Raw genomic sequence first — 56,878 nt, forward strand, 5'->3', positions numbered from 1 at the left:
GGCAGGAGAGCGTGACCGGCACGTCGGCACCCGCCGCCCGCACCAGCGCGCCATAGCCGTCGATCACCGGCCAGTTGTGGTCGGTGTCGCGATAGCGGGAATAATCGAGGGTGGAGACCCGCTCGGGATCCTGCGCCGTCATCAGCGCCACCCACTGGCGCACGAGGCCCGCCCAGCGCGGATCGGAAGGATGCTCGGCCAGCACCTCGGCGGCCGCCACATCCTGGCCCGCTTCGCCCGCAGCGGCGATGGCCTCGAAGGCCTCGTGCACGGCCCTGAGCGAGGCGGCCTGTTCGCCCGCGTCCGCCATGCGGCGGCCGAGGTGGAGGCGGCGGTTGCGGCGGCCGTCGGATTTCAGGAAGCGGAAGCCCAGCGTCTCGGCGATGCCGACGAAGGGATTGTCCTCCGCGTCATGCAGCCAGTGGCAGCCATGATCCCAGGGCTGGCCGAGGCTCTCGCTCTCGGTGAAGGCACGCCCGCCGGTGCGGGCGGAGGCTTCAAGGACGCAGAAGGAGACGCCCGCCGCGCGCAGCGTGCGGGCAGCGGCAAGACCGGCAGCTCCCGCGCCGACGATGACGACATCGGGTGCGGCGGTCATGCGTTCATGAACCTCGGAAACGGAAGGGGGCGCAGCGCCGGGGCGCGCCGCTCACTTCTTGCGGAAGACGTCGAGCCGCACAACTTCGGCGCCGCCGGAGGAGGCCTCGCCTTCGGGCTTCTCGTCGGAGCCGCCGGCCGAAGCAACCGCAGGCTCGGAAGCCGCACCGCGCAGCTTGGGCGCGGAGGCCTTGCTGCCCTTGGCGCCGACGAGAGGCACGGGGGCGGAAGCTTCAGTATCCTGCACGCCGTCGAGCTCGGGCTCTTCCTCGGGCGTGCCGAGATCGAACTGCAGGCCGAACTTCACGGAGGGATCGAAGAAGCCCTTCATGGCGGAGAAGGGAATAAGCAGCTTCTCCGGCACGCCGCCGAAGGAGAGGCCCACCTCCACCGCATGCTCGGTGACGTTGAGATCCCAGAACTGGTGCTGGAGCACGATGGTCATGTCCTCCGGATACTGCTCGCGCATGCGCTGCGAGAGGCGCACGCCGGGCGCGCGCGTATCGAAGGAGATGTAGAAATGATGGTCGCCGGGCAGGCCGTCGCGGGCCACGTCGGACAGCACGCGGCGGACGACGCCGCGCAGCGCTTCCTGGGCGAGGAGATCGTAACGGATGTGATCGACCGGCGGCATGGGTCCTGCTGATGGCTCAGGCCGGATCCAGCGCTCGCCCGTCAACGCCCGCGAAACGGGAGACATCGGCAAGGTCTGCGCAACCGGACATCCCTGTCCGCTCCCTTCCCCGAAGGCCGGCCGTCCCGGAGGGAAGTGGAGGCTTCTGTTGCCAGGTGCCTCCGAACCCCGCCTAATCAGAGCTACCCGATCAGGACTTTATTTCGGTACCTTTACCGCTCACGCGGCAACGGCAACCGGAGCATAGTTGTCATTCGCAACTATAGGTCGGCCCGATGACGGCGGAACCATGCCGAGCGAAAGAAAGCCCTTTACGCCCTCGTCGATCCTGTTTCGCCCCCGCCGGAGACCAACCCACCCGACGCGGATCACGTGGGTGTGGGCTCTGGTGGAGGCGCCGGGTACTGCCCCCGGGTCCGAAAGGTTTATTCCGACAACCGTTTATCGCCATAGCCGGCTTGCGCCGGCCCGCTGAATATAGGCGCCGCCGCCCGACGATGAAAGGGGCGCGGCAAGGATAATGGGGATGGCGGACGCCATGCCTCACTCTCCGGACAGCGGATGCAGGTCGCGGACCATGCTTTTCAGGCGTTCGTCCAGGATGTGGGTGTAGATCTGCGTGGTGGACACGTCCGCGTGTCCGAGCAGGGTCTGGACGATGCGCAGGTCCGCGCCATGGGCCAGAAGATGGCTGGCGAAGGCATGACGCAGCACATGCGGCGACAGCGCTTGCGGCGGCACGCCCGCCGCCACGGCCAGATCCTTCAGCTCGCGGGCAGCATGCTGGCGGGTGAGATGGCCGCTCTCCGCCGCCGTGGGAAACAGCCATTTCGAGACCGCAAGCCCGCTTTCGGCGCGCGCCGCGAGATAGGCCGTCATGGCGGCCTTGGCGGGTCCGCTGAGCGGCACCATGCGCTCCTTCGAGCCCTTGCCGGTGACCATGATGACGTCGCGCGCCCGCGCCGCCGCGGCGGGCAGGCTGACCAGTTCCGAGATGCGCAGGCCGGTGGCGTAGAGCAGCTCGACCAGGCAGACCACCCGCAGCCGGCGCAGCCGCTCGGGTGGCGACACATCCTCGCCGGCACGGTCATGGGCGGTGTCGATGAGCCGCGTCACCTGATCGACGTTCAGCACCTTGGGCAGGGGGCGGCCGCGCTTCGGGCCCTCCAGCACCGCGGCCGGGTCATCGCCGCGCCGGCCCTCCGCATAGAGAAAGCGATAGAGCTGCCGGATGGCGGACAGACGCCGGGCGACCGTGGTGGACTTGAGGCCCCGGTCAGTCAGTTCGGCGAGATAGGCGCGGATGTCGTCGGTGGTGGCGGCGTCGATGCCGTGGTCGCGGACCGAGAGGAAATCCTCGAAATCCGCGAGGTCGCGCCCATAGGCATCGAGTGTGTGGCGGCTCGCGCCCCGCTCCACCGTCTGCATGTCGAGGAAGAGCGCGACGGGGCCGGAAAGGCTCATGGCGCGCCGCACGCTATTTGGCGAAACGGTCGTTGGGGACGACGAAGGTGGTCTCCCGCTGCACCGGCTCCACCATGGTCGCCAGCGCCCAGATGCCCGCATAGCCAAGGCCGGCGAGGATGGCGACGACAAGGAGAAAGCGCAGGAGGCTCGGCACGGGACTGTCTTCCGAATCACTCGGGCGGGGACGTGCGTCTCTGGTCGCATGCACGCGCACGCCTTTCAACCGGCATTGCCGGTTCGCCGTGTCGGTGCTACGGCGGCACAACAAGCATATGACGGGCGGGAGAAACGGCGTGGGCGGTCAGGCGGACCGGGAAAAGACGGAAGGCCCTCTCGTGGCCGATCCGGTCCTGCTGGAGCGGCTGGGCACGCGCTGCATCGTGCTCGTCGGCATGCCGGGCGCCGGCAAATCCACGGTGGGGCGTCGCCTCGCCAAGCGCCTCGGCCTGCCCTTTCTCGATGCCGACGAGGAAATCGAGCGCGCCGCCGGCATGTCGATCCCGGAAATCTTCTCCAGCCGCGGCGAGAGCGAATTCCGCGAGGGCGAGCGGCGGGTGATCGCCCGCCTGCTGCAGACCGGCCCCTGCGTGCTCGCCACCGGCGGCGGCGCCTTCATGAATGCGGAGACGCGGGCGGCCGTGGCCCGGCAGGCCGTCTCGGTCTGGCTGCGGGCGGAAATCCCGGTGCTGCTGCGCCGAGTGCGCAAGCGCGCCGACCGACCGCTGCTGGCGGAGGGCGATCCCGTCGCCAAGCTCGAAGCCCTGCTCGCCGCCCGCGGCGACACCTATGCACTGGCCGACGTGACCGTGGAATCCCGCGACACCGCCCATGAGACGGTGGTGGACGAAGTGGTCGCCACGCTCACGGCCCATCTCGATGCCAAAGCCGCCAGCCAGCCTGCGCACGGCTGACGCCCCTTTCAGGACATCCCATGACCGCCTCCGCCCCGACCAAGACCGCCCCCCGCACCGTGCGCGTGGAGCTGGGCCAGCGCGCTTATGACATCCTCATCGGCCCCGGCCTTCTGGCGCAGTCGGGCGCGCGGATCGCCGCCCTGCGGCCGGGGGCGCGGGTCGCCATCGTCACGGACCGGAATGTGGCCGAGCGCCATCTCGGCACGGTGGAGTCCTCCCTCGCTGCCGCCGGCATCGACCATTCGGCCATCGTGGTGGAACCCGGCGAAGCCACCAAGAGCTATGCCGGTCTCCAGCAGGTGACGGAGGGCCTGATCGCCGCCCGCATCGAGCGGCGCGATCTGGTGCTGGCGCTGGGCGGCGGCGTGGTGGGCGACCTCGCCGGCTTTGCCGCCTCCGTGGTGCGGCGCGGCCTCGATTTCGTGCAGGCTCCGACCACCTTGCTCTCGCAGGTGGATTCCTCGGTCGGCGGCAAGACCGGCATCAACTCGCCCCAGGGCAAGAACCTCATCGGCGCCTTCCACCAGCCAGTTCTCGTGCTCGCGGACACCGCCGCGCTCGATACTTTGCCGGCGCGGGAACTGCGCGCCGGATATGCCGAGGTGGCTAAATATGGCCTGCTCGGCGATGCCAGGCTGTTCGACTGGCTGGAAAGCGCATGGCGCGAGATCGTCACCGGCGATGCGCAGCGGGTGGAGGCGGTGGCCGCGAGCTGCCTGGCGAAGGCGGCCATCGTCGCCCGCGACGAGACCGAGACCGGCGACCGCGCTTTGCTCAATCTCGGCCACACCTTCGGTCACGCGCTGGAAGCGGGGGCGGGCTATTCGCAGCGCCTGCTGCACGGCGAGGCGGTGTCCATCGGCATGTGCCTCGCCTTCGCCTATTCCGCCCGTCTCGGCCTGTGCGCGGGGCAGGACGCGGTGCGGGCACAGCGCCATCTGGAAGCGGTGGGCCTGCCCACCCGCATCGCCGACGTGCCGGGCGAACTGCCGGACACCGACGGCCTGATGCGCCTGATTGCGCAGGACAAGAAGGTCTCGCGCGGCCGCCTCACCTTCATCCTCGCCCGCGGCATCGGCGAAGCCTTCATCGCCAAGGACGTGGACGCAGACAGCGTGCGCGCCTTCCTGGAGGAGATGCGGAGCGCGTGAGGCCAGCGCTCCCATAAATCCCCACCCGCACACGCCCCATTGCCGGACGGGCGCGACCTCGCTATTTAGCGGCCACGTTCATCGCCCGCGGCGGGAGAAGCCCCGCGGGAAGGGGTTGGGAATGTCTCTGTCGGTCGAGATCCGCGTGTCCCTCGCGCAGCGCACCATGGGCGCCATGCCCAAATGCGCCCTGCCGGTGCGCGCGACCGCGAAAGCGAAACGCGGCACGCGAAAATGATGCGGCGGGCGCTCCGACTCCCGCGCCGTTTCGCTCAGCTCCCGGTCATCCCGTCTTATGAGAAAGGCACCAGCAATGGCACGGCTGGTCATGAAGTTCGGCGGCACGTCCGTCGCCAATATCGAACGCATCCGCAACGTCGCCCGCCACGTGAAGCGCGAGGTGGAGGCCGGCTACGAGGTGGCGGTCGTCGTCTCCGCCATGTCCGGCAAGACCAACGAACTGGTCGCCTGGTGCAAGGAGAGCTCCGCGCTCTACGATCCGCGCGAATATGACGCGGTGGTCGCCTCGGGCGAGCAGGTCACCTCGGGACTGCTGGCCATCACCCTCCAGTCCATGGGCCTGAAGGCCCGCTCCTGGCAGGGCTGGCAGATCCCCATCTCCACCGACGAGGCCCACGGCTCCGCCCGCATCCAGGAGATCGACGGCACGGCGCTCAACGCCGGCTTCGCGGCCGGGGAAGTCGCGGTGATCGCCGGCTTCCAGGGCATGCATCTGCCCACGGGCCGCATCACGACGCTGGGGCGCGGCGGCTCGGACACCAGCGCCGTGGCGGTGGCGGCGGCCATCGGCGCCGAGCGCTGCGACATCTATACCGACGTGGACGGCGTCTACACCACCGATCCGCGGGTGGTGCCGAAGGCCAAGCGGCTCGACCGCATCGCCTTCGAGGAAATGCTGGAGATGGCCTCGCTGGGCGCCAAGGTGCTCCAGGTCCGCTCCGTGGAACTCGCCATGGTGCATCAGGTGCGCACCTTCGTGCGCTCCAGCTTCGAGGATCCGGACGCGCCCCACATGGGCACGGTTGAATCCGCCGGCACCCTCATCTGCGACGAGGAGGAAATCGTGGCAAACCAGATGGAAGCTCGCGTTGTCACGGGCATCGCCTTCTCCAAGGACGAGGCCCAGGTGTCGATCCGCCGGGTCGAGGACAAGCCCGGCGTCGCCGCCGCCGTCTTCGTGCCGCTGGCCGACGCCCACATCAATGTGGACATGATCGTCCAGAACGTGTCGGCCGACGGCCGCACGACGGACATCACCTTCACCGTCCCCACCGCCGATTACGAGCGGGCCAAGGACGTGCTGAACAAGGCGCGCGACACCATCACCTTCGAGACCATCGAGGGCGCCACCGACGTCACCAAGGTGTCGGTGATCGGCATCGGCATGCGCTCCCACGCGGGCGTTGCCGCCGATGCCTTCAAGGCGCTGGCCGCCAAGGGCATCAACATTCGCGCCATCACCACGTCCGAGATCAAGATCTCCATCCTGATCGACGCCGCCTACACCGAACTTGCGGTGCGCACGCTGCATTCGCTATACGGCCTCGACAAGTGAGGCGCACTGCCGGTTCGCGCAAAACGCGAAACGGCTTGCGGACTGCGGTCGGGTTTTAGACAAAGACGAACCGGACGGATTGCGGCAATGTGGCCGCAGGCGTCCGGCCGATGCGTCGCTCAGCTCCCGTTCAGGAGCCGGGTGGGACATCGGGACATATATTCACGTTGCCGGGGGGCGCCGCCCGCAGACCCAATCCGGGGACGCGGTTCCCGGCCACCCGTTTTTGAGGATCGGTCGATGCGTGGCGCGCTCGGCGGTCCCCGCGTGCTCCTGAGGCGTCTCCGCGAAGTCATGGCGGAACCGATCAGCGCGCAGGACCGCCTGGACAAGATCGTTGTGCTGATCGCCGCCAACATGGTGGCGGAAGTCTGCTCGGTCTACGTGCTGCGCGTGGACGCCACCCTTGAGCTCTATGCCACCGAGGGCCTGAACCGCGACGCGGTGCATCTCACCGTCATGCGCACGGACGAGGGCCTCGTCGGTCACGTCGCACGCGAGGCCGAAAGCCTCGCCCTCTCCGACGCCCAGAATCATCCGGAATTCTCCTACCGGCCGGAAACGGGCGAGGAGATCTACAACTCCTTCCTCGGCGTGCCGATCCTGCGCGGCGGCAACACCCTCGGCGTGCTGGTGGTGCAGAACCGCGCCCGCCGCACCTATACGGACGAGGAGATCGAGGCGCTCCAGACCACCGCCATGGTGATGGCGGAGATGATCGCCTCCGGCGAACTCACCGCGCTCGCCAAGCCCGGTGCCGAGCCGGCCGCCCAGCGCCCGCTGCATCTGAAGGGCACGGCGCTCGCCGATGGCCTCGGCCTCGGCCACGTGGTGCTGCACGAGCCGCGCGTGGTGGTGACGAACGTCATCGCCGACGACGTGCACAAGGAGACGGCCCGGCTCGACGGCGCCATCGGCAAGCTGCGCGCCTCCATCGACCTGCTGCTGGAGGACGACGGCCTCTCCAAGGCCGGCGAGCATCGCGAGATCCTCGAAGCCTACCGCATGTTCGCCCATGACCGGGGCTGGATGCACAAGATGCGCGAGGCGGTGCAGACCGGCCTCACCGCCGAGGGCGCTGTGGAGCGGGTGCAGTCGGACACCCGCGCCCGGATCATGCGCGCCTCCGACCCCTATCTGCGCGAGCGTCTGCACGATCTCGATGATCTCGCCAACCGGCTGCTGCGCGAGCTGACCGGCCGCGGACGCCCTTCCGAGCGGGCGGACCTGCCGGAGAACGCCATTCTCATCGCCCGCAACATGAGCCCGGCGGCGCTGCTGGAATATGATCGCAGCCGCATCCGGGGCCTCGTGCTTGAAGAGGGAGGCACCACCAGCCACGTCACCATCGTCGCCCGCGCCCTCGGCATCGCCGCCGTGGGGCAGGTGGAGAACGCCACCAGCCTTGCGGAGACGGGCGATCCCGTCATCGTCGACGGACAGGCGGGTGAGGTGCACCTGCGCCCGCCGGGCGACGTGGAAGAAGCCTATGCGGAAAAGGTCCGCTTCCGCGCCAAGCGCCAGGCGCGCTACGCGGCGCTGCGCGACCTGCCCAATGTGACCAAGGACGGCGCGGCGGTGGATCTGCTGCTGAACGCCGGCCTGCTGGTGGATCTGCCCCACATCACCGAGACCGGAGCGGCGGGCATCGGCCTCTTCCGCACCGAACTCCAGTTCATGGTGGCCTCCACCTTCCCGCGCATCTCCGAGCAGCTGCGGCTCTATCGCGCCGTGCTCGATGCGGCTGGCGACCGGCCGGTGACCTTCCGCACGCTCGACATCGGCGGCGACAAAGTGCTGCCTTACATGCGCACCGTGGAAGAGGAGAACCCGGCGCTCGGCTGGCGGGCCATCCGCCTCGGCCTCGACCGGCCCGGCCTGCTGCGCAGCCAGATCCGTGCGCTGCTGCGGGCGGCAGCGGGCCGCGAGCTGCGCGTCATGTTCCCCATGGTGGCGGACGTGGCGGAGTTCGATCAGGCCCGCACCATTCTGGAGCGCGAGCTCACCCATCTGCGCAAGCACGGCCATAGCCTTCCCGAGAAGGTCTATGCCGGCGCCATGGTGGAGGTGCCCTCGCTGCTGTTCCAGCTCGACGAGATTCTCTCGCGCGCCGACTTCCTGTCGGTAGGCTCGAACGACCTCGTGCAGTTTCTCTTCGCCGCCGACCGCTCCAACGTTCGGGTGGCGGACCGCTTCGATCCGCTCTCCCCGGCGGCGCTGCGGGCCTTCCGCATGGTGGCGCAGGCCGGCGCCCGGCACGGCAAGCCGGTGACGCTGTGCGGCGAACTCGCCTCCCGCCCGCTGGAAGCCATTGCGCTCGCCGCCGTGGGCTTCCGCGCGCTGTCGCTCTCGCCGGCAGCCGTCGGCCCGGTGAAGTCGGTACTGCTGGACCTTGATCTCGGCGCCGCCCGCGCCCTCATCGAGCCGCTGCTGGCGGACACCACCGGAACCGCCGACATTCGCGCGCGGCTGAAGGACTTCGCCGAAACCAGCGGCCTGTCCTTCTAGCCGCCATGACACGCCTTGCCCCCCCTGGCGGCCGTGCCGCCGCTTCGGGCCCCGGAGGCCCGGCATGAGCATCGAGCTGCCCACCGCCAAGCTGGACCAGCTGGTGGCCCGCCACGCGGAAGTGGAAGCCCTGCTCGCGGCCGGTGCCGAGGGCGAGGAATATGTGCGGCTGGGGCGCGAATTCTCCGACCTCTCCCCTGTGGTGGAGCAGGTGCGCGCCCTGCGCGCCGCCGAGCGCGATCTGGCCGACGCCCGCGAGCTGCTGGCCGATCCCGAGATGCGCGACCTCGCCCAGAGCGAAGTGACGCGGCTCGAGGCGGAGCTGGAGACGCTTGCGAAGGAGGTGCGCCTCGCCCTCCTGCCCAAGGACGCCATGGACGAGCGCGGCGTCATTCTTGAAGTGCGCGCCGGCACCGGCGGCGACGAGGCGGCGCTGTTCGCCGGCGACCTGTTCCGCATGTATGCGCGCTATGCCGCCGAGAAGGGCTGGAGCGTCGAGCTCCTCTCCGAGAGCGAGGGCACGGTGGGCGGCTACAAGGAAGTGGTGGCCGCCGTGCACGGGCGCGGCGCCTATGCCCGCCTGAAGTTCGAATCCGGCGTCCATCGGGTGCAGCGGGTGCCCGACACGGAGACCTCCGGCCGCATCCACACCTCTGCCGCCACCGTGGCCGTGCTGCCCGAAGCGGAGGACGTGGACGTGGACATCAACGAGAGCGACCTGCGCATCGACGTCTATCGCGCCCAGGGCGCCGGCGGCCAGCACGTGAACAAGACCGAGAGCGCGGTGCGCATCACCCACATTCCCACCGGCATGGTGGTGGCGGTGCAGGACGAGCGTTCCCAGCACCGCAACAAGGCCCGTGCCATGGCGCTGCTGCGTTCGCGCATGCTGGACGAGGAGCGCCAGAAGGCGGACGCCAACCGCGCCGCCGACCGCAAGGGCCAAGTGGGCTCCGGCGACCGCTCCGAGCGCATCCGCACCTACAATTTCCCGCAGGGGCGCGTGACCGACCACCGCATCAACCTCACGCTCTACAAGCTGGACGAGGTGATGACCGGGCAGGCGCTCGACGAGATCATCGATCCGCTGCTCACGGAACATCAGGCGAGCCTGATGGCCGCCGCCGACGAGGCCTGAGACATGACCGCGCCGCCCCTCACCCTCGGCGGCCTCCGGCGCCAGCTCGCCACGCGCTTCAGCGCAGCCGGCATCGACAGTCCGGACCTCGACGCCGCCCTCCTCATCGCCCATGCGCTCGGTCTCACAACCGCGGACGTGCGCCTGCGCGGCGCCGATCCCGTTGCGCCGGAGGCCCTGCCCCGCATCGAAGCCTATGCGGCGCAGCGTCTGGCCGGCATGCCGGTGGCCCGGCTCGTCGGCGAAAAGGAGTTCTGGAGCCTCAGCTTCGCGCTCTCGCCAGAGACGCTGGTGCCGCGCCCTGACACCGAAACCGTGGTGGAGGCCGCGCTCGCGACCATCGCCGACCGGGCCGCGCCATTGCGCATCCTTGATCTCGGCACCGGCTCAGGCGCCATCCTCGCCGCTCTGCTGGTGGAACTGCCCGGCGCGACCGGTATCGGTGTGGACCAGTCGGAGGGGGCGGCCCGCACCGCCCGCGACAATCTCGCCCGCGCGGGATTGCAGGGCCGCGGCACCGTCATCGTCGGCGACTGGGCGAGCGCGCTCGGCGGGGGCTTCGACCTCGTGGTCTCCAACCCGCCCTATATCCCGAGCATCGACATCGTGGGCCTCGCTATCGAGGTGCGCGAGAACGACCCTCTGGCGGCCCTCGACGGCGGCACGGACGGCCTCTCCTCCTACCGTATCATTGCCGCCGAGGCGCCAAGGCTGCTGAAGGCCGGCGGGCATCTGGTGCTGGAGCTGGGGATCGGGCAGGAGGCGGAAGTCGCTGCCCTCGCAGGTGCAGCAGGGCTCGCCATAACCGGCCCCGCCCGGCGCGACCTTGGCGGCATTCCCCGCGCCCTTGTCGCCCGGCGATCCTGATCCGGCGAACCATGCGCTGGCCGCAGAGCTTGCCGCAAGGTCCCGTTGTCTCAAAAAAATCACTTGGAAGCAGGGGGCGAACTGGCTAGTGTCCGGACAGGTGTCGAACCGATGTGGCGGCCGAAGCGGCGGCTGCGAGCTTCCGAAATCTGGGCAGGATCTCTCGGACGCTGCGGAAGGCGGAACCCGACTGCGCGCGACCGGCGCGCTGCGGCGCACCTTCTCGGGACGGCTCAAGACGCCATTTCCTCGCGGTCACGCCTGTCCGTGTGACGTTGAGGTTTCACGTGGCTTGCCGCGCGTTGTCGCGCGGAGCGGGGCACATGGTCAGACAGATCCTGAAGTCATTTTGTCCGGAACACCCGTGACGGCCGAGCGCAACAAGCCTCAGGCCAGAGTGGCGCGGTGTGCTCGGATGATGATCCTCCGGCCGAAGCCGGTGCGCGCAGCGCATCTTCGCTTCGGAAGCCGGATGCAGGCAGCGGCGGCACAGCCGAGTGAGTAGAGAACGATCCGCATGAGAAATGGTCAGCAGAAGCGCATGCGCGGCCGCAACCGCCGAAGCTCCAACCCGATGACCCGGGTGTATGAGTCGAACGGACCGGACGTGAAGGTGCGCGGCACCGCCCACCATATTGCCGAGAAGTATCTGCAGCTCGCCCGCGATGCGCAGTCCTCCGGCGACCACGTGGCGGCCGAAAACTACTATCAGCACGCCGAGCACTATCAGCGCCTCATCGCCTCCCTCCAGGGCCAGTTCGGCCAGCCCGGCTTCGGCCGCGAGGACGAGATGGACGACGAGGACATGGACGAGGCCGGCTTCGACGGGCCGCAGCCCGGCTACCAGCCGCGCGAACAGAACTACCAGGGCCGCGACCGCGAGCAGAACTATCAGCCGCGCGAGAACCGCCAGCCCCGCGACAACCGGCAGAACGGCAACCAGCCGCGCCGCAATCGCGACGAGGACGGCGACGGCAACTACCAGCCGCGCGAATTCCGCTCCCGCCGGGACGATAACGAGGGCGGCTACCAGCCCCGCGAGAACCGGCAGCCGCGCGAGCCGCGTCAGCCCCGCGAGGAGGGTGAGGGTCATTACGGCCGCCAGCCGCGCATGCCCCGTGAGGAAGGCGAAGGCGGCTACGCCCCCCGCCCCCCGCGCCAGCCGCGCGAGGAGGGCGAGGGTTATGCGCCCCGCCCGGCCCGCGAGCCGCGCGAACCCCGTGAGCCCCGCGAGGAGGGCGAGGCGCCCTACGCCGCCCGCGCCCCGCGCGAGGAACGCGAGAGCGCCCCGGCGCCCCGCTCCCGCCGCAGCCGCGACGACAGCGAAGCCTATACCGCGCGCGAACCCCGCGAGCCGCGCCCCGCGCCGGTGAGCGAGGAGGCCGCGCCCGCCCCGGCGCCTGCGCCCACCCGCTCGCGCGCCCGCAAGGAGCGTGAGCCGGCGCAGCCCGAGCTCGGCCTGCCGTCCTTCATCACCGGCGGCACCAAGGAGCGCGCCGCGGCCGCTCCGGCCCCCGCCGCGAGCGAGGAACAGGGCGAGGAAGCCCCGCGCTTCGCCACCCGCCGCCGCCGCCGCTTCCGTACCACGGAAGAGGGCGCGGAGGCCGCACCGGCCGGCTCCACCGAGCCGCAGTTCGACAACTGAGCCCAGGGCGACCGCGTCGTCTTGGCAACGGACCGCGAGGGTAACGGCCGAAGCCTTTCCTCCTGACGGCCCGCAGAAACACAAACGGCCCCGGTCTCGCGACCGGGGCCGTTTTCCTTTGTCCGCAGCCTTGGCGCCGTCAGGCCACCTTCAGGTCACTCACGAAGGCTTCGACCACCTCGCGCAGGTCTGCCGCCTGATGGGACAGGCCTTCGGAGAGGGCCAGCAGTTCCGTGGAGGCCGAGCCGGTGAGTTCGGCCGCCTGACCGACACCCGAGATGTTGCTCGTCACCTGCTGCGTGCCGGAGGCCGCCTTCTGGCAGTTCTGGGCGATCTCGCCGGTGGCCGCGCCCTGCTCCTCCACCGCGCCCGCGATGGAGGCGGACATCTGCTTCAGGCTGGAGATCACCCGGATGATCTCCGCCATGGACGACACCGTGCCCTCCGTGGCCCGCTGGATCTCGCTGATCTTGCCGGATATCTCGTCCGTGGCCCGGCCGGTCTGGCTGGCCAGTTCCTTCACCTCGCTTGCCACTACGGCGAACCCCTTGCCGGCCTCGCCCGCGCGCGCTGCCTCGATGGTGGCGTTGAGGGCCAGCAGGTTGGTCTGGTCGGCGATGCCCTTGATGAGCGCCAGTACGTCGCCGATCGCCGCGGCGGCGGTGGCGAGCTCCGCGATGCGGGCGTTGGACGTTTCGGCCTCCTTGAAGGCGATATCGGCCACCTCGGCCGAATGGCTCACCTGGCTGGTAATCTCCCGCACCGAGGCGGCCAGCTCCTCGGAGGAGGCCGCCACCGTCTGGACATTCGTCGCCGCTTCCTCGGCCGCCGCCGCCACGGCCTGCGCCTGACGGGAGGTCTGCTCCGCCGTCGCGGAGAGATTGCGGGCCGAGCCGGCCACTTCACCGGACGAGGTCGCGAAGACGGAGGACAGCTCGCTCATGCGCGACACGAAGTTTTCCGCCAGAGCATTGCGGTGGGCGAGTTGTTCCCGCTCGGCCTCCGCGCGCTGCATCTGCGCCGCCCGGATCGCCTCCGCGTCCCGCAACTGGCCCTGGAGCACCTCGAGGGACGCGGCCATGGCGCCGATCTCGTCACGGCGCGTGGTACCGGTAATGGCGTCGTGCAGCCGGCCGGCACCAAGCGCTGCCATGGCCGCCATGAGCGCCCGCAACGGCGCCACGATGCCCCGGCGCACCAGAACCACGGCCACAGCAAAGACGATCAGCGTGCCGAGGACGATCGTCGCGAGCGTGACCATGCTGGTCCGGCCGGACGCTTCGCCCAGCGCGACGGCTTCCCCATCCACCCGCTTCTCGGCGAGGATGTTCATGGCGGAGAGCATCTTGCCCACGGTACGCAGGGCGGGCTCGCAGCTCTCGAGCATCAGCTTCTGGGCGCGGGCATTGCTCGCCGCATCGTCCGTGCCGTTGGCGAGACGCACCACTTCGGCGCAGGACTGCTCATAGGCCCGATGGAAGGCGGCTCCGATGCGGCGGAACTCGGCGGCATCGGGCGGTGCATGCTGGGCACCGGCCTCGATCTGCACGTCCCAATACTTGAGGCTGTTCGCCTGCGCCTGACGGGCAGCGGCGTCCGCCTCGGGCGAAGCGGCCGCGATGTTCTGGTAGATGGCGGCGACCACATCCGAAATGGCCCGGTTGGCGCGGGAATTGTCCCTGAGGCTCTTGGTTTCGCCGTTCACCAGAAGCGCATAAGCCGCGTCGATCCTCATCATGTTGGCCGCCGCGAACCAGGCGCCGCCCAGACTGATGATCGCCAGCGTACCCACGAGGGTGGCGACCTTCCAAAGCATCTTCAGGTTGTTGTACATCGCGGTCCCCTTCCCTGCATGGGACGAGGATCGCCTGCCGTTCCCAGATCCCGTCCGGAACAAGAGGAGGCATTATTATAAGGGAGAGCTTGCCGCTGGCTTTCGCCAAACCGTCATGCTTCCAGGCACCCAAAGGCGGAAGCTCGTCTCCGCAGGCAAGACCTGACACCAGCGACCACGGGAGCAGATCGGGCGGCGCAGCGCACCGCCCCGTTGCTCTGCCTACAGCTTGCGGAGCTGAACCTCGGCTACTTCGTGGTCGCCGGCCTTGCGCAGGATGAGGTTGGCGCGCTGGCGGGTGGGCAGGATGTTCTCCCGCAGGTTCGTCAGGTTGATCCGGTGCCAGATGGAGAGCGCCGTCTCCCGCGCTTCTTCTTCCGTGAGCTTGGAATAGCGATGGAAGTAGGACAGCGGATCCTTGAAGGCGGTCTCGCGCAGCCGCATGAAGCGCTGCACATACCAATGCTCCAGCACGTCCTCGTCGGCATCGATATAGACCGAGAAGTCGAAGAAGTCGGAGACGAAGGGAATGGCCTTGCCGTCGCGCGGCGGACGCCCCGTCTGGAGCACGTTCAGCCCCTCGACGATGAGGATGTCCGGCCGGTCCACCTCCACCATCTGGTCGGGCAGCACGTCATAGAAGAAGTGGGAATACAGCGGCGCCTTCACCGGCCGGCGGCCGGCCTTGATGTCGGTGAGGAAGCGCAGCAGCAGCGAGAGGTCGTAGCTCTCGGGAAAGCCCTTCTTCTCCATCAGCCCTTCGCGCTGGAGCACGGCATTGGGCAGGAGGAAGCCGTCGGTGGTCACGAGGTCCACCTTGGGCGTGTGGGGCCAGCGGGCGAGCAGCGCCTGAAGGACGCGCGCCGTGGTGGACTTGCCCACCGCCACCGATCCCGCAACGCCGATGATGTAGGGCATCTTGCCCTCGGCATTGTTGCGGTGGTCGAGGAACTGGCTCATGGCGCGGAAAAGCTTCTGCGTCGCGCCCACATACATGGAGAGCAGGCGCGAGAGCGGCAGGTAGATCTCTTCCACCTCACGGATGGACAGGCGGTCGTTGAGGCCCTGCAACCGCAGGATCTCCTCCGCCCCCAGCGTCATCGGCGTGTCTTCACGCAGTTGCGCCCATTCCGCGCGAGTGAAGGTGCGATAGGGCGAAAGCCCGGGGTCAAGCCGTTGATCCATGGGCCCAATATCCTCCCAACACCATCACCACTCAGCTCCGTTGTCTCGAAGCTTTTTCTTCGTGGCCGGACTGGCGGGTGCGCCGGGCGAGTTCCGCATGGACCTCGTCCAGTTCCACGCCCTTGGCGTGCAGCAGGACCGCCAGATGATAAAGCAGGTCCGCCGTTTCCGATATGACGGCAGCCTTGTCCGAGCCGACGGCGGCCAGCGCCGTCTCAACCGCTTCCTCGCCCAGCTTCTGGGCGCACTTGGAAATGCCCTTGTCGAGCAGCGAGCGGGTATAGGACGCCCCCGCATCCGCCTGCGCCCGCGCGGCGACGATGCGTTCCAGGTCCGCGAGGGTGACGCGATCTTCGCTCATCGTCCCAGCCTTGAGGTTGCGGCTCCCGCCCCGGAGCCGTGAGAGGGTGGCCCCTCAGGTATCCATGCGCACCGGCAGCCCGGCGGCGGCGAGCCGCTCCTTGGCCTGCCGGACGGTGAAGGTGCCGAAGTGGAAGATGGAGGCGGCGAGCACGGCGGTCGCCCCACCCTCGCGGATGCCGTCCACCATATGGTCGAGCGTGCCGACGCCCCCGGAGGCGATCACCGGCACCTGCACGGCGTCCGCCACCGCGCGGGTGAGCGCCGTGTCGAAGCCCTTGCCGGTGCCGTCCCGGTCCATGGAGGTGAGGAGGATCTCGCCGGCGCCGAGGTCCACCACCTCGCGGGCGTATTCCACCACGTCGAGGCCGGTGGGCTTGCGCCCCCCGTGGGTGAAGATTTCCCAGCGCGGCGTCTCGCCGGGGCCGGACACCTGCTTGGCGTCGATGGCCACCACGATGCACTGCTCGCCGAACTTCTCCGCCGCCTCGCCCACGAAGGCGCGGCGGTGCACGGCGGCGGTGTTGATGGACACCTTGTCGGCGCCCGCCTGGAGGAGCGCGCGCACATCCTCCACCGTGCGCACGCCGCCGCCCACGGTCAGCGGCATGAAGCACTGCTCGGCGGTGCGCCGCACCACATCGAGGATGGTGCCCCGGTTCTCGTGGCTGGCGGTGATGTCGAGGAAGGTCAGTTCGTCGGCGCCGGCCGCGTCATAGGCGCGGGCGGATTCCACCGGGTCGCCGGCATCGCGCAGATCGACGAACTGCACGCCCTTGACGACACGGCCGTCCTTCACATCGAGGCAGGGGATGACGCGGACCTTCAGCATGGGTCAGCTCCGTCCCGCCACCAGCGCGAGGGCCGCGCCGGGATCGAGCCGCCCGTCATAGAGCGCCCGGCCAGTGATGGCGCCGGCAAGCTTCTTCGCGCGCGGCTCCAGAAGCGCCTCCACGTCCGCCAGCGAGGCGAGGCCGCCGGAGGCGATGACGGGGATGGACACCGCATCCGCCAGCGCGATGGTGGCGTCCATGTTGAGGCCCTTCAGGAGGCCGTCGCGGGCGATGTCGGTGTAGATGATGGCGGAGACGCCGGCATCCTCGAAGCGGCGGGCAATGTCCACCGCCGGCAGGTTCGAGGTCTCGGCCCAGCCCTGCACGGCCACATTGCCGTCGCGGGCATCGAGCCCGACCACCACGCGGCCGGGATGGGCCTTGGCGGCGGCCTTCACGAAGTCCGGATCGCGCACGGCGGCGGTGCCGAGGATGACGCGGGTGACGCCCTTCTCCAGCCAGCCGTCCACCGTCTTCATGTCACGGATGCCGCCGCCGAGCTGCACCGGGATGGAGACCGTCTCAAGGATGCGGTCCACGGCGGCCGCATTCACCGGATGGCCGGCGAAGGCGCCGTTGAGATCCACGAGATGCAGATAGCGGAAGCCCAGCGCCTCGAACTCGCCGGCCTGGCTGGCGGGGTCGCGGTTGAACACGGTGGCCCGGTCCATGTCGCCCTGCTCCAGGCGCACGGCGAGGCCGTCCTTCAGATCGATGGCGGGAAAGAGGATCACGGGCGCCACTTCAGGAAATTGGCGAGAAGGGCAAGGCCGAGCTTCTGGCTCTTCTCGGGATGGAACTGGGTGCCGGCCACATTGTCGCGGGCGACGGCGGCGGTGATGGTGCCGGCATAGTCGGTGGTCGCGAGAAGGTCCGCCGGATCGGCGAGCTTGAAGGCATAGGAATGCACGAAATAGGCGTGCAGCCCGTCCGGTCCGAGCGGGATGCCCTCCAGCAGGGCATGCGCGCGGGCCGGCTGGAGCGTGTTCCAGCCCATGTGCGGGATCTTGAGACTGGGATCGGACGGGGTGATGCGGTCCACCTCGCCCTTGATCCAGCCGAGGCCGGGGGTCACGCCATGCTCCAGCCCGCGCTCGGCCAGCAATTGCAGGCCGACGCAGATGCCGAGGAATGGACGACCACGGCCATGCACCGTTTCCTCGAGCGCCGCCACCATGCCGGGCACGGCGTCGAGGCCGCGGCGGCAGTCGGCGAAGGCGCCGACACCCGGCAGCACCACCCGGTCGGCGGCGCGCACCACGTCCGGATCGCTGGTCACGACAATGCGCTCGCCCCCGGTGTCGAGGGCGGCGCGTTCAATGGCCTTGGCTGCGGAATGCAGGTTTCCGGAGCCGTAATCGACGATGGCAACAGTCATGGGGCATAAGGCTCCGAGAAGGAGCCGATCACCGGACCCGGCTGCGACGGCGCGCGCCCGGTCCTTGGGGTGGAAGGGGGAACAGCGGACGAGCCCGCGGCACAGGCGGCTGGCGGCGTCCACTCCGAGAAGAAGCGCAGCTCGGCTTCGGCCTGATCCCGGCCGACGACGCAGCCCGCTTCCTCATAGCCGAGCCACAGAAGCTTGCGGATGCGCATGGACGGCAGTTCCAGCGCGATGAGCACATGGAAACCGACCATCACCGCCGTCTCGACGCTCTCCCGCAGGCCGAAGCGCAGTTCGGCCACCGCGAGCATCACCGAGACGATCACGTAAGCAGCGAAAACGAGCCACAGCCGGTAGCGCAGCAGCACGAACGGCGCGAGGAAGAGCGCGGCCCAAGAGAAGCGCTCACGCACGAAGACGACGCGCTCGGCCGCGCGCAGGGGCGTATCGCCCGCGTCGGTCTTGGTCAGAACCGTCCAGCTGGCCATGCCGCCTCCTCAGCCGCCAAGGGCGCCCTTGGTGGAGGGGATTTCCCCCGCCGCCGCCGGATCGATGGCCACCGCGGCACGCAGCGCCCGGGCGAGGCCCTTGAAGCAGCTTTCCGCAATGTGGTGGGCGTTGTCGCCGTAGAGCGTCTCCACGTGCAGCGTCACGCCCGCGTTGGAGGCAAACGCCTGGAAGAACTCCCGCACCAGCTCGGTGTCGAACTCCCCGATCTTGCCCACCTTGAACTCGGTGCGGAACACGAGGAAGGGCCGGCCGGAAATGTCGAGCGCGACGCGGGTCAGCGTCTCGTCCATGGGCAGGTGCAGGTCCGCATAGCGGGTGATGCCGCGCATGTCGCCGAGCGCGCGCCGGAGCGCCTGCCCGAGCACGATGCCCACGTCTTCCGTGGTGTGGTGGAAATCCACATGCAGGTCGCCCTTGGCCTCCACTTCGAGATCGAAGCGGGCGTGGCGGGCGAGCAGATCGAGCATATGGTCGAAGAAACCGATGCCCGTGGCAATGCTGGCGCGGCCCGTGCCGTCCAGATTGACGGCAAGGCGCACCTTGGTTTCCTTGGTCTCGCGGACGATCTCGGCCTGACGCATGGAAGTCCTCTTGGAGACGGCCCCGCGCCGGAGGATCGCGCACTCGATCCAGAAGGCCGCCGGTCCATCCCGTCGCAAAGAGCTGGCGTGCGGTTCCCCGACCGGTCGGACGATCGCACCCCAAGGCCGCGCCTTCTAGCAGGTACGCTGCTGCAACGCCATATGGCGGCCATGTGACAGCCGCATGCGAGCGCCGCGCCCAGACGGCGTGCCAGCTGCGGATCACGAGGAGGGGAGTGACATGGCAGATTTCGCGACCGGCGGCGGGCTGAAGATCGCCTATGACATCGCCGGCAGCGGCGCGCCGCTGCTGCTAATCGGCGGGCTCTCGGCGGATCGGCCCTTCTGGGGCTTGGCCCGGCCACACCTCTCCGCCTTCCGCACGCTCGCCTTCGACAATCGCGACGTCGGCGCCAGCGACCGCGCCACCGGACCCTATACGCCCGCCGACATGGCGCGCGATGCGCTGGCGGTGATGGATGCGGCGGGGATCGCACGCGCCCACGTGCTCGGCCATTCGCTGGGGGGCGTCATCGCGCAGGAGCTGGCGCTGCTGGCGCCCGAGCGGGTGGACCGGCTGGTGCTCGCCTGCGCCTTCGCCCGTTGTGATCTCTATGTGCGCGAGCTCATCCGCCTGCTCAAACGGCTGCGGACAGAACTGGCGGATCCGGAGACCTATGTCGCGGCGCTCGCCACCTTCACCCTCGGGCGTACATTCCTGGAGGCCAACAGCCTCTGCGATATCGCCCGCGCCACCGTCGGGCTGGGTACCCTTCAGGAAGTGGCCGCCTTCAACCGGCAGGCGGACGCGAGCCTCCTCACCGACACGCTCGGCCGGCTCGGCGGCATCACCGCCCCGACGCTGGTGATCTCGACCCTGGATGACCGCTTCTTTGCGGACCCTTTCGCGCAGGAGATGGCAGCCGCCATTCCCGGCGCGGTGAAGCGCGACATGCCGGGCATCGGCCATTGCCCGATGATCGAGGCCCCTTCCGCCTTCGCCGCGCTGGTGCGGGACTTCCTCGCGGCTTGAGGCTCAGCGCCTCTGCCAGTGGCCGGGCGTATAGCTCCAGATGACCACGCCGCGGATGGCATAGGACGGCCCGACCCAGGTGGCGCCCGTATCGGCGGGTGCAGCGTTCGCAAGGCGGGTACGTTGCGGCGCCTTGGGCGGCGGTGGGCTCTTGGACGTGTCCGAGGCGGGCGTCGCCGGCTGGGTCTGCGTGGGCGGCGGCCCAGGATCGTCCGCATGCGCGGTCAAAGGCGCAACGGCGGGGATCGCAGCCAGCAGCGCGAGCCGGAACAGGCGGGTCGTCCGAGGGATCATCACGGCGCCTCCCCATATGGGATAAGCGCTCAGGCTAACGCCGATCGCGGCGCGCCTCAACGGGAGGTTTCGCGCACGCCCGCCAGCAGCACACCGCCGAGCGCGAAGAAGGCAAGCAGCACCGAAATGCCGGCCTTCTGGCTGGCGGCAAGCCCCGTCACCAGCGCCACCAGCGTCGGCGCGGCAAAGGAGGTGAGCCGTCCGGACAAAGCGAAGAGGCCGAAATATTCGCCCAGATGCTCCGGCGGGGCGAGGCGGGCCAGAACCGTGCGCGAGGCCGCCTGCAAGGGGCCGGCCACGAGGCCGATGAGGAGGCCGAGGCCCAGATAGAACTTTTCCGGGACGGTCCCGAAGAGCCCGCTGCCGGGAGCTGTCGGCACGAGGCCGAAAAAGAGCGCGTCCTTCGACAGGCTGAGGATGCCGAAGGCGGCAAGGAACAAAGCGCCGAGCGAGAGCAGCACCACCCGCCGCCCGCCGATGCGGTCATCGAGCCAGCCGCCGAGCAGCGCGCCGAAGATGCCGGTGACGAGGATGAGGATGCCGAAGGTGCCGATCTGCACCGAGCCCCAGCCGAAGGTGCCCGCCGCATAGATGCCGCCCAGCGAGAACAGCCCCACCATGCCGTCCGTATAGATCATGTTGGCGATGAGGAAGCGGGCGAGATTGGGCTGCCCCTTCAGGCGGCTGAAGAGGGTGCGCAGATCTTTCAGCCCGCCCCGGACGGCGGCGGCAAGCGGCAGGCCGCGCGGCCGGTCGGGCGTGAAGAGGAACATCGGCGTCACGAGGACGAGGAACCAGAGCGCGCAGAGCGGCCCGGTGATGCGGTCACCCTCACGGGCGGCAGCATCGAGCCCCAGCGCGGGCGGGCGGCCGGCGAGCGTCAGGCCGGTGTCCGGGCTGGTGGCGAAGAAGACGAGAACGAGCGCCAGCGCGATGAGGCCGCCCACATAGCCCGCCGCCCAGCCGAGGCCCGAGAGGCGGCCCAGCCGGTCGGGCGGCACGAGGCCCGGCATCATGGCATTGTTGAAAGTGATGGCGCACTCGGCGCCCACCGTCGCGAGCACGAAGGCTAAGAGGATGAAGGGCACACGGCTTTCGTCGCCCGGCGCCGCGAACCACAGCGCCGCACTGCCCGCCGCCAGCATGAGCCCGCAGATGGCGATCCATGGCTTGCGCCGCCCGCCCGCGTCCGCCACGGCGCCGAGGATGGGCGAGGCGAGCGCGATGATGAAGCCTGCGAGCCCGGTGGCAAAGCCCCACGCCTCCTGCCCCCGCGCCGGATCGCTCATCACCGCCGAGGCGAAATAGGGAGCGAAGATGAAGGTGGTGACGAGGCTGAAGAAGGGCTGGCAGGCGGGATCGAACAGCACCCATCCCGTGACGGCGAGGCTGGATGCGGGACGGACAGGGACGGAGGGGGAGAGCGGCGCGGTCATGGCGCGCGACACTGGCATTGCCGGCCGGCGGAGGGAAGCCGGTCCCGGCCGTCGTCCCCGCACCGAAGAAGGCGCGAGGACGACGATGAACCGGGATCGGAGCCGGGATCAGGCGCGGGCGAGATCGCCCAGCAGGTTCGCCGCCAGCGTGAGCTTGGAGAGCGAGAGGCCGGAGGTGGTGATGTCCTGCACCGTGGCGCGGATGCGTTCCACGTCGCGGCGCCGGCTGTCCACGAAGGCTTCGAGCCCCTCTGCCCCCGTGCCGCCGCCCACCAGCACCTCGCCGGTCATCTGGCGGATGAAGGTTTCGAGCTGCCCGAGCGCCCGGTCGAGGGCGAGGCGGTCGTAATAATCCGGCGCCGAGATGGCCTTGGCGGCGGTGACGATGTCGTCGATGGCGAAATAGCGGCCCACCGCGAAGAATGTGGGTGCGGCCTCATCCAGCGCCCGGCCGGTGCGCTCCGCCAGCAGCGCGATGTCGGAGGCCGCCGCCAGCGCGGGCAGCACGGCGATCTCGGCGGCCAGCGCCTCGGGCACGCCCTGCTGCACCAGTTCCGCAATGTGGCGGTCGCGGCCCGCCCGCCAGATCTCCGGCAGGCTGGTATCGAGCGCGCCGACGACGGAGGCGACCGCCTTGCCGTAGCGCTCCACCACGCTGGCGATGCCCACGGAAAGGTTGGCATAGCGCAGGAACCAGATGGTCCGACCGATCATGAGATCCTGGATGGCGCGGTAGAGGCCGAGCTGCACCTCGCCATCCACGTTGTTGTCGAGCGCATCGATGGCGGCATTGATGCGCGGCAGGCCGTAGATGTCGCGCACCGCCACGAAGGCGCGGGCGATGGCGGCGACATCCGCGCCCGTCTGGTCGGAGATGCGGGCAAGGCACGTCGGGCCGCCCTGATTGATCAGCGCGTTGGCAAGGCCGGTGGCGATGATCTCCCGCCGCAGGCGATGGGTGGCGATGGCCTGCGGGAAACGCGCCCGCAGGGCCGGCGGGAAATAGGTCATCAGTTCGTCGGCGAGATACGGATCGTCCGGCACCTCGGAGGCGAGCAGGTCGCTGTAGAGCGAGAGCTTGCCATAGGCGAGGAGCACGGCGAGTTCCGGCCGCGTCAGGCCCTCGTTGCGGTTGCGCCGCTCGCGCAGGTCGGCGTCGGAGGGCAGATACTCCACGGTGCGGTCGAGTTCGCCGCGCATTTCCAGCGTCTGCATCATGCGCTGCTGGAAGGCCATGTCCTCCGTGCCGCGCCGCTCGGCGAGAGAAATCGCGAGCGGTTGCAGATAGTTGTTGCGCAGCACGAGGTGCGAAACGTCGTCCGTCATGTCGGCGAGAAGCTGGGCGCGGTCGGGGGCGCTCAGCACGCCCTCGGCCACCGGGGTCGAGAGGGCGATCTTGATGTTCACCTCGACGTCCGAAGTGTTCACGCCCGCCGAATTGTCGATGGCGTCGGTATTGAGCTTCACGCCCCGCCGCGCCGCCTCGATGCGCCCGCGCTGGGTCATGCCGAGGTTGGCGCCCTCGCCCACCACCTTTGCCCGCAGGTCGGCGGCGCAGATGCGGATGGCGTCGTTGGCACGGTCGCCCACCTGCGCGTCCGTCTCGACGCTGGCGCGCACATAGGTGCCGATGCCGCCGAACCAGAGCAGGTCGACCTCCGCCTTCAGGATGGCGGTCATCACCTCGTTGGGGGCCGCTTCCGCCTTGTCGAGGCCGAGCACCGCCCGCACCTCGGGCGAGAGCGGAATGCGCTTGGCGCTGCGGGGGAAAACGCCGCCGCCGGCAGAGATCAGCTTGGCGTCATAATCCTCCCAGGAGGAGCGCGGCAGGTTGAACAGCCGCTGGCGCTCCGCATGGGCGACCGCCGGATCGGAATTGGGATCGAGGAAGATGTGGCGGTGGTCGAAGGCGGCCACCAGCTTGATGGCCTTCGACAGCAGCATGCCATTGCCGAACACGTCGCCGGACATGTCGCCGACGCCGGCCACCGTCACCGGCGTCGTCTGGATGTCCACGTTGCGCTCGCGGAAGTGGCGCTTCACCGCCTCCCAGGCGCCGCGTGCGGTAATGCCCATGGCCTTGTGGTCGTAGCCGACGGACCCGCCGGAGGCGAAGGCATCGTCCAGCCAGAAGCCGTGGCGCTGGGAGATGCCGTTGGCCGTATCGGAGAAGGTGGCCGTGCCCTTGTCGGCGGCGACCACGAGATAGGGGTCATCGCCATCAAGCCGCACCACCTGCGGCGGGTGGACGACCGCGCCACCCTTCAGGTTGTCGGTGAGGTCGAGCAGGCTGGAGACGAAGATCTCATAGGCCGCGACGCCCTCCGCCTGGATGGCATCGCGCGAGCCGCCCTGCGGCAGGAGCTTGGGCACGAAGCCGCCCTTGGCGCCTACCGGCACGATGACGGCGTTCTTCACCTGCTGCGCCTTCACAAGGCCGAGCACCTCGGTGCGGAAATCCTGCGGCCGGTCCGACCAGCGCAGGCCGCCGCGCGCCACCTGGCCGAAGCGCAGATGCACGCCTTCGACGCGGGGCGAATAGACGAACACCTCATAGAGCGGACGCGGCAGGGGCAGGCCCTCCACCTTCGCGCTCTCATATTTGATGGCGATGGCGGTCTTGGCCCGCCCCTCGGCATCGCGCTGGTAGAAGGTGGTGCGCAGCGCCGCGTCCACCAGATTGACGAAGCGGCGCAGGATGCGATCCTCGTCCAGACTGGAGACGTCAGCCAGCGCCACCTCGATGGCCTCGCGCAAGGGCGCCTCGCGGGCCTGCCGCGCCTCGGGGGAGGCGTCACGGGCGGGATCGAAACGCACGTGGAACAGGCGGACGATCTTTTCCGCGAGCGCCGCGTGGCGGTTCAGCGTGGTCCAGAGATAGTCCTGCGAGAAAGCGATGCCCGCCTGCCGCAGATAGCGCGCCAGCGCCCGCACCAGCGCCACGTCGCGCCAGTTGAGCGCGGTATCCAGCACGAGAGCGTTGAAGCCGTCATTCTCCGCCGTGCCGCGCAGCACGGCGGTGAGCAGGTCTTCCAGCCGCTCGCCGGAGCCGCCCATCTCGATGGCCCGGCCGTCCGAGCGCTCAAGGCTCATCTCATGGACCCAGCTGCGGGTGGCGGCGGAGGCGCCTGAACCGATGCGGGCGGTGGTCTCGATGCGATAGGTGCGCTCGTCGATCGCCTTGAGGCCCATGTTCTCCAGCGTCGGCACCCGCTGGGAGAGCGGCAGCGGCCGGCCGAAGGAGATGAGGCGCAGGGAGATACGCGTTTGGAGGTCGCCGGGGCGACGGAAGAAATCGAGGGCGATGGGCCGCTCGGCGGAGAGGCGCTCCAGTCGGGCGATGTCCTCCACCGCCGTCTGCACCGGATAGGCGGCCACATAGCCGGCATCGAAGGCCGAGCCGTAACGCTCGGCCAGGGCCTGCGCCTCGGCGCTGCCATGGGTGGCGCGCAGCGCCTCGCCGAGACGGTCGGACCAGGAAAGGGCAAGACGTGCGATCTCGCGCTCGAGGTCGACGCGGTTGATTTCTGGCGTGCGGCCTTCCTGACGGCCGATGATGTAGCGCACGCGGGTCAGCGGCAGGTCGGCGAGGAAGGTAGGCTCCACCTCCTCCACGGCGCCACCGAACACCTGGCTGAGATAGGCCCCCACGCTCTGGCGCAGCGCCGCGTCGAAGCGCTCGCGCGGCACATAGACCAGCACCGAAACGAAGCGGTCGAACGGATCGGAGCGCGGCAGCACCCGCACGCGCGGACGGTCATAGAGCGAGAGGATGACGACCGCATAGGCCTGAAGCGTATCGGCGTCGATCTGGAACAGTTCGTCGCGGGGATAGGTCTCCAGGACCGTCGCCAGCGCCTTGCCGGAATGGGTGTCGAGATCGAACCCAGCCCAGACCAGCACCGCCTCCGCCTTGTTACGCAGATAGGGGATCTGCATCACCGAATGGGTGTAGGCGGTGGCGGTGAAGAGGCCGATGATGCGCAGCTCGCCCGTGAGCTTGCCTTCGGCGTCGTGGATCTTCACGCCGATATAATCGAGCGGCGCCCGGCGATGGACGCGCGAGCGGATGCTGGACTTGGTGATGATGAGGGGCTGGCCGCCGGGCTGGAACTGCCGCATGTCCGGCGTCGTCACCACCGGATCGGCGCCGAGGCGCAGCTCATGCACCTGCGGATCGCGCAGCACGCCGAGGCCGCTGTCGGGAATGGCCTCAAGCCCGCCCTCGGCAGTGAGCGCATAGCCGCGCACGCCGAGGAAGATGAAATTGTCGGCCACCAGCCATTCGATGAGATCCGCCGCCTCCTCGCGGTCGATCTCCGAATAGGGCCACTTCTCCCGCCGGTAGGTCTTGGAGACATCGTGGACCCGCGCCCGCATGGCGAGGAAATCGCGATTGGCGGCGCGCACGTCGCTGAGGACGCCGAGCAGGGCCTCCTTCAGATCGGCCTCCGCCGCCGGACTGCCGAGGGCGGGAATATGCAGATGAATCAGGCTCTCGCGGGCCAGGCCCCGGGTGCCCGCCGCCACGAGATCGGTCTCGATCCCCGTGACGGCATCGCCGACGCCGCGCTCCAGCGCGAAGATGGGATGGACCGCGAGGCGCAGTTCCAGACCACGATCCGCCAGTTCGCAGGCCAGAGAATCGAACAGGAAGGTCATGTCGTCATTCACCGCCTCGATGACGGTGACCGGCGGATGGCCGGGCAGGCTCGGCGTGAAGACGTGGACGTCGCTGGTGCCGGGCTTGTGGGCGACGAGATGCGCCCAGGACGTGCGGGCGAGGGCCGCAAGCGCCTCGGGCAGCAGGGCTTCCACATCCTCCGGGGCGGCGGCGCCGAACAGCTGGCGGGTGAAGGCTTCCGGAATGCCCGCGCCCTCGGTCTTGAGCAGACTGACAGCGAGCGACAGACGCGCCTTGGACCCGAACGACGCATCCGAGCCCTGGCTTCCCTGGATATTCATCACGACACTCCCCGGGGGCTTTCGCCGGCCCCCTCTCTGCGCGATCCTCGTCCCCACCGGGAGGCTCCGGGTGTGACGCCGGGGAACGACGAAATCATGACGAGGTGGCCCCTCATGGCAAAAAAGACCACGACCGCCGCAAAACTAAGCACGCCTGACAAAGGCGTTGAAAAGCCAAACAACTTAAGCGCCACGCCCAAAAAAGCGTCAAGCGGGAAACGGTTCCAAAATACCGCAACGCAGCATCCGGAACGGAAGCAAGCCGCCTTGCGCGGCACCGCATCCAAGGCCGCCAGTGCCCCCGCCGCTGAGCCCGTGATCGCCCTCGACCTGCCCCTGGCGCCGCTCGACGCGCCGACCCAGGCCTATTTCGACAAGTGCGTGGAGAAGATCGGTTTCGTGCCGAACGTGCTGAAGGCCTATGCCTTCGATCTGGCCAAGCTCGGCGCCTTTTCGGCGATGTACAACGACCTCATGCTGGCGCCCTCCGGCCTCTCCAAACTGGAGCGGGAGATGATCGCGGTGGCGGTCTCGGCGGTGAACCGCTGCTATTACTGCCTCACCGCCCACGGCGCGGCAGTGCGTGTGCTCTCCGGAACACCGGAGCTGGGCGAGCAGATCCTCATGAACTACCGCGCCGCCCGTCTCGATGCCCGCCAGAGGGCGATCCTCGATTTCGCGGTGAAGCTCACCGAGACCCCGCATCTCGTGGAGGAGCCCGACCGCACCGCTCTGCGTGACGCCGGTCTGTCCGAGCGCGACATCTGGGACGTCGCGGCGGTGGCGGCCTTCTTCAACATGTCGAACCGGGTGGCCAGCGCCACCGACATGCGGCCGAACCCGGAATATCACGCGCAGGCCCGTTGAGTGCGACCGCGCGCCCTGCTGAGTTCCCTCTCAGGGAGGGCGCGCCGCAGGACGCGGGGGTGCGCGTCATGCTATATCGCTTTGAATATAGCTATGGACCTTCCGCCATGCGCGCCTTCTCCGCCGTCGCGATCTTCGCCCTGTTTCTGGCTTCACCATTCCGTGTCCCCGCCCACGCCGCAGGCGAAGGCTGCGCCGCAGCCGCCTGGTCGCTGGAGGCGGACGGCGCGCAACTCGGCGCCGCCGATCTTGCGCACATGCCCTCGGGCCGCCTGCTGGAGCAGCCCCTGCCGCTCGCCTTCGCGCTCGACCTCGCCCCGTCCGAACGCGCCGGGCTCCCCGTCGCCCCGGAGCGGACGGGCGAAGGCGGCGCGGCCGGCTATGTCCGCCTGCCGGCACCGACCGCTGACGGGCTGCTTCAGGTGACCCTCGACCAGCCGGCCTGGATCGACCTGATCGCCAGTGGCATGCCGCTCAAGGCGGCCGCTTTCACCGGCGTCCGCGACTGCCCGCTGGCGCGCAAGAGCGTGCGCTTTGCCGTCGCCACCGGTGCGCCACTGGTGCTCCAGATCAGCGGTACACAGGCCGCCAGTGTGAAGCTCTCCATTTCTCTGCTGCCTGCGATCAAATGAGAAGCGAGGCCCCGTAACGCACTGCGGCATCCACACGACGTGTGCGGCGCTCCGGAATCTATCAAACGTTCTTATTTCTGCCTTTGGTCTATTGACGAAGGCCGTTCTTACCGTGCTACGGTCGGCCCCTATAAGCGCCGCAAAAGGCGCACCGGAGGAAAACGCCAGACCCCGCTCACGGCAGTGCAACGTGGACGGCTGGCCGAACGCAAGAGAGGCGCCCGTGGCGATTGCGGACACTGTCTCAGACGTGCCCTATATCGTTGAAGCATCTGGTCTCACGAAAGAATTCAAGGGGTTCACGGCCGTCAAGAACGTGAACCTCAGGATCCGTCGCAACACCATTCACGCCCTCATCGGGCCGAATGGCGCCGGCAAGACCACCTGCTTCAACCTGATCACCAAATTCCTTGAGCCGACGCGCGGGACCATCCGGCTGAACGGCCGCGACATCACCCGCACCAAGCCCGCGGACGTGGCGCGGCTCGGCATGGTGCGCTCGTTCCAGATCTCCGCCACCTTCGGCCATCTCACGGTGCTGGAGAACGTGCGCGTGGCGCTGCAGCGCAAGCTCGGCACCTCCTTCCATTTCTGGGCGTCCGAGACCTCGCTCGACGCGCTGAACGACCGCGCCATGGAACTGCTGGAGGAGGTGGGCCTCTCCTCCTATGCCCGGCATCTGGCCGTGGAATTGCCCTATGGCCGCAAGCGTGCGCTGGAGATCGCCACCACGCTGGCGCTCGATCCGGAAATGCTGCTGCTGGACGAGCCCACCTCCGGCATGGGCCGCGAGGACATCGCCCGCACCGCCGACCTCATCAAGCGCGTGTCCGCCCAGCGCACGGTGCTGATGGTGGAGCACAATCTCTCCGTGGTCGCGGACCTCTCCGACACCATCACCGTGCTCGCCCGCGGCGAGATCCTGACCGAGGGGCCCTATTCGGAGGTCTCCAAGAATCCGCAGGTGGTGGAAGCCTACATGGGCACGGGACACGGACATGGCTGAGGCGCTGCTCAAGGTCGACGAACTGCACGGCCACTATGGCGAGAGCCATGTGCTGCACGGCATGAGCTTCGAGGTGCATCCGGGCGAAGTGGTGACGCTGCTTGGCCGCAACGGTGCCGGCAAGACCACCACCATGCGCGCCATCATGGGCCTCCTGCGCAAGCGCGCCGGCTCGATCGTCTATGAAGGCACCGAGACGGTGGGCCTCCAGCCCAACAAGATCGCCCGCCTCGGCATCGCGCTCTGCCCCGAGGAGCGCGGCATCTTCGCCAGCCTCAACGTGCGGGAAAACCTGCTGCTGCCACCGGTGGTGAAGCCCGGCGGCCTCTCCGTGGACGAGATCCACGAACTCTTCCCCCGCCTGCACGAGCGGCGCAACAGCCAGGGCACCAAGCTTTCCGGCGGCGAGCAGCAGATGCTGGCCATCGCCCGCATCCTGCGCACGGGGGCGAAATTCCTGCTGCTGGACGAGCCCACGGAAGGGCTCGCCCCGGTGATCGTGCAGCACATCGGTGAGATCATCCGTACGCTGAAGACACGCGGCTTCACCGTGCTTCTGGTGGAACAGAACTTCCACTTCGCCTCCACTGTCGCCGACCGCCACTATGTGGTCGAGCACGGGCGCGTGGTGGACATGGTGCCCAACGACAAGATCGCAGAGAACGCGGCACGTCTGGAAGCCTTCCTCGGCGTCTGAAGCCGGGGATTTCGTACAGCGACAAGCCGGGAAATTCCGGCAGGAGGAAACACAATGCGTCTTGCAGCCACGCTCCTGGCCGCCGGCAGCCTCTTGGCCGCCGGTGCGGCTCAGGCCCAGAGCCCCTCTGCTCCCCTCGCCGTCAAGATCGGCGTGCTCAACGACCAGTCGGGCCTCTATGCCGACCTCGGCGGCCCCGGCTCGGTCTGGGCCGCCAAGAAGGCGGTGTCCGACTTCATGGCGACGCCCGCCGGCAAGAACCTGAAGGTGGAGGTCGTGTTCGCCGATCACCAGAACAAGGCGGACGTCGGCACCGCCATCGCCCGCCAGTGGTTCGACGTGGACGGCGTGGACGTGATCCTCGACGTGCCGAACTCCGGCGTGGCGCTGGCCGTCAATCAGGTGGCCAAGGAAAAGAACAAGGTCTTCATCAATTCCGGCGCGGCGGCGTCCGACCTCACCGGCAAGGCCTGCACGCCCAACACCGTGCACTGGACCTATGACACCTGGGCGCTGGCCAACGGCACCGGCAAGGCCATCACCAAGAACGGCGGCGACACCTGGTTCTTCATCACCGCCGATTATGCCTTCGGCCATGCGCTGGAGCGCGACACCGCCGCGGTGGTGAACGCCAATGGCGGCAAGGTGCTGGGGCAGGTGCGCGTGCCGCTCAACAATGCGGACTTCTCGTCCTTCCTGCTGCAGGCCCAGTCCTCCAAGGCCAAGGTGATCGGTCTCGCCAATGCCGGCGGCGACACCATCAACTCCATCAAGCAGGCGGCGGAATACGGCATCGTCGAAGGCGGGCAGAAGCTCGCCGGCCTGCTGATCTTCCTCTCCGACGTCAATTCCCTGGGCCTCAAGACCGCGCAGGGCCTGACCCTGACGGAAGCCTGGTACTGGGACATGAATGACGACAACCGCGCCTTCGCGAAGGAGTTCGCTGCGGCGAACCGCGGCGTGCATCCCACCATGGTGCATGCGGGCGTCTATTCCGGCACGCTGCACTATCTGAAGGCCGTGGCCGCGCTCGGCGCGGACAAGGACGGCGCCGCCGTGGTGGCGAAGATGAAGGAAATCCCCACCGACGACAAACTGTTCGGCAAGGGCGAGATCCGCGCCGACGGCCGCCAGATCCACCCCATGTATCTGTTCGAGGTGAAGAAGCCGTCGGAGTCCAAGTACCCCTACGACTACTACACCCTGAAGGCGACCATCCCGGCCAACGAGGCCTTCCGCCCGCTCAGCGAGAGCGAGTGCCCGCTGGTCAAGAAGAGCTGACGCCCTGAAGGTGCCGGCCGCGCGCCGGCACCGCCCGGAAGGGTAATCACGGGATCAGCGGTCGCGTCACGCACCGCTCATTCCACCCCTCCGGCACTTTTTCGCGGGGCCGCATGCATGCGGCCCCATCCGACCGCACTCCGTGTCCGGATCTGAGACCGACCCCATGTTCGAGCTCCTCGGCATCGCGCCGCAAGCTTTGTTCGGCCAGCTGCTGCTGGGCCTCATCAATGGCGCCTTCTATGCCATTCTGAGCCTCGGCCTCGCGGTCATCTTCGGCTTGCTGAACGTCATCAATTTCACCCACGGCGCGCAGTACATGATGGGCGCCTTCGGCGCCTGGATGCTGCTGAACTATGTCGGCATACCCTTCTGGGGGGCGCTGGTCCTCGCCCCCATCGCGGTGGCGGCGATCGGCATGGTCATTGAGCGCACGCTGCTGCGGCGACTCTACCATCTCGATCACCTCTACGGCCTGCTGCTCACCTTCGGCCTCGCCCTCATCATCGAGGGGCTGTTCCGCCGGCAGTACGGCTCCTCGGGCCTGCCCTACAACAATCCCCTGCCCGGCGGCACCAATCTGGGCTTCATGTTCCTGCCGAACTACCGTGCCTTCGTGGTGGTGTTCTCGCTGGTGATCTGCCTCGTGACCTGGTTCGTCATCGAGCGCACCAAGCTCGGCTCCTACCTGCGCGCCGCCACCGAGCGGCCGGATCTGGTGCAGGCCTTCGGCATCGACGTGCCGCGCATGATCACGCTCACCTACGGCTTCGGCGTCGGTCTTGCCGCGCTCGCCGGCGTGCTGGCCGCCCCCGCCTATCAGGTGAGCCCCACCATGGGCTCCAATCTCATCATTGTGGTGTTCGCGGTGGTGGTGATCGGCGGCATGGGCTCGATCATGGGCGCCATCGTCACCGGCTTCGGCCTCGGCCTCGTGGAGGGCCTCACCAAGGTCTTCTATCCGGAGGCCTCGTCCACCGTCATCTTCGTCATCATGGCCATCGTGCTTCTCGTGAAGCCGGCCGGCCTGTTCGGCACGGTCAAGTGAGGGCGTCATGAGCACTTCTTCCGCACCCGCCGCCCTCCCCGGCACCGCAGCGCGCGGCGGGGCCGGCCGCGTGGTCTTCGCGCTCGTGGCCATCGCCGTGCTGCTGGTGGCCCCGCTGGTGGTCTATCCCGTCTTCCTCATGAAGGTGCTCTGCTTCGCGCTCTTCGCCTGCGCCTTCAACCTGCTGCTCGGCTATGTGGGCCTCCTGTCCTTCGGCCATGCCATGTTCTTCGGCGGAGCCGGCTACATCTGCGCCCATGCGGTGAAGGTGTGGGGTCTCTCGACGGAACTCGGCATCCTTTGCGGCGTGCTGTTCGCCGCGCTGCTGGGGCTGATCACCGGCGCGCTCGCCATCCGCCGCCTCGGCATCTACTTCGCCATGGTGACGCTGGCGCTGGCGCAGATGTTCTTCTTCTTCTGTCTCCAGGCCAAGTTCACCGGCGGCGAGGACGGCCTTCAGGGCGTGCCGCGCCGGGCGGTGTTCGGGCTCATCGACATCACCAAGGACATCAACCTCTATTATGTGGTTCTGGCCGTCTTCCTGATCGGCTTCGGCATCATCTACCGCACCATCCACTCGCCCTTCGGGCAGGTGCTGAAGGCCATCCGCGAGAACGAGCCCCGCGCCATCTCGCTGGGCTACCGGGTGAGCCAGTACAAGCTGCTCGCCTTCGTGCTCTCGGCCGCGCTCGCCGGCCTTGCGGGGGCCACCAAGGCCATCGTCTTCCAGCTCGCGTCCCTCACCGACGTCGCCTGGCAGATGTCCGGCGAGGTGGTGCTGATGACGCTGGTGGGCGGCATGGGCACCGTGCTCGGCCCGGTGGTCGGCGCCGGCATCATCGTGACGATGCAGAACTATCTCGCCGGCTTCGGCGAATGGGTGCTGGTCATCCAGGGCCTGATCTTCGTGCTGGTGGTCTCGGTGTTCCGGCGCGGCCTCGTGGGCGAGCTTCTGGCGCTGGTCAACCGCCAGAAGCCGGCCGCCGGAGGTGGCGGGCACTGAGCGCCCGCCGCACCGGTCACGGTGCGGGCGTCGGTACGGCCGCGGCCAGCGCGTCCATGCGCGCCCGCTCCTTGCGGAAGGCATCCGCAAGATCGCCCTGGAGAATTCGCCCGCCCGCGAGCTTCACGCGGGTGGGGTCCGCATAATGGCCATTGATCCGCAGTTCGTAATAAAGATGCGGGCCGGTGGACAGGCCGGTGGAGCCCACATAGGCGATCACCTGCCCCTGCCGCACCCGCTGGCCCACCTTCAGGCCTGAGGGAAAGCCCTCCACATGGGCATAGGTGGTCTCGTAGCCGCCATCGTGCCGCACGCGCACATATTTGCCGTAGCCCCACTCGTAATCGATCTTCTCGACCACGCCCGCCCCCGCCGCCACGATGGGTGAGCCGGCGGGACCGGTATAGTCCACGCCATTGTGGAAGCGGCGGTCGTGCAGGATGGGGTGGATGCGCCAGCCGAAGCCGTCATTGAGCCGGCCGGCCGCGAAGGGCTTGCGCAGCAGCATCTTCGTCACCGAGTGGCCGTCGGAATCATAATAGTCCGTCGCCCCGTCGTCCGCCGTGCGGAAGCGGTAGTAGCGGCGCTCCTTGCCGTCGGCCTTCAGGCGCACGAAGGCGATGTCCTGCTGGAAGGCCTCCGGCCGGTTGTCGTTGCGGTCCGGCGGACCATAGACGAGATCGATGCTGTCCTCCGCCCCGAGCGGCGCGTCGAGATCCACGTCGTGCTCCGCGAGGCGCAGGATGGCCTCCACCATGCCCTCGTCCACCACATGGGCGTCGGCCAGCTTGTAGAGCCCGTCGCGGATGGAGAGGCCATCGATGAGGGACGGGTCCACCTCGCCATCGGCCAGTGCGGAAGCGGCGACCGGAGGCGCATCCGGCATCGGCACATAGGCGCCCGCATCGGTGGCGATCAGCCGGGCCACCGGCTTGCCGGCGCGGGCGAGGCTCGCCTTGATCGGGCGCGGCGGACGGGCGCTTTCCTCCCCCTTCGGCTCGGAGAGCACCAGTTCCTCGCCGCCCGCAAAGGCCGGCTTGCCGGCCATGGCCGCCTTGCGCAGGGCGGTCGCCAGCACCTGCGCATCCTCGCTGTCGAGGCCCGCGGCGCGCAGCATGTCCTCGGGCGCATCGCCGGGCTTGGCGACGAGGACCCGGTCCACCGTCGCCGGCTCATGCGGATGCTTGGCGAGGACCGACACGTTCACCGGCTCGCCGATGGCGGTGAGATCGTCTTCGAACATGGCAAGGCTGGGGGCCGGAGGTCCTTCCTGGGGCGGCGGAGCAGGCGTCGGAGGCGGAGGCACCGAGGCGCCAGTGAGGATTTCGGGCGGCAGATGACTCGGCGGAGGCGGAGGCGGCGCGAAGCCGAGAGCGGTCGGCGGTGGCGGAGGCGCGGCATTCGGATGGCGGGCCATGGCCTCCAGCGCCGCCGCGGCGGCAGCCTGGGCTTCCGCCACCCGCGAATGGGCAGCCTTCAGCCCCGCGCGCCGCGCGCTGGCCACCGCATGGGCGGACATGTTGGCCGCCATGGGCGGCGGCACATCGGCGCCCGCATCGGGCATCTCGCCGTCTTCCGCCGGCAGGGGCGGGCGGGGACGGGGCGCTGGCGGCTGGTCGGCGGCGGCAGCCACCACCGTGGCAAGCTTGGTCGCCACATGGACGAAGGCGTGCATGCCCGAGGCGGTGAGCTGCTCCACTTTCACTTCGCGCTTCAGCGCCGAGGCGTCGGCCCGGGCTTGCTGGGTGTGCAGGCGGTCGCCGCGCGGCTTCTCGACGCCGGAGCGCCGGCCCGCCAGCACCGGCCGCACCACATGCCGGCTGTCGCGGGTGATGGAGGCGAAGAGGGCCCCGCACATGAGCGCCAGCGCCACCCCGCCCATGAGGCCGGTGGCGGAGAGCCAGCGCCGGTTGAAGCGCGCCCGCGCGGGACGCGAGCCGGCCTCGCCATGCTCCGCGCCATCGAGGCCGAGGGGCGGCGCCTCATAGGAGAGGTCGGCTTTCAGGAAGACGGCGGCTCTCACGCGGGCACGGCTCCTGGCACCGGCCGGCGATGGTCCAGGCCGGCAGGGCGCAGCATGCGCCGCCTCAGACGCTGGATGGATCGCGGCATGCCTCGGCGTCTCCCTTGCCAGCCCCCTTGCGCGGCGCGCGGACCGTCCTTTCGGATTTGCACGCCATGTACCGGACAGGCCATCGTAATGTGGCGGCCTTGGGGCTTCCGCAGCGGCTGCCGTAGCGGTACAACGCCTTGGAAATGAAGGAGAACGCCATGAGCTGGATGCCGTCATCGGACCCCGTGCTGGGCGATCCCCATTCCTGCGACAAGCTCGACCTCGTGATCGTGCCCCGCGTGCGCGACCTCGGCGACGGTTTCGCGGTCCGACGGGCCCTGCCGCACGGCAAGCGGCAGATGGTCGGCCCCTTCATCTTCTTCGACCAGATGGGCCCGGTGCAGTTCCTGCCCGGCCATGGGCTCGACGTGCGGCCGCACCCGCATATCGGCCTTGCCACCGTCACCTATCTGTTCGACGGCCGTATCCTGCACAAGGACAGCGAGGGCAACGCGCTTGAGATCACGCCCGGTGCGATGAACCTCATGACCGCCGGACGCGGCATCGCCCATTCCGAGCGCTCGCCGCTGGAGGCGCGCACGGGCACGCAGACCATGGCCGGCATCCAGAGCTGGATCGCCTTGCCGGCCGCGCAGGAGGAGACCGATCCCTCCTTCCAGCATTTTTCCGCCACGACCCTGCCCACGGTGGAAGATTGCGGCATCAGCGCCCGCATCATCGCCGGCTCCGCCTTCGGCGTGCGCTCGCCGGTGCGCACCGCCTCCGAATGGCTCTATGCCGAAGTCTGCCTCGATGCCGCCGCGCAGATCCCGCTTGATCCCGATACGGAGGAGCGGGCGGTCTATGTGGCGGAGGGCGAGGTGGAAGTGGCGGGCGACGTGTTCGAGGGGCCGCGCCTCCTCATCTTCCGCCCCGGCGACCGCATCACCATCCGCGCCACCCGCAATTCCCGCCTGATGCTGCTCGGCGGCACGGCGCTGGAGGGGCCGCGCTACATCTGGTGGAACTTCGTCTCCTCCCGCAAGGAGCGCATCGAGCAGGCCAAGGAGGACTGGAAACAGGGCCGCTTCGCCAAGGTGCCGGACGAGAGCGAGTTCATCCCCCTACCGGAATGAGCCGTGCATCCGGGGCGGGTGCTGTAGGCTGGTCTTCCCAAAGGAGAGACGGCCATGACCGAGACATCGAACGACGCCCAGCCCCCGGTGCCCGTCCATCCGGAGGAGCTGAAGGCCACGTGGGAGTTGAACCTCGGCAAGCTCCATATGGCGGCCAGCGCCCGCTGCACGCCCGCCGGCATCGTCGCGGCGGGCGTCGTCGCGACTGCCATTCTGCTGGCGACGCGGGCGCTCATCCGAGCCCACCGCTCCTGAGCGGTATCTGGCCAGCGTCACGGCGAGGTCTGAGGTGGCGATTTTGAGCCGCATTACCACCTGCGGTTGACTGACTGACGAGTCAGTCATAACGTAAAGGGCATGACTGAGCCCTCCTCCGTCCGCCGTTCCCCCGACAAGGCCGCCCGCCGCGCCGACATTCTCAAGGCCGCGCTGGAGGTGTTTGCTGCCAATGGCTACGCCAGCGCCCGACTCGACGACGTGGCGCGGGCAGCGGGTGTGGCAAAGGGTACGCTCTATCTCTATTTCGCCGACAAGCAGGCGCTGTTCGAAGGGCTCATCAAGGAGAACCTCGCGCCCATTCCCGACCTTGCGCTCGGGATGCTGAACGCCTTCGATGGGCCGACAGAGGACCTCATACGCGCCCTCTCCGGCGTACTGCTCGCCCGCATCCAGACGCCGCCGGTGCGGCAGGTGATGCAGCTCATGATCAGCGAGGGGCACCGCTTTCCGGAACTCGCCGCCTTCCATTATCGCGAGGTGGTCACCCAGGGGCTCGAGGTGGTCCGGGCCATCGTCAGGCGCGGCCAGACGCGCGGCGAGATTGAGGGCGACGGCCTGCTGCGCCATCCGCAGGTGCTGTTCGCGCCGGTCATCACCCTCGTGGTGTGGAACATGACCTTCGACAAGGTGGCACCGCTGGATGAACGCCGGTTCGCGGACGATTATATCGCGCTGCTGCTGGGCGGCCTGAAGGGGGAGAGCGCCTGATGCGCCGCCTTCGCCTCGCCCTCCCGCTGCTCCTCCTCGCGCTCGCGGGCTGCGACGGCTCCGGTCCGCGCGGCTATTCCGGCTATGTGGAGGGCGACCTTCTCTATATCGGGCCGGAGGAAGCCGGGCGCCTTGCCACGATCAAGGTGGCAGAGGGCAGCAAGGTATCGGCGGGCATGGCGCTCGCGAGCGTCGAGGACGACATCCAGAAGGCGGACCTCGCCGCTGCCGAGGCCGCCCTTGCGCAGGCCGAGGCCCGGCTCGCCAAGGCGAAGGCGGCGACCCAGCGGCCTGAGGAAATCGCCATCCTCAGCGCCGGCGAGCGGCGGGCAGCGGCGGCGCTCGATCTCGCGCGCATCGAACTGGAGCGGCAGAAGACTCTGGTGCCGAAGGGCGCCTCCTCGCAGGCCAATCTCGACACGGCCCAGCACACCTACGACCAGAATCAGGCGAGCCTCGACGAGATCCGCCGCCAGATCGACGTGGCCAGGATTGCCTCCCGCGACGAGGACATCGCCGCTGCAGAGGCCGCCGTGCGCAATGCCAAGGCGACGTCGGACGCCGCCGCCGTGCGGCTCAAACGCCGGGCCCTCCACGCCCCTCAGGACGGCACCGTGCAGACGCTCTATTACCGCGTGGGCGAACTGGTCCCGGAAGGGCGCCCCGTCCTCTCGCTTCTGCCGCCCGGGCAAGTGAAGGTGCGCTTCTTCATCCCCGAGGCTGACCTGCCCAAGGTGAGGATCGGCGCGCCGGTGAGCGTTTCCTGCGACGGCTGCCAGCCGATCACGGCCGACATCTCTTTCATCTCCGACAGCGCGGAATATACCCCGCCGGTCATCTACAGCCGCGAGGAGCGCTCCAAGCTCGTCTATCTCATCGAGGCGCGCCCGCGCGATCCCGCCCGCGCCCGGCCGGGCCAGCCCGTGACCGTAACGCTGGACGCCGCGCCATGACGGCGCCGGACACCTTCCGCCCGCCGGAGGTGGCCATCTCGGTGGAGGGGCTGAGCAAGAGGTTCGGCGAGCGCCTCGTGGTGGACAATCTCACCATGAGCGTGCGGCGAGGCCAGATCTACGGCTTCCTCGGCCCCAACGGCTCGGGCAAGACCACCACCATCCGTATGCTCTGCGGCCTGCTCACCCCGGACGCTGGGCAGGGCACCTGCCTCGGCCTCGACATCCGCACCCAGTCGCGCGAGATCCGCAAGCACGTGGGCTACATGACGCAGAAATTCTCGCTCTATACCGACCTCTCCGTGCGCGAGAATCTGGAGTTCGTGGCCCGGCTTTATGGCGTGCCGGCCCCTGAGGATGCCGCGCAGGAAGCGATCCGGCGCCTCGGTCTGGAAGGGCGGGGTAAGCAGCTGGCGGGCGAGCTCTCCGGTGGATGGAAACAGCGCCTCGCGCTCGGCGCCTGTATCCTGCCCCAGCCGCAACTGCTCCTGCTGGACGAGCCGACCGCCGGCGTCGACCCGCAGGCGCGGCGCGAGTTCTGGGCGCAGATCCATGATCTGGCCGCCGAAGGGCTCACCGTGCTCGTCTCCACCCATTACATGGACGAGGCCGAGCGCTGCCACGAGATCGCATATATCGCCTATGGCCACCTGCTGGCGCAGGGGACCGTCGCCGAGGTGATCGCCGGCTCCGGCCTCGTGACCTATGTGGTAGAGGCGACCCGCGAGGCGCCCGACCCTGCGGCCGCCATCGCCGCCATCGGCAAGGCGCTCGCCGCCGATCCGGCGGTGGAGATGGTGGCGCCCTTCGGCGTCAGCCTCCACGTCTCCGGCCATGACGCCGCCGCGCTGGAAGCCGCCATCACCCCGCACCGCGCGCGCGAGGGGATCGTCTGGCGGCGGGAGACGGCGACGCTGGAGGACGTGTTCATCGACCTGATGCTGCGCTCCAAGGACAATATGGAATGAGCGCGGGGGCCGACATCGCCGGCTTCCTGCGCCGGGTGGCCGCCATGGTGCGCAAGGAGTTCATCCAGCTCCGCCGCGACCGGGTGACCTTCGCCACCATGATCATGATTCCGCTGCTGCAGCTGATCCTGTTCGGCTATGCCATCAACACCACGCCGCGCCACCTGCCCACCGCCGTCTTCGCGCATGAGAATACGGAGGCGACGCGCGCCATCCTCGCGGCGCTGAAGAACACCGCCTTCTTCAATCTCACCCACGAGCCGCGCAGCGAGGCGGAGGCCGAACACCTGATCCGCAGCGGCGACGTGCTGTTCATGGTGGAAATCCCCGCCGGCTTCGAGCGCGCGCTGCGCCGTGGAGAGACGCCGCAATTGCTCGTCGCCGCCGATGCGACCGATCCCGTCGCGTCCGGCAATGCGCTCGGCGCGCTGTCCGGCGTCGTCACCTCCGCCCTCACCCGCGCCCGCTTCGTGGATGCGCCCGGGACCATGCCGTTCGAGATCGTGCAGCACCGGCGCTACAATCCCGCCGGCACCTCACAGCTCAACATCGTGCCCGGCCTGCTCGGCACCATCCTCACCATGACCATGCTCATCTTCACCGCGCTGTCCGTCACGCGCGAGGTGGAGCGGGGCACCATGGAGAGCCTGCTCTCCATGCCCATCCATCCGGTGGAGATCATGCTGGGCAAGATCATCCCCTATGTGCTGGTGGGTATCATGCAGGGGGTGCTCATCCTCGGCGCGGGCATGATCCTGTTCAACGTGCCGCTGGAGGGGAGCCTCGCACTGCTCAGCCTCGCCACGCTGCTCTTCATCACCGCCAACCTCGCCACCGGCTACACCTTCTCCACGCTGGCCCAGAACCAGCTGCAGGCGGTGCAGATGACCTTCATGTACTTCCTGCCCAACATCCTGCTGTCGGGCTTCATGTTCCCCTTCGCGGGCATGCCGGTGTGGGCGCAGTGGATCTCCGAATGCCTGCCGCTCACGCACTATCTGCGGATGGTGCGCGGCATCCTGCTGAAGGGCGCGACGCTGGTGGACGTGCAGAGCGACATGGGGATGCTGGCCCTGCTCATGCTGGCCGCCATGGCCATCGCGGTGCGACGTTTCCGCCAGACGCTGGACTGACGTTCCCTGGAGCGCGATCCGAACGGATTGGATCGATCCGCTCGGTGAAACGCCCTCTAAACTCAAGCAAGACAACGCATGGTCCCACGAGATGGCCATGCCATCTGATCGGCGCGTGCCCCAAGGCAAACCCTTCACGGCCAAGACTTAGCCTCAATCTGGTGCAAGGCTTGCGGGAGCGGGCCTGCGACAACCAAGACGCGCTCCAGACCCCTCTCCTTTGACTTGTATCAAGGTGAAACGACCCCCCTGCCGCAAGGTGCGGCCGAGGCTCGCGGGCGTGCGTCCGCCGCGCCGTAAGGGGTTGACCATGTCCATTGTCCAGACACCCGCCAAGCGGATGACCGGGGGCGAACTCGGACTGATCCTGGTGTTCGCAGCGCTGGGATTCTTTTCGATTGTCGTGGCCGCCAAGGCCTACACGCCCGAATATGCTTTCCACGCCTATCTGTTCGCTGCGGCGAGCATCGCCACGGTTTTCGTGATCGGAAACCGCTACATGGACCGTCCGGCGGAGCTGCCGCCGCAGACCATCGACGGCAAGCCCAACTACAATATGGCCCCGGTTAAGGTCGGCACGCTGCTGGCGGTCTTCTGGGGCATTGCGGGCTTCCTCATCGGCGTGATCATCGCGCTGCAGATGGCCTATCCCCTCTTCAATTTCGATCTGCCCTGGATCTCCTTCGGACGGCTGCGGCCCCTGCACACATCGGCGGTGATCTTCGCCTTCGGTGGCAACGTGCTCATCGCCACGTCCTTCTATGTGGTCCAGCGCACCAGCCATGCCCGCCTCGCCGGCTATCTGGCCCCGTGGTTCGTGGTCCTCGGCTACAACTTCTTCATCGTCATCGCCGGCACGGGCTATCTGCTCGGTATCACGCAGGGCAAGGAATACGCCGAGCCGGAATGGTACGCGGACCTGTGGCTGACCATTGTCTGGGTGACCTATTTCCTTGTCTTCCTCGGCACCGTGCTGAAGCGCAAGGAACCCCACATCTATGTGGCCAACTGGTTCTACCTCGCCTTCATCCTGACCATCGCCGTCCTGCATCTCGGCAACAATGCCGCGATCCCGGTCTCGGTCTTCTCGCCCAAGTCCTACATCGTGTGGTCCGGCGTTCAGGACGCGATGGTGCAGTGGTGGTACGGCCACAATGCGGTGGGCTTTTTCCTCACCGCCGGCTTCCTTGCCCTGATGTACTACTTCATCCCCAAGCGCGCCGATAAGCCAGTCTATTCCTACCGGCTCTCCATCGTGCACTTCTGGGCGCTGATCTTCCTCTACATCTGGGCCGGCCCGCACCACCTCCACTATACGGCGCTGCCCGACTGGGCGCAGACGCTGGGCATGACCTTCTCGATCATGCTGTGGATGCCCTCCTGGGGCGGCATGATCAACGGCCTCATGACCCTCTCCGGGGCCTGGGACAAGCTGCGCACCGACCCGATCATCCGCATGATGGTTGTGGCCGTCGCCTTCTACGGCATGGCGACCTTCGAAGGTCCGATGATGTCGGTGAAGAGCGTGAACTCGCTCAGCCACTACACCGAATGGGGCATCGGCCACGTGCATTCCGGCGCGCTCGGCTGGGTCGCCTACATCTCCTTCGGCGCCATCTACTGCCTGATCCCCTGGCTGTGGAACAAGCGCGAGATGTACTCCATGAAGGCCATCGAATGGCACTTCTGGGTCTCCACGCTCGGCATCGTGCTCTACATCTGCGCCATGTGGGTGGCGGGCATCCTGCAGGGCCTGATGTGGCGCGCCTACACCGCGCTGGGCTTCCTTGAGTACTCGTTCATCGAGACGGTGGAAGCGATGCACCCGCTGTACGTCATCCGGGCCATCGGCGGCATCCTGTTCCTCGCCGGCTCGCTGATCATGGCCTGGAACGTGTTCATGACCATCACCCGTGCCGAAACGGTGTCGCAGCCGAGCGGCGCCGCCCTCGCGCCCGCAGAATGAGGGAGGCCTGAATGTCCGCGACATCCATCTGGTCCAAGCACGCCATCTTCGAGAAGCACTCCATCCTGCTGCTTCTCGGCGTGCTGATCGTCATCTCCATCGGCGGTCTCGTGGAAATCGTGCCGCTGTTCTACCTGAAGAGCACCATCGAGAAGGTGGACGGGGTGCGCCCCTACACCCCGCTCGAGCTGGCGGGCCGCAACATCTATCTGCGCGAGGGCTGCTACCTCTGCCACAGCCAGATGATCCGCCCCCTGCGCGACGAGGTGGAACGCTACGGCCACTATTCGCTGGCGGCCGAGAGCATGTACGACCACCCCTTCCAGTGGGGCTCCAAGCGCACGGGGCCGGACCTTGCCCGCGTCGGCGGCAAGTATTCCGACCTGTGGCAGCTTGAACATCTCAACAACCCGCGCGCGGTCGTCCCGGCGTCCATCATGCCCGCCTATCCCTGGCTGGCGAAGACGCCGCTCCAGGCCAAGCACATCGCAGACGACATGAAGGTGCTGCGGGCCGAGGGCGTTCCCTACACCGACGAGATGATCGCGTCGGCGCAGGACGACCTGAAGCTCCAGGCCACGCCCGAAGCCGACGCGGATGCGCTCCAGAAGCGCTATCCGAAGGCGCAGGCGCGTGACTTCGACGGCAACCCCGGCGAGCTGACGGAGGCCGATGCGCTCATCGCCTACCTCCAGCAGCTGGGCACGCAGGTCGACTTCAAGCTCTACGACAACAAGGCGAACGTGAGGTGAGCCATGCGTGAGACCTACATGCAACTGGCCGGCTTCGCGCAGACCTGGGGCCTCGTCTATTTCGTCGGCGCCTTCCTCTGCGTGTGCGCCTATGCCTACTGGCCCTCGAAGAAGAAGAGCTTCAACGAGGCCGCGCAGATTCCCCTCAAGGAGGACTGATCGTGAGCACCTCGCACGAGAGCCATCACGCGCCCGTGGATGGGGCTGGCGGCCCCTCCACCACCGGCCATGAATGGGATGGCATTCAGGAACTCAACAATCCGCTGCCGCGCTGGTGGCTGTGGACCTTCTACGCCACCATCATCTGGGCCTTCGGCTACTGGGTGGCCTATCCCGCCTGGCCGCTGGTCTCCAACTACACGTCCGGCGTGCTGGGCTGGAACTCCCGCTCGGCCGTGGTGGAGCAGATTTCCGATCTGCAGAAGCTGCGGGCGGCTTCCTCCGCCAAGCTCGCCAACGTGCCGCTGGAAGACATCGAGAAGAACCCCGAACTCCTGTCCCTGGCCCGCGCCGAGGGCAAGGTGGCCTTCGCCGACAATTGCGCGCCGTGCCACGGGGCCGGCGGCGGCGGGGCCAAGGGCTTCCCGAACCTGAACGATGACGACTGGCTGTGGGGCGGCACGCTGGCCCAGATCCAGCAGACCATCACCCACGGCATCCGCTCCGGCGATGACGAGGGCCACCAGGGCAACATGCTGGCCTTCGGTTCCATCCTCTCCAAGGCGGACATCTCGAACGTGGCGGATTACGTCCGCTCGCTCTCCGGCGCCGCCCCCGGCGACACGCCGGCGGCCAAGAAGGGGGCGGAGATCTTCGCCGCCAACTGCGCCACCTGCCACGGCGAGAACGGCAAGGGCAATCAGGAGCTTGGCTCCAAGAACCTGACCGACGGCATCTGGCTCTACGGCGGCGACAAGGCCACCATCGTCCAGACGATCACCAACGGGCGCGGCGGCGTGATGCCCGCCTGGGGCCCCCGCCTCTCGCCCACCACCATCAAGGCACTGACCGTCTACGTCCACACCCTGGGTGGCGGCCAGTAAGACCTCAGGCGGCGGCGGCTCTCGGGCCTCCGCCGCCCGCTCAAGGCACAGGGGAGGCACGCCCCCCCTTTCACCCACCGGGCCCCTGCCCGGAAAGAGCATCCAATGACCTCCGCCGCCCTGAAGCCCGAAAAGTCCCCCAAGGCACCGGCCGTTCCCGACGAGGAGCCGCTCTACGCCGCCCGCCGCGCCATCTATCCCCAGAGCGTCCACGGCCGCCTGCGCACCACCAAGTGGGTCCTGCTCATCCTCACGCTGGGCATCTATTACCTGCTGCCCTTCGTGCGCTGGGACCGGGGGCCGAATGCGCCCGACCAGGCCGTGCTGATCGACTTCCCGACCCGGCGCTTCTATTTCTTCTTCATCGAGATCTGGCCGCAGGAATTCTATTACGTCGCAGGCCTGCTCATCCTCGCCGCGCTCATCCTGTTCCTGATGAATGCGGTCGCCGGACGCGTCTGGTGCGGCTACCTCTGCCCGCAGACCGTGTGGACCGACCTGTTCCTGACCGTCGAGCGCTGGATCGAAGGCGACCGGCGCGAGCACATGAAGTCCGACGCCGGGCCGTGGACGCTGGAAAAGGTCACCAAGAAGGTGCTGAAGCACAGCGTGTGGCTGCTCATCGCCTGGTGGACCGGCGGCGCCTGGGTGCTCTATTTCGCCGATGCCCCGACGCTGGTGAAGGAACTCGTCACCTTCCAGGGCTCCACCATCGCCTATGCCTCCATCGCGGTGCTGACCTTCACCACCTACACGCTGGCCGGCCACATGCGCGAGCAGGTGTGCACCTACATGTGCCCGTGGCCGCGCATCCAGGCGGCGCTGACCGATGAGTATGCCCTCAACGTCACCTATCGCTACGACCGTGGCGAGCCGCGCGGCTCGGTGAAGAAGGCGGCGCTGGCCCGCGAGGCCGGGCGCAAGGCCGGCGACTGCGTGGACTGCAACCAGTGCGTCAACGTCTGCCCCACGGGCGTGGACATCCGCGAGGGCATGCAGCTCGCCTGCATCCAGTGCGGCCTGTGCATCGACGCCTGCAACAACATCATGGACAAGATCAACCGCCCGCGCGGCCTGATCGCCTATGAATCGGAAGCCAATCTGGAAGCGCGGATCGCCGGCAAGCCGCCGGTGCGGCGCATCGTGCGCGCCCGCACTGTCCTCTATGCCGCGCTCATCGCCTTCATCGGCCTCGGCATGCTCTACACGCTGGTGGGGCGCAGCGACGAAGGCATCGCGGCCATCCACGACCGCAACCCGGTGTTCGTCCGCCTCTCGGACGGCTCGCTGCGCAACGCCTACACCATCCGCCTCATCAACAAGAAGCTGGAGGACCGGCGCTTCCAGCTCAGCGTGGACGGGCTGCCCGGCGCGCAGCTCTCGGTGGTCGGCGTCGAAAGCGGCACAGACGGCGAGGTCATCTCGATCGGGCCGGACCAGACCCGCGAGGTGCGTGTGCTGGTGACCCACCAGGGCAAGCTCGCCAGCGGCGCCTCCATCCCGGTCACCTTCCGCATCCGCGACATGGTGACGGGCGCCACCGCGTCCACCGCGGACCACTTCATCGGGCCCTGAGCGGTCCGCCCGCTCCCGGCCCCCGCCGGGACATAGGGTCGCAGATTTTGCGCCAAAACAAGGAAGCGGCCGGCCAGACCCCTCAGTCTGGCCGGCATTCGTTTGAACGGCGGCCGGAGCCGGCGCGATGGAACGCGCCTTCGACCGTGCCCGAGCCCGACAGCTTGAAGAGGAAGACGCCCATGGCCCAGGCCGGCCTTTCGGCAAAGCCGCGCGCGGCAGGACAGCTCACCGGCTGGCATGTGCTGGCCATCCTCCTCGCCTTCTTCGGGGCCATCATCACCGTCAATGTGGTGATGGCCCGCTACGCCATCGCCACCTTCGGCGGAGTTGAGACCGAAAGCTCCTACAAGGCCGGCCTCACCTTCAAATCGGAGGAGAATGCCGCCGCCGACCAGAACGCCCGCGGCTGGACGGTGAACCTCATCGTCGATCCCGGCGCGGATGGCGCGCGCACCGTCACCATCGAGGCGAAGGATGCCGCCGGGCGGCCGCTTGTCGGCTATGACGTGGACGCGCGCTTCGCCCACCCCGCCGATGCCCGCCAGGACGTCACCGTGGACCTGCATGAGATCGGCGGCGGCCGCTATCGCGGTGCGGCAAATGTGCATGCCGGCCAATGGGAACTGATCGTTGATCTGGCGCAAGGAGAGCAGCGCCAGTTCCGGTCTAAGAACAGAGTGCAGCTGCGCTAAGCCACACCCGTTCTCTGGGGGGAACAGGGCCTTACGGCGAACGCAGCGCCGGCCGAGGCGGTCGGGCGGACCGCTTCGGCCGGCACCCTTTTGGGGGCTGGCCCATCCGCCCAGGGCCACCGTTCCTGGGAGACGGCGCCGCCACCGGCCGGTTCACCGGCAGGATGACGACAGGCGCATTCAGGATGTCTCAGGCGGTCGACTATTCCATCTTCATGGCCAAGGACGCGGACGGGCGCTCGCAGATGAGCCTCGCCGTCGACGGCATCGACTGCGCCGCCTGCATCGCGGACATCGAGAATGGCGTCATGTCCCTGCCCGGCGTGGTGCATGCGCGGCTCAATTACAGCACCCATCGCCTCACCGTCGAATGGGAGGGCGAGGGCGAGCCGGACGCGCTGGTCCACCGGCTGGAAAACCTCGGCTATCGCGCTCACCCCTTCCTCGGCCGCGCCGAGGAGGCGGAAGCCAAGCGCGCCCAGTGGCTGCTGCGCTGCCTCGGCGTCGCGGGCTTTGCCATGATGAACGTGATGCTGCTCTCGGTCTCGGTCTGGGCCGGCAATGTCACGGACATCACGCCCGAGACCCGCGATCTCTTCCACTGGATCTCCGCCCTCATCGCGCTGCCTGCCGCCGCCTATGCCGGCCAGCCCTTCTTCCAGAGCGCCTGGCGGGCGTTGCGCACACGCTCGCTCAACATGGACGTGCCCATCTCGCTGGGCGTCATCCTGGCGCTCGGCATGTCGGTGGTGGAGACCATCCTCCACCAGGAGCATGCCTTCTTCGACAGCGCCGTCATGCTGCTCTTCTTCCTGCTGGCGGGGCGCTATCTCGACCACGAGGCCCGCCGCCGCACCCGCGCGGTCGCCGGCAATCTCGCGGCCCTGCGCGGCGAGATGGCCCAGCGGCTCGATGCGCAGGGCACGCCGGTCCTCGTGCCCGTGCAGGCGCTGAAGACGGACGACCTCATTCTCGTGCCCGCCGGCGAGCGCGTGGGCGCGGACGGCGTGGTGGTACGCGGCCGCTCGGCCATCGACGAAGCCCTCATCACCGGCGAGACGCTGCCCCGCGCCGTCGCCGCCGGGGACCGCCTCTATGCCGGCAGCCTCAACGGTGCCGGCGCGCTCACCGTGCGCGTGACCGCGGGCGGCGAGGGCACGCTCATCGACGACGTGCAGCGCCTCCTCGATGGCGCGCTCTCCCAACGCACCGGCTATGTGCGCCTCGCCGATCGCGTCGCGCGCCTCTATGCGCCGGTGGTGCATCTCACCGCGCTTCTCTCCGCCATCGGCTGGCTGGTGCTCGGCGCCAGCGCCCATGATGCGGTGATGATCGCAGTGGCCGTGCTCATCATCACCTGCCCCTGCGCGCTGGCGCTCGCCGTGCCGGCCGTCCAGGTGGTGGCGACCGGCCGCCTGTTCCGCGCCGGCCTCCTCATCAATGCCGGCGACATGCTGGAACGCCTTGCCAGCGTCGATACGGTGGTCTTCGACAAGACCGGCACCCTCACCTTGCCCGAGCCGGCGCTGCGCCTGCCGCCCGATGCCGATCCCGAGCTCGTGGCCCTCGCCGCGCGCCTTGCCCTCTCCAGCCACCATCCGCTCGCCGCCGCCCTGTCGCGCTATGCCAACGGCCCGGCCTTCGCCACCGTGGACGAGGTGGCGGGCATGGGCGTGACGACGACCTTGGACGGGATCGAACTGCGCCTCGGCAGCCTCGCCTTCTGCGATACTCATCTGCCCGAGGATTTCCCGCTCACCGCCACCCCCATCTCGCTGCGGGCGGGCACGCGCACGCTGGTGATCGGCATCGATCAGGCGCTGCGCGGCGACGCGGCGCAGATCGTCTCCGATCTGAAGCAGCGCGGGCTGGCGGTGCACATCTTCTCCGGCGACCGCTTCGGCCCGGTCGCAGCGGTCGCCGGCGCGCTTCACGTCACGGACTTCCGGGCCGAGATGCGGCCCGCCGACAAGATTGCGGAGCTGGAGCGCCTCCAGGCCGCCGGCCGGCGGGTGCTCATGGTAGGCGACGGCCTCAATGACGCCCCGGCGCTCGCCGCCGCCACGGTCTCGCTCTCACCTGCGAGCGGTGTTGCGGTGACGCAGGCGCAGGCGGATGCGGTCTTCATCGGCACGCGCCTGGCTCCCGTCCGCGCCGCCCTCGATGGCGCCCGCACCGCCGCCCGGCTCATGCGGCAGAACCTCGGCATCGCTGTCATCTACAATCTCATTGCCGTGCCGCTGGCGGTGCTGGGGCACGTGACGCCGCTGGTGGCGGCGCTGGCCATGTCTGGCTCCTCGCTGATCGTCACCCTCAATGCCTTGCGCGCCGCCCGCCCCGGACGCGATGATGCGGCCACGGACCTGAACGCGCTGCACCTCATCCCTGCGGAGGCCCGCCCGTGACCGTTCTGCTCTACCTCATTCCCGCCGCCCTCGGCCTCGGCTTCCTCGGCCTTGCCGGCTTCCTGTGGAGCCTCAAGAGCGGCCAGTATGACGATCTGGACGGCGCCGCCGTGCGCATCCTTTCCGATGAGGACGTGAAGAGATGAGCCGCCTCGCGCAGGCGGGGAGCCCGCGTGCGGGCATGCTGGCCTGCATCTGCGACCCGCAGTTCGACCTGCCGGCCAATGACAACAGCCACGGGCGCCCCAACGCCGTGCCGCTGGCCCTCGGGTTCGCCTTCGCCGTCCTCGCCCAGACGCTCGCGTCCGGCATCCTGCCCATCGCCGGTGCCATGCTCGCGCCGCGGCCGGTACTCGCCACTCTCCCCTTCGCGGCGATGATGCTGGGCGCCGCGCTCGCCTCCTTCCCCGCGTCCTTCCTGGGCGACGCCTTCGGGCGACGCACCGGCTTCGCCCTCGGAGCGTCGCTTGGCATTGCGGGCGGGGCGGTGCTTGCCCTCGGGCTCCTTCAGCGACAGTTCGCCTTCGCGTGCCTCGGCGCCCTGTGGCTGGGCATGGCGCAGGGCTTTTCCTTCTTCTACCGCCACGAGGCGGCGGCCTCCGCCGGCCGCCCGGCCGCCGCGACGGCCGGCGTGATGGCGGGCGGACTGCTCGCGGCGCTCGTTGGCCCGACGCTGGCGAGCTTCAGCGAGGCGCTGTTCTCGCCATTCCTGCTGGTCGGCTCGGCCGTGCTTGCAGCGCTCGCGCACACCGCCTCACTCGGGGTAGCCGTGCGCCTCGCGCCCGACGCCCGGCCATGGATCGACACCGGCGCGGCCGGCCCGCTGAAGGCCATCGTGGCGCCGACCCTGCTCGGGATGCTGGCGTGGTTCGGCATGAGCCTTGTCATGGCGAGCGCGCCGCTCGCCCTCATGGATTGCGGCGTGGCGGAAGGCGCCGTCTTCGGCTTCATCGCGCTCCATGTGGCGGCCATGTATGCCCCCGCCGTGCCGCTGGCGCTGCTGGGCCGCTACCTGAAGCCGCAGGCCGTCGCCGCAGGCGGCACGCTGCTGGTGCTCCTCGCCTATCCGCTCCAGCACACGGACGCCACAGGCCTCGTCACGGCGGCGCTCATTCTCGTCGGTGCCGGCTGGTCGGCGGCGACGGTCGGCTGCACGGCCTGGCTGCACCAGAGCGCGCGGCCGGGCCGCCTCGCCCTCGCGCTGCATGACGGCGCGCTGTTCTCCGCCGCCATCCTCGGCGCCGCGCTGGCGGGCCGTTTCTTCTGATCCCGAAAAGGAACGGCGCCGCGGGCTGGGCCGGCGGCGCCGTCTCGTTTATGGGACCGGAGTTCCGCGCCTCACAGGAAGCCGATGGAGAACCACGGCACCAGCGCCACCGCGATGAGGCCGACGAAGAGCGCCACCAGATAGCCGAGGATGGGCTTCATGCCCGCCACCGGGTCCACGCGGCCGATGGCGCAGGCAGCGTAATAGCCGACGCCGAAAGGCGGGGCGAAGAGGCCGATGCCCATGGCGAGGATGACCACCATGGCATAGTGCACCTCGTGGATGCCCACCGCGCGGGCGATGGGGAAGAGCAGCGGCCCGAACAGCACGATGGCCGGGATGCCCTCCAGCACGCTGCCGAGGATGATGAAGGCCACGATGGACACCGCCATGAAGGTCATGGCGCCGCCCGGCAACCCCGTCATGGCCGCCGCCAGCTCCCGGGAAAAGCCGGACTGGGTGAGGCCCCAGGCCATGCCCGTCGCCGTGCCGATGATGAGCAGGATGGCGCCGGAGAGGCTCGCCGTATCCACCAGCATCGGCATGAGCCGCCGGACGTCGAACTGCCGGTAGATGAGGATGCCGGCGGCGATGGCATAGACGATGCCGAGCGTGGACACCTCGGTCGCCGTGGCCACGCCCTCGATCACCGCCGCGCGGATGACGAAGGGCAGCGCGATCGCCGGAAAGGCGATCACGAAGCTGCGGAGGATCTCGCCGCCGGTCGCCCGCTTCACGTGGTCGAGCTTCTCGCCCCGGTAGCGCCACCAGACGACGGCACAGAGCGTCACGGCCAGCACGATGCCCGGCACCATGCCGCCGGTGAACAGGGCGGAAATGGAGACGCCGGTGACCGAGCCGATGGTGATGAGCACGAGGCTCGGCGGGATGGTCTCGGTCTGCGCGCCGGTGGCGGAGAGCAGCGCCACGAGATCGCCCTCCTTGGCGCCGCGCTGCTTCATCTCCGGAAACAGCACCGGCGCCACCGCCGCCATGTCGGCAGCCTTGGAGCCGGAAATGCCGGAGACGAGGTACATGGCGCCCACCAGCACATAATGCAGGCCGCCCCGCACGTGACCGAGCAGACTGGCGAGGAAGCGCACCATGGCCTTCGCCATGCCCGTCATCTCGATGAGCGCACCGAGGAAGACGAACAGCGGCACCGAGAGCAGGATGAGATGGCTCATGCCCTCGTCCATACGCCCCACCAGCACCATCATCGGCGTGCGCGTGGTGAGCGCGAGATAGCCGAAGGTGGCAAGGCCGAAGGCAAAGGCGATGGGCACGCCGGCAAACACGCAGGCCGCCACCACGCCGACGAAGAAGATCAGCAGGTTGGCGTTGCCGAGCGGGCGCAGGAACGGTCCGAGCAGCCAGAAGGCGGCGATCACCGCCACCGTCGTGAGCAGGGCCACGCCGACCACTTTCAGATCCGCATGGCGCACGAGGCGCAGCACGGCGAAGGCGATCATCAGCCCGAGGCCGACGGGCAGCGCCGCGGCGCGCACGGCGTTGGGGATCTCCAGCGCCGGTGTGAGGATGAAGACCTCCTCCTCGGCATATTCCAGCGCATGGGGGAAGACGAGCAGGATGAAGGCGAGCGCCGCCGTCATGGCGAGCACGTCGAGGAAGGCACGCAGCCCCGGATTCACCTTGGCGGCTACCGCCGTCATGCGCATGTGCTCACCGCGCCGGAAGGCGACGACCGCCCCCAGCATGGCGAGCCAGAGAAAGAGGATGGAGGCGAGCTCGTCCGACCAGACGATGGGCGTGTGGAAGACGTAGCGCGCCACCACGCCCATGAACAGGACGATGATTTCCGCCGCCACGAGGATGGCGACGGGAATTTCGACGAGCGCGCCGAGCACGCGCTCAACCGCCAGCGCCGCAGCGCCGACGCGGCTCAGCGGAGGGGACGCCGCGGACGGCGTCCCTCCATGGCCGTGCAGGGAGGGGGCGCCGGCCATTTCGGTCACGACAGCTTGCCGACCGCGCCCTCGAGGATGCCCCAGGCTTCCTCGCCGTACTTGTTCTTCCACTCGGTATAGAAGCCGGCCGCGCGCAGCTTCTCACGGAAGGGCGCCGGATCGGGCTTGTTGAACGCGAGGCCCTTGGCGGCGAGATCATCCTGCAGGCCGGCGTTGAGCTTGGCGACGTCCGCCCGCTCCTTCTCCGCCGCCGCGTTGATGTGCTTGGCGACGATGGTGCGGATGTTCTCCGGCAGAGCCTGCCAGGCGCGGCGGTTGGCGAGGAACCAGAAGCCGTCCCACATGTGGTTGGTGAGGGAGCAGTACTTCTGCACTTCGTAGAGCTTCGCCGTGGAGATGATGGCGAGGGGATTCTCCTGCCCGTCCACGATCTTGGTCTGGAGCGCCGAATAGACTTCCGCGAAGTTGATGGAGGCCGGGGCCGAGCCGAACGCCTTGTACATGGAGGTCCACAGCGGGGAGACCGGCACGCGGATCTTGAAGCCTTCGAGGTCCTTGGCGGTCTCGATCGGCTTGGTGGAGGAGGTCGTCTGGCGGAAGCCGTTGTCCCAGATCTTGTCCATGGCCACGAGGCCGAACTTGCCGATCTGGCCGCGCACATACTCGCCGAGGGGGCCGTCCATGGCCTTCCACACGGTGGCATAGTCCGGGAAGGCGAAGCCGATGCCGCTCAGCGAGGCATTTGGCACGAGGGTGGAGAGGATCAGCGGCGACAGGGTGAAGAACTCGACGCCGCCGGAGCGCAGCTGGCTCAGAACGTCGGTGTCGGAGCCGAGCTGGCTCGAGGGGAAGACCTGCAGATCGAACTTGCCGCCCGTTTCCTGCTTGATCGCCGCGGCCATCTCGCGGGCGCGGATGTTCATCGGGTGCGTGTCGGGCAGGTTGTTGGCGTACTTGTAGGTGAACTCGGCCTGCTGGGCGCGGGCGATGAAGGGCGCGAAGACGGCACCCGAAACGGCGGTAGCCGCCGTGGCCTTCAACAAGGCGCGACGAGACACGGACATGAAGCGCTTCCTCCTCGATCGGTCTTTGAGACCTGTTTCCCCGAATGGGTCCAGTATATGGACCTCTTGATTACGTCACCAATATTGACCCACTTGTAGGATCTCAACAAGCTGTCTATCATCCTATGTACAGTCGTCAATCTCATCGACGGCGATAAATAAGAAAACGGTCCACAATGTGGATCACGGGAGCGAAACGTGGCCAAGACAAGCGGCGACCCCTCCGGGGGCGGCACGCAAAGCATTGAGCGCGCCATATCCCTGCTGCTTCTGGTTGGACGGGCCGGCACCGACGGCATCCGCCTGTCCGATCTCGTCACGCGTTCCGGCCTGCCCAAGCCGACGGCCCGGCGCGTGCTGCTCGCCCTCGTGCGCGCCGGACTGCTCGACCAGGACGACGTGACACGCCGGTATCATATCGGCCCGGAAACCTATGTTCTAGGAACATTGGCGAGCGAGCGCTTCGGCATCCATGCGCTCTCCCTCGACAGTCTTTCGCGGCTTGCGCAGGAGAGCGGCGACACCGCTTTCCTCTCCGTGCCGCGCGACGCCTCCGTGGTGTGCCTGCACCGCGAGGAAGGCCCCTTCCCCATCCGCACCCATGTGCTCAATGCGGGCGACCGCCACCCCATGGGCATCGGCGCCGGGAGCCTCGCCATCCTCGCCGCCCTGCCGGATGCGGAGATCGACCGCATCTTCGCCGCCAATGCGGACATCCTTGCCCGCGACTATCCCGCCTATTCGGAAGACCTGCTGCGCCGCTGCGTCGCGGATACCCGGAGCCGGGGCTATGCGCTCAATCCCGGCATCCTCATGCCCGGCTCGTGGGGCATAGGCCTGCCGGTCATGGGCCTCGACGGGACGCCCGTGGGCGCCCTGTCCATCGCCGCCATCGAAAGCCGCCTCGGCGAGGAGCGGCGGCGTGAACTCGTACCCCTGCTGCGCCGCGAGACGCAGGCCCTCGAGGCGGCGCTACGGCGCCCCTCCCCCCGCCAGGACACCCAGTCCCCTTCCCCCCGCGCCCGCATTGCCGCGCCGCGCACAGCCCTGAAGGTGAAGTCATGACCCGCGCCTGCATCGTGGGCTACGCCCACACCCCGTTCGGCAAGCTGGAAGATCCCGATACCGAGAGCCTGATGGCCCGCGTCTCGGGCGCGGCCCTGGAACATGCCGGCATCACGCCCGACAAGGTGGACGGCATCTTCGTCGGCGTCATGAACTCCGGCTTCCAGAAGCAGGATTTCCAGGGCGCCCTCGTCGCCATGGCCGACGAGCGGCTCGCCTATGTGCCGGCGATGCGCGTGGAAAACGCCTGCGCCACGGGATCGGCCGCCATCTATACGGCGCTCGACTTCATCGAGAGCGGGCGCGGGCGCATCGCCCTCGTGGTGGGCGCGGAGAAGATGACCGCCAAGCCCACGGCCGAGGTGGGTGACATCCTGCTCAATGCGTCCTACCGCAAGGAGGAGGCAGACATCGAGGGCGGCTTCGCCGGCCAGTTCGGCCGCATCGCCCAGAATTATTTCCAGCGCTATGGCGAACGCTCCGAGGAGCTCGCCATGATCGCCGCCAAGAACCATGCGAACGGCGTCGGCAATCCCTATGCCCAGATGCGCAAGGACCTCGGCTTCGACTTCTGCAACACGGTCTCGGAGAAGAACCCCCGCGTCGCCGGCCCGCTGCGCCGCACCGACTGCTCGCTCGTCTCCGACGGCGCCGCGGCGCTCGTGCTGGCGGATGAGGAGATCGCCCGCGACCTGTCGCGCGCCATCGCCTTCCGCGCCCGCACCCACCGCAACGACATCCTCGCCATGTCGCGCCGCGATCCCACGGCCTTCGAGGGCGGCCGCCGCGCCTGGGCGGGATCGCTCGCCGACGCAGAGATGACGCTGGACGATCTCGATTTCGTCGAGACCCACGACTGCTTCACCATCGCCGAGATGATCGAATACGAGATCATGGGCCTCGCCAAGCCCGGCGAGGGCTACAAGGTGGTCCGCGAAGGCATCACCCGCAAGGACGGGCGCCTGCCCGTGAACCCCTCCGGCGGCCTCAAGGCCAAGGGCCATCCCATCGGCGCCACGGGCGTATCCATGCACGTGCTCTCCGCCATGCAGCTCCTGGGCGAGGCCGGCGACATGCAGGTGAAGGATGCGGCGGTCGCCGGCATCTTCAACATGGGCGGCGTCGCCGTCGCGAACTACTGCTCGATCCTGGAGCGGCTGAAGTGAGCGCCCCGACCTCCGCGACGGCCGGCGCCCCCAAGGGGGGCGTCGCCCCCGCCACAAAGCGGGTGATGAACCTCTCGCACATCCTGCGGCAGGCGGCCCGCCGCTTCCCGCAGGAAATCGGCTTCGTGCACGGCCCGCTCTCCGTCACCTGGGCGGAGATGGACGCGCGGGTGGACGCCATGGCCGTGGCGCTGGCGGGCAAAGGGCTCGGCAAGGGCGACCGCGTGCTCGTGCAGTCCAAGAACTGCCTCCAGATGTTCGAGAGCATGTTCGCCTGCTTTCGCATCGGCGCGGTGTGGGTGCCGACCAACTTCCGCCAGACGCCGGACGAAGTGGCCTATCTGGCGCAGGCGTCCGGCGCCGTCGCCATGATCTGCCATGCCGACTTCCCGGATCACGAGCGCATCGTGCGGGAACAGGCGCCGGGCATCGCGACCGTCATCGGCATCGGCGATGCTCCCTTCGGCGAGGATTACGACGCCCTCGTCGCCGCCCATCTCGGCCGGAAAGGGCCGGTGGCGGATGTGGAGCATGACGATCCCTGCTGGTTCTTCTTCACCTCCGGTACCACCGGACGGCCGAAGGCGGCGGTGCTCACCCACGGCCAGATGGCCTTCGTCATCACCAACCATCTGTGCGACCTGATGCCCGGCACCACGCAGGCGGATGCCTCCCTCGTGGTGGCCCCGCTGTCCCACGGCGCCGGCATCCACCAACTGGTGCAGGCCGCCCGCGCGGTGAAGACCATCCTCCTGCCCTCCGAGCGCTTCGATGTGGCGGAGGCCTGGGGCCTGGTTGAAAAGTGGAAGGTCACCAACATCTTCACCGTGCCCACCATCACCAAGATGCTCGTGGAGCACCCGTCCGTCGACCAGTTCGACCATTCCTCGCTGCGCTACGTCATCTATGCCGGCGCGCCCATGTATCGCGAGGACCAGAAGCGGGCGCTGGCCAAGCTCGGCAGGGTGCTGGTGCAGTATTTCGGCCTCGGCGAAGTCACCGGCAACATCACCGTCCTGCCCCCCGCGCTGCATGAGCCGGAGGACGGCCCGCACGTGAAGATCGGCACCTGCGGCTTCGAGCGCACGGGCATGCAGGTGCAGATCCAGGACGATCAGGGCCGGGAAGTGAGCGCCTTCGAGACCGGCGAGATCTGCGTCTGCGGGCCGGCGGTGTTCGCGGGCTATTACGAGAATCCGGAAGCCAACGCCAAGTCGTTCCGCAACGGCTGGTTCCGCACCGGCGATCTCGGCCACATGGATGCGGAAGGCTTCGT

Annotated in this window: 51 protein-coding genes and 1 other RNA gene (2 of these 52 running past the window's edge); 33 read left to right on the top strand and 19 right to left on the bottom strand. The window is 68.5% G+C overall.

The genetic code is table 11. The features are described 5' to 3' along the window. The 5 genes from DFO45_RS18635 to DFO45_RS24980 all read right to left on the bottom strand — a co-directional run. On the bottom strand, positions 1-598 hold the 5' portion of the coding sequence (locus DFO45_RS18635) for an NAD(P)/FAD-dependent oxidoreductase (protein ID WP_133866047.1). It extends 668 nt beyond the left edge of the window; 598 of the gene's 1,266 nt are visible here — the first part of the coding sequence; its start codon is at positions 596-598; its stop codon lies beyond the left edge, outside the window. Between the two features lie 51 nt (positions 599-649). After that, positions 650-1,231, bottom strand: a complete 582-nt coding sequence (locus DFO45_RS18640) for a ClpXP protease specificity-enhancing factor SspB (protein ID WP_133866048.1) — start codon at positions 1,229-1,231, stop codon at positions 650-652. 134 nt (positions 1,232-1,365) lie between these two features. Further along, positions 1,366-1,738, bottom strand: a transfer-messenger RNA (tmRNA) gene (gene ssrA / locus DFO45_RS18645). A gap of 36 nt (positions 1,739-1,774) precedes the next feature. Next, positions 1,775-2,695 carry a site-specific tyrosine recombinase XerD gene (locus DFO45_RS18650; protein WP_133866049.1) on the bottom strand — a complete coding sequence of 307 codons (921 nt, stop codon included), beginning with the start codon at positions 2,693-2,695 and terminating at the stop codon, positions 1,775-1,777. A 13-nt stretch (positions 2,696-2,708) separates the two neighbouring features. Further along, on the bottom strand, positions 2,709-2,852 hold the full coding sequence (locus DFO45_RS24980; protein WP_166657179.1) for a hypothetical protein: 144 nt from the start codon (positions 2,850-2,852) through the stop codon (positions 2,709-2,711). 139 nt (positions 2,853-2,991) lie between these two features. Between DFO45_RS24980 and DFO45_RS18655 the strand changes: the two genes are divergently transcribed. From DFO45_RS18655 to DFO45_RS18685, 7 genes are all read left to right on the top strand, one after another. After that, positions 2,992-3,609 carry a shikimate kinase gene (locus DFO45_RS18655; RefSeq protein WP_244421761.1) on the top strand — a complete coding sequence of 206 codons (618 nt, stop codon included), beginning with the start codon at positions 2,992-2,994 and terminating at the stop codon, positions 3,607-3,609. Between the two features lie 20 nt (positions 3,610-3,629). Further along, positions 3,630-4,763 (top strand): 3-dehydroquinate synthase, encoded by a 1,134-nt coding sequence (gene aroB, locus DFO45_RS18660; protein WP_133866050.1) that lies wholly within the window; start codon positions 3,630-3,632, stop codon positions 4,761-4,763. Between the two features lie 313 nt (positions 4,764-5,076). Next, entirely contained in the window at positions 5,077-6,339 is a 1,263-nt protein-coding gene (locus tag DFO45_RS18665; RefSeq protein WP_133866051.1) for an aspartate kinase, read from the top strand. A gap of 240 nt (positions 6,340-6,579) precedes the next feature. Next, complete coding sequence (gene ptsP / locus DFO45_RS18670) at positions 6,580-8,847, top strand: phosphoenolpyruvate--protein phosphotransferase (protein WP_012173010.1); 2,268 nt, start codon at positions 6,580-6,582, stop codon at positions 8,845-8,847. Between the two features lie 64 nt (positions 8,848-8,911). Then, positions 8,912-9,985, top strand: coding sequence for a peptide chain release factor 1 (gene prfA / locus DFO45_RS18675; protein ID WP_012173011.1), 1,074 nt, complete (start codon positions 8,912-8,914; stop codon positions 9,983-9,985). A gap of 3 nt (positions 9,986-9,988) precedes the next feature. After that, complete coding sequence (gene prmC, locus DFO45_RS18680) at positions 9,989-10,852, top strand: peptide chain release factor N(5)-glutamine methyltransferase (protein WP_133866052.1); 864 nt, start codon at positions 9,989-9,991, stop codon at positions 10,850-10,852. A 541-nt stretch (positions 10,853-11,393) separates the two neighbouring features. Continuing rightward, positions 11,394-12,497, top strand: a complete 1,104-nt coding sequence (locus tag DFO45_RS18685) for a DUF4167 domain-containing protein (RefSeq protein ID WP_280960289.1) — start codon at positions 11,394-11,396, stop codon at positions 12,495-12,497. A gap of 139 nt (positions 12,498-12,636) precedes the next feature. On the opposite strand, the gene DFO45_RS18690 is transcribed toward DFO45_RS18685, so the two are convergent. From DFO45_RS18690 to hisB, 8 genes are all read right to left on the bottom strand, one after another. Further along, positions 12,637-14,331, bottom strand: coding sequence for a methyl-accepting chemotaxis protein (locus tag DFO45_RS18690; protein WP_133866054.1), 1,695 nt, complete (start codon positions 14,329-14,331; stop codon positions 12,637-12,639). 222 nt (positions 14,332-14,553) lie between these two features. Continuing rightward, on the bottom strand, positions 14,554-15,516 hold the full coding sequence (coaA, locus tag DFO45_RS18695) for a type I pantothenate kinase (RefSeq protein ID WP_012173015.1): 963 nt from the start codon (positions 15,514-15,516) through the stop codon (positions 14,554-14,556). Between the two features lie 31 nt (positions 15,517-15,547). Continuing rightward, a complete protein-coding gene (locus DFO45_RS18700) occupies positions 15,548-15,877 on the bottom strand; it encodes a phosphoribosyl-ATP diphosphatase (RefSeq protein ID WP_012173016.1) in 330 nt (109 codons plus the stop codon). 54 nt (positions 15,878-15,931) lie between these two features. Continuing rightward, a complete protein-coding gene (hisF, locus tag DFO45_RS18705; RefSeq protein WP_012173017.1) occupies positions 15,932-16,708 on the bottom strand; it encodes an imidazole glycerol phosphate synthase subunit HisF in 777 nt (258 codons plus the stop codon). Between the two features lie 3 nt (positions 16,709-16,711). Next, the gene (gene hisA, locus DFO45_RS18710) at positions 16,712-17,443 is read right to left on the bottom strand and encodes a 1-(5-phosphoribosyl)-5-[(5-phosphoribosylamino)methylideneamino]imidazole-4-carboxamide isomerase (RefSeq protein WP_012173018.1); all 732 of its coding nucleotides are present in this window, start codon (positions 17,441-17,443) and stop codon (positions 16,712-16,714) included. Then, positions 17,440-18,087 carry an imidazole glycerol phosphate synthase subunit HisH gene (gene hisH / locus DFO45_RS18715; RefSeq protein WP_133866056.1) on the bottom strand — a complete coding sequence of 216 codons (648 nt, stop codon included), beginning with the start codon at positions 18,085-18,087 and terminating at the stop codon, positions 17,440-17,442. Before hisH ends, hisA begins: the two co-directional genes overlap by 4 nt. Continuing rightward, positions 18,084-18,581 carry a DUF2628 domain-containing protein gene (locus tag DFO45_RS18720; RefSeq protein WP_133866057.1) on the bottom strand — a complete coding sequence of 166 codons (498 nt, stop codon included), beginning with the start codon at positions 18,579-18,581 and terminating at the stop codon, positions 18,084-18,086. The genes hisH and DFO45_RS18720 overlap by 4 nt, the downstream gene beginning before the upstream one ends. A gap of 9 nt (positions 18,582-18,590) precedes the next feature. Then, positions 18,591-19,184: an imidazoleglycerol-phosphate dehydratase HisB gene (hisB, locus tag DFO45_RS18725; RefSeq protein ID WP_133866058.1), complete on the bottom strand. Its 594-nt coding sequence runs from the start codon at positions 19,182-19,184 to the stop codon at positions 18,591-18,593. Positions 19,185-19,425: 241 nt separating this feature from the next. Here hisB and DFO45_RS18730 point away from each other — a divergent pair, with 241 nt between their 5' ends. After that, the gene (locus DFO45_RS18730) at positions 19,426-20,217 is read left to right on the top strand and encodes an alpha/beta hydrolase (protein ID WP_166657180.1); all 792 of its coding nucleotides are present in this window, start codon (positions 19,426-19,428) and stop codon (positions 20,215-20,217) included. Between the two features lie 3 nt (positions 20,218-20,220). On the opposite strand, the gene DFO45_RS18735 is transcribed toward DFO45_RS18730, so the two are convergent. The 3 genes from DFO45_RS18735 to DFO45_RS18745 all read right to left on the bottom strand — a co-directional run bounded on the left by DFO45_RS18735 (position 20,221) and on the right by DFO45_RS18745 (position 26,912). After that, on the bottom strand, positions 20,221-20,511 hold the full coding sequence (locus DFO45_RS18735) for a hypothetical protein (protein WP_133866060.1): 291 nt from the start codon (positions 20,509-20,511) through the stop codon (positions 20,221-20,223). A gap of 56 nt (positions 20,512-20,567) precedes the next feature. Further along, on the bottom strand, positions 20,568-21,947 hold the full coding sequence (locus DFO45_RS18740) for an MFS transporter (protein WP_133866061.1): 1,380 nt from the start codon (positions 21,945-21,947) through the stop codon (positions 20,568-20,570). A 108-nt stretch (positions 21,948-22,055) separates the two neighbouring features. Further along, positions 22,056-26,912 carry an NAD-glutamate dehydrogenase gene (locus DFO45_RS18745; protein ID WP_133866062.1) on the bottom strand — a complete coding sequence of 1,619 codons (4,857 nt, stop codon included), beginning with the start codon at positions 26,910-26,912 and terminating at the stop codon, positions 22,056-22,058. 315 nt (positions 26,913-27,227) lie between these two features. On the opposite strand from DFO45_RS18745, the gene DFO45_RS18750 reads away from it, so the two are divergent. The 7 genes from DFO45_RS18750 (at position 27,228) to DFO45_RS18780 (ending at position 33,446) form a co-directional block, all read left to right on the top strand. Then, the gene (locus DFO45_RS18750; RefSeq protein WP_133866239.1) at positions 27,228-27,779 is read left to right on the top strand and encodes a peroxidase-related enzyme; all 552 of its coding nucleotides are present in this window, start codon (positions 27,228-27,230) and stop codon (positions 27,777-27,779) included. Positions 27,780-27,847: 68 nt separating this feature from the next. Beyond that, entirely contained in the window at positions 27,848-28,411 is a 564-nt protein-coding gene (locus DFO45_RS18755; RefSeq protein WP_133866063.1) for a hypothetical protein, read from the top strand. A 223-nt stretch (positions 28,412-28,634) separates the two neighbouring features. Next, positions 28,635-29,417 (top strand): ABC transporter ATP-binding protein, encoded by a 783-nt coding sequence (locus tag DFO45_RS18760; RefSeq protein ID WP_244421763.1) that lies wholly within the window; start codon positions 28,635-28,637, stop codon positions 29,415-29,417. Further along, complete coding sequence (locus DFO45_RS18765) at positions 29,410-30,114, top strand: ABC transporter ATP-binding protein (RefSeq protein WP_133866064.1); 705 nt, start codon at positions 29,410-29,412, stop codon at positions 30,112-30,114. Before DFO45_RS18760 ends, DFO45_RS18765 begins: the two co-directional genes overlap by 8 nt. A gap of 54 nt (positions 30,115-30,168) precedes the next feature. Continuing rightward, positions 30,169-31,395 carry an ABC transporter substrate-binding protein gene (locus DFO45_RS18770; protein ID WP_133866065.1) on the top strand — a complete coding sequence of 409 codons (1,227 nt, stop codon included), beginning with the start codon at positions 30,169-30,171 and terminating at the stop codon, positions 31,393-31,395. A 166-nt stretch (positions 31,396-31,561) separates the two neighbouring features. Then, positions 31,562-32,443 (top strand): branched-chain amino acid ABC transporter permease, encoded by an 882-nt coding sequence (locus DFO45_RS18775; RefSeq protein WP_012173033.1) that lies wholly within the window; start codon positions 31,562-31,564, stop codon positions 32,441-32,443. A 7-nt stretch (positions 32,444-32,450) separates the two neighbouring features. Next, positions 32,451-33,446 carry a branched-chain amino acid ABC transporter permease gene (locus DFO45_RS18780; RefSeq protein ID WP_133866066.1) on the top strand — a complete coding sequence of 332 codons (996 nt, stop codon included), beginning with the start codon at positions 32,451-32,453 and terminating at the stop codon, positions 33,444-33,446. A 16-nt stretch (positions 33,447-33,462) separates the two neighbouring features. On the opposite strand, the gene DFO45_RS18785 is transcribed toward DFO45_RS18780, so the two are convergent. Continuing rightward, a complete protein-coding gene (locus DFO45_RS18785; RefSeq protein ID WP_166657181.1) occupies positions 33,463-35,469 on the bottom strand; it encodes a M23 family metallopeptidase in 2,007 nt (668 codons plus the stop codon). 248 nt (positions 35,470-35,717) lie between these two features. On the opposite strand from DFO45_RS18785, the gene DFO45_RS18790 reads away from it, so the two are divergent. The 15 genes from DFO45_RS18790 to DFO45_RS18860 all read left to right on the top strand — a co-directional run bounded on the left by DFO45_RS18790 (position 35,718) and on the right by DFO45_RS18860 (position 50,379). Next, positions 35,718-36,635 (top strand): pirin family protein, encoded by a 918-nt coding sequence (locus DFO45_RS18790; protein WP_133866068.1) that lies wholly within the window; start codon positions 35,718-35,720, stop codon positions 36,633-36,635. A 54-nt stretch (positions 36,636-36,689) separates the two neighbouring features. Next, positions 36,690-36,890, top strand: a complete 201-nt coding sequence (locus DFO45_RS18795; protein ID WP_133866069.1) for a hypothetical protein — start codon at positions 36,690-36,692, stop codon at positions 36,888-36,890. Between the two features lie 102 nt (positions 36,891-36,992). Continuing rightward, positions 36,993-37,622: a TetR/AcrR family transcriptional regulator gene (locus tag DFO45_RS18800; RefSeq protein WP_133866070.1), complete on the top strand. Its 630-nt coding sequence runs from the start codon at positions 36,993-36,995 to the stop codon at positions 37,620-37,622. After that, on the top strand, positions 37,622-38,575 hold the full coding sequence (locus DFO45_RS18805; RefSeq protein WP_133866071.1) for an HlyD family efflux transporter periplasmic adaptor subunit: 954 nt from the start codon (positions 37,622-37,624) through the stop codon (positions 38,573-38,575). The genes DFO45_RS18800 and DFO45_RS18805 overlap by 1 nt, the downstream gene beginning before the upstream one ends. Then, positions 38,572-39,543, top strand: a complete 972-nt coding sequence (locus DFO45_RS18810) for an ABC transporter ATP-binding protein (protein ID WP_133866072.1) — start codon at positions 38,572-38,574, stop codon at positions 39,541-39,543. The genes DFO45_RS18805 and DFO45_RS18810 overlap by 4 nt, the downstream gene beginning before the upstream one ends. Next, positions 39,540-40,676: an ABC transporter permease gene (locus DFO45_RS18815; protein WP_012173041.1), complete on the top strand. Its 1,137-nt coding sequence runs from the start codon at positions 39,540-39,542 to the stop codon at positions 40,674-40,676. The genes DFO45_RS18810 and DFO45_RS18815 overlap by 4 nt, the downstream gene beginning before the upstream one ends. 340 nt (positions 40,677-41,016) lie before the next feature. After that, a complete protein-coding gene (ccoN, locus tag DFO45_RS18820) occupies positions 41,017-42,642 on the top strand; it encodes a cytochrome-c oxidase, cbb3-type subunit I (protein WP_197531806.1) in 1,626 nt (541 codons plus the stop codon). 11 nt (positions 42,643-42,653) lie between these two features. Next, on the top strand, positions 42,654-43,394 hold the full coding sequence (ccoO, locus tag DFO45_RS18825) for a cytochrome-c oxidase, cbb3-type subunit II (RefSeq protein WP_012173043.1): 741 nt from the start codon (positions 42,654-42,656) through the stop codon (positions 43,392-43,394). A gap of 3 nt (positions 43,395-43,397) precedes the next feature. After that, on the top strand, positions 43,398-43,553 hold the full coding sequence (locus DFO45_RS18830) for a CcoQ/FixQ family Cbb3-type cytochrome c oxidase assembly chaperone (protein WP_012173044.1): 156 nt from the start codon (positions 43,398-43,400) through the stop codon (positions 43,551-43,553). 2 nt (positions 43,554-43,555) lie between these two features. Continuing rightward, a complete protein-coding gene (gene ccoP, locus DFO45_RS18835) occupies positions 43,556-44,437 on the top strand; it encodes a cytochrome-c oxidase, cbb3-type subunit III (protein ID WP_012173045.1) in 882 nt (293 codons plus the stop codon). A 105-nt stretch (positions 44,438-44,542) separates the two neighbouring features. Further along, positions 44,543-46,012, top strand: coding sequence for a cytochrome c oxidase accessory protein CcoG (gene ccoG, locus DFO45_RS18840; protein WP_133866073.1), 1,470 nt, complete (start codon positions 44,543-44,545; stop codon positions 46,010-46,012). A gap of 182 nt (positions 46,013-46,194) precedes the next feature. Beyond that, positions 46,195-46,707 carry a FixH family protein gene (locus DFO45_RS18845; protein ID WP_043879791.1) on the top strand — a complete coding sequence of 171 codons (513 nt, stop codon included), beginning with the start codon at positions 46,195-46,197 and terminating at the stop codon, positions 46,705-46,707. A 185-nt stretch (positions 46,708-46,892) separates the two neighbouring features. After that, positions 46,893-49,112 carry a heavy metal translocating P-type ATPase gene (locus DFO45_RS18850; RefSeq protein WP_133866074.1) on the top strand — a complete coding sequence of 740 codons (2,220 nt, stop codon included), beginning with the start codon at positions 46,893-46,895 and terminating at the stop codon, positions 49,110-49,112. Further along, the gene (gene ccoS, locus DFO45_RS18855) at positions 49,109-49,258 is read left to right on the top strand and encodes a cbb3-type cytochrome oxidase assembly protein CcoS (RefSeq protein ID WP_012173049.1); all 150 of its coding nucleotides are present in this window, start codon (positions 49,109-49,111) and stop codon (positions 49,256-49,258) included. Before DFO45_RS18850 ends, ccoS begins: the two co-directional genes overlap by 4 nt. Next, positions 49,255-50,379, top strand: coding sequence for a hypothetical protein (locus DFO45_RS18860; RefSeq protein ID WP_133866075.1), 1,125 nt, complete (start codon positions 49,255-49,257; stop codon positions 50,377-50,379). The genes ccoS and DFO45_RS18860 overlap by 4 nt, the downstream gene beginning before the upstream one ends. 71 nt (positions 50,380-50,450) lie before the next feature. Here DFO45_RS18860 and DFO45_RS18865 read toward each other — a convergent pair whose 3' ends face one another. Together DFO45_RS18865 and DFO45_RS18870 are read right to left on the bottom strand one after the other, a co-directional pair. After that, on the bottom strand, positions 50,451-52,346 hold the full coding sequence (locus DFO45_RS18865; protein ID WP_133866240.1) for a TRAP transporter large permease subunit: 1,896 nt from the start codon (positions 52,344-52,346) through the stop codon (positions 50,451-50,453). Between the two features lie 5 nt (positions 52,347-52,351). Continuing rightward, positions 52,352-53,371: a TRAP transporter substrate-binding protein gene (locus DFO45_RS18870; protein ID WP_133866076.1), complete on the bottom strand. Its 1,020-nt coding sequence runs from the start codon at positions 53,369-53,371 to the stop codon at positions 52,352-52,354. 198 nt (positions 53,372-53,569) lie between these two features. On the opposite strand from DFO45_RS18870, the gene DFO45_RS18875 reads away from it, so the two are divergent. The 3 genes in view from DFO45_RS18875 to DFO45_RS18885 are tightly spaced (each overlapping or abutting the next) and all read left to right on the top strand, a layout consistent with a single transcriptional unit that may run on beyond the window. After that, entirely contained in the window at positions 53,570-54,436 is an 867-nt protein-coding gene (locus tag DFO45_RS18875) for an IclR family transcriptional regulator (RefSeq protein WP_012173053.1), read from the top strand. Then, on the top strand, positions 54,433-55,602 hold the full coding sequence (locus tag DFO45_RS18880) for an acetyl-CoA acetyltransferase (protein WP_133866077.1): 1,170 nt from the start codon (positions 54,433-54,435) through the stop codon (positions 55,600-55,602). The genes DFO45_RS18875 and DFO45_RS18880 overlap by 4 nt, the downstream gene beginning before the upstream one ends. Beyond that, positions 55,599-56,878, top strand: the 5' portion of a protein-coding gene (locus tag DFO45_RS18885) for an acyl-CoA synthetase (RefSeq protein WP_133866078.1). Its footprint extends 370 nt past the window's final position; the window shows 1,280 of its 1,650 coding nt (coding positions 1-1,280); it begins with the start codon at positions 55,599-55,601; its stop codon lies off the right edge, out of view. Before DFO45_RS18880 ends, DFO45_RS18885 begins: the two co-directional genes overlap by 4 nt.

It is taken from the genome of Azorhizobium sp. AG788, assembly GCF_004364705.1.
GTDB classification, from domain to species: domain Bacteria; phylum Pseudomonadota; class Alphaproteobacteria; order Rhizobiales; family Xanthobacteraceae; genus Azorhizobium; species Azorhizobium caulinodans.

What these genes read in the sequence shown, in the direction of transcription:
- DFO45_RS18640 (WP_133866048.1), bottom strand. Translation starts at nt 1,231, where the DNA reads ATGCCGCCGGTCGATCACATCCGTTACGATCTCCTCGCCCAGGAAGCG.
- DFO45_RS18650 (WP_133866049.1), bottom strand. Translation starts at nt 2,695, where the DNA reads ATGAGCCTTTCCGGCCCCGTCGCGCTCTTCCTCGACATGCAGACGGTG.
- aroB (WP_133866050.1), top strand. Translation starts at nt 3,630, where the DNA reads ATGACCGCCTCCGCCCCGACCAAGACCGCCCCCCGCACCGTGCGCGTG.
- DFO45_RS18665 (WP_133866051.1), top strand. Translation starts at nt 5,077, where the DNA reads ATGGCACGGCTGGTCATGAAGTTCGGCGGCACGTCCGTCGCCAATATC.
- ptsP (WP_012173010.1), top strand. Translation starts at nt 6,580, where the DNA reads ATGCGTGGCGCGCTCGGCGGTCCCCGCGTGCTCCTGAGGCGTCTCCGC.
- prfA (WP_012173011.1), top strand. Translation starts at nt 8,912, where the DNA reads ATGAGCATCGAGCTGCCCACCGCCAAGCTGGACCAGCTGGTGGCCCGC.
- prmC (WP_133866052.1), top strand. Translation starts at nt 9,989, where the DNA reads ATGACCGCGCCGCCCCTCACCCTCGGCGGCCTCCGGCGCCAGCTCGCC.
- DFO45_RS18685 (WP_280960289.1), top strand. Translation starts at nt 11,394, where the DNA reads ATGCGCGGCCGCAACCGCCGAAGCTCCAACCCGATGACCCGGGTGTAT.
- DFO45_RS18690 (WP_133866054.1), bottom strand. Translation starts at nt 14,331, where the DNA reads ATGTACAACAACCTGAAGATGCTTTGGAAGGTCGCCACCCTCGTGGGT.
- coaA (WP_012173015.1), bottom strand. Translation starts at nt 15,516, where the DNA reads ATGGATCAACGGCTTGACCCCGGGCTTTCGCCCTATCGCACCTTCACT.
- DFO45_RS18700 (WP_012173016.1), bottom strand. Translation starts at nt 15,877, where the DNA reads ATGAGCGAAGATCGCGTCACCCTCGCGGACCTGGAACGCATCGTCGCC.
- hisF (WP_012173017.1), bottom strand. Translation starts at nt 16,708, where the DNA reads ATGCTGAAGGTCCGCGTCATCCCCTGCCTCGATGTGAAGGACGGCCGT.
- hisH (WP_133866056.1), bottom strand. Translation starts at nt 18,087, where the DNA reads ATGACTGTTGCCATCGTCGATTACGGCTCCGGAAACCTGCATTCCGCA.
- DFO45_RS18720 (WP_133866057.1), bottom strand. Translation starts at nt 18,581, where the DNA reads ATGGCCAGCTGGACGGTTCTGACCAAGACCGACGCGGGCGATACGCCC.
- hisB (WP_133866058.1), bottom strand. Translation starts at nt 19,184, where the DNA reads ATGCGTCAGGCCGAGATCGTCCGCGAGACCAAGGAAACCAAGGTGCGC.
- DFO45_RS18730 (WP_166657180.1), top strand. Translation starts at nt 19,426, where the DNA reads ATGGCAGATTTCGCGACCGGCGGCGGGCTGAAGATCGCCTATGACATC.
- DFO45_RS18735 (WP_133866060.1), bottom strand. Translation starts at nt 20,511, where the DNA reads ATGATCCCTCGGACGACCCGCCTGTTCCGGCTCGCGCTGCTGGCTGCG.
- DFO45_RS18740 (WP_133866061.1), bottom strand. Translation starts at nt 21,947, where the DNA reads ATGACCGCGCCGCTCTCCCCCTCCGTCCCTGTCCGTCCCGCATCCAGC.
- DFO45_RS18745 (WP_133866062.1), bottom strand. Translation starts at nt 26,912, where the DNA reads ATGAATATCCAGGGAAGCCAGGGCTCGGATGCGTCGTTCGGGTCCAAG.
- DFO45_RS18755 (WP_133866063.1), top strand. Translation starts at nt 27,848, where the DNA reads ATGCTATATCGCTTTGAATATAGCTATGGACCTTCCGCCATGCGCGCC.
- DFO45_RS18765 (WP_133866064.1), top strand. Translation starts at nt 29,410, where the DNA reads ATGGCTGAGGCGCTGCTCAAGGTCGACGAACTGCACGGCCACTATGGC.
- DFO45_RS18770 (WP_133866065.1), top strand. Translation starts at nt 30,169, where the DNA reads ATGCGTCTTGCAGCCACGCTCCTGGCCGCCGGCAGCCTCTTGGCCGCC.
- DFO45_RS18775 (WP_012173033.1), top strand. Translation starts at nt 31,562, where the DNA reads ATGTTCGAGCTCCTCGGCATCGCGCCGCAAGCTTTGTTCGGCCAGCTG.
- DFO45_RS18780 (WP_133866066.1), top strand. Translation starts at nt 32,451, where the DNA reads ATGAGCACTTCTTCCGCACCCGCCGCCCTCCCCGGCACCGCAGCGCGC.
- DFO45_RS18790 (WP_133866068.1), top strand. Translation starts at nt 35,718, where the DNA reads ATGAGCTGGATGCCGTCATCGGACCCCGTGCTGGGCGATCCCCATTCC.
- DFO45_RS18795 (WP_133866069.1), top strand. Translation starts at nt 36,690, where the DNA reads ATGACCGAGACATCGAACGACGCCCAGCCCCCGGTGCCCGTCCATCCG.
- DFO45_RS18800 (WP_133866070.1), top strand. Translation starts at nt 36,993, where the DNA reads ATGACTGAGCCCTCCTCCGTCCGCCGTTCCCCCGACAAGGCCGCCCGC.
- DFO45_RS18805 (WP_133866071.1), top strand. Translation starts at nt 37,622, where the DNA reads ATGCGCCGCCTTCGCCTCGCCCTCCCGCTGCTCCTCCTCGCGCTCGCG.
- DFO45_RS18810 (WP_133866072.1), top strand. Translation starts at nt 38,572, where the DNA reads ATGACGGCGCCGGACACCTTCCGCCCGCCGGAGGTGGCCATCTCGGTG.
- DFO45_RS18815 (WP_012173041.1), top strand. Translation starts at nt 39,540, where the DNA reads ATGAGCGCGGGGGCCGACATCGCCGGCTTCCTGCGCCGGGTGGCCGCC.
- ccoN (WP_197531806.1), top strand. Translation starts at nt 41,017, where the DNA reads ATGACCGGGGGCGAACTCGGACTGATCCTGGTGTTCGCAGCGCTGGGA.
- ccoO (WP_012173043.1), top strand. Translation starts at nt 42,654, where the DNA reads ATGTCCGCGACATCCATCTGGTCCAAGCACGCCATCTTCGAGAAGCAC.
- DFO45_RS18830 (WP_012173044.1), top strand. Translation starts at nt 43,398, where the DNA reads ATGCGTGAGACCTACATGCAACTGGCCGGCTTCGCGCAGACCTGGGGC.
- ccoG (WP_133866073.1), top strand. Translation starts at nt 44,543, where the DNA reads ATGACCTCCGCCGCCCTGAAGCCCGAAAAGTCCCCCAAGGCACCGGCC.
- DFO45_RS18845 (WP_043879791.1), top strand. Translation starts at nt 46,195, where the DNA reads ATGGCCCAGGCCGGCCTTTCGGCAAAGCCGCGCGCGGCAGGACAGCTC.
- DFO45_RS18850 (WP_133866074.1), top strand. Translation starts at nt 46,893, where the DNA reads ATGTCTCAGGCGGTCGACTATTCCATCTTCATGGCCAAGGACGCGGAC.
- DFO45_RS18860 (WP_133866075.1), top strand. Translation starts at nt 49,255, where the DNA reads ATGAGCCGCCTCGCGCAGGCGGGGAGCCCGCGTGCGGGCATGCTGGCC.
- DFO45_RS18865 (WP_133866240.1), bottom strand. Translation starts at nt 52,346, where the DNA reads ATGGCCGGCGCCCCCTCCCTGCACGGCCATGGAGGGACGCCGTCCGCG.
- DFO45_RS18870 (WP_133866076.1), bottom strand. Translation starts at nt 53,371, where the DNA reads ATGTCCGTGTCTCGTCGCGCCTTGTTGAAGGCCACGGCGGCTACCGCC.
- DFO45_RS18880 (WP_133866077.1), top strand. Translation starts at nt 54,433, where the DNA reads ATGACCCGCGCCTGCATCGTGGGCTACGCCCACACCCCGTTCGGCAAG.